53 protein-coding genes and 2 pseudogenes (1 of these 55 cut by a window edge) are annotated in these 55192 nt (G+C 72.0%); 21 read left to right on the forward strand and 34 right to left on the reverse strand.

Annotated elements, in window-relative coordinates; all coding sequences use genetic code 11:
- Positions 1-14: 14 nt before the first annotated feature.
- The 8 genes and pseudogenes from IE140_RS34365 to IE140_RS34400 all read right to left on the reverse strand — a co-directional run bounded on the left by IE140_RS34365 (position 15) and on the right by IE140_RS34400 (position 6173).
- A complete protein-coding gene (locus IE140_RS34365) occupies positions 15-1616 on the reverse strand; it encodes a glycoside hydrolase family 13 protein (RefSeq protein ID WP_150198288.1) in 1602 nt (533 codons plus the stop codon).
- Positions 1617-1785: 169 nt separating this feature from the next.
- Positions 1786-2739 carry a carbohydrate ABC transporter permease gene (locus IE140_RS34370; protein ID WP_189461022.1) on the reverse strand — a complete coding sequence of 318 codons (954 nt, stop codon included), beginning with the start codon at positions 2737-2739 and terminating at the stop codon, positions 1786-1788.
- A 17-nt stretch (positions 2740-2756) separates the two neighbouring features.
- Positions 2757-3720, reverse strand: a pseudogene (locus IE140_RS34375) (carbohydrate ABC transporter permease).
- Positions 3721-3725: 5 nt separating this feature from the next.
- Entirely contained in the window at positions 3726-3911 is a 186-nt protein-coding gene (locus IE140_RS34380) for a hypothetical protein (RefSeq protein ID WP_150198286.1), read from the reverse strand.
- Positions 3912-4210: 299 nt separating this feature from the next.
- On the reverse strand, positions 4211-4372 hold the full coding sequence (locus IE140_RS34385; protein ID WP_010060665.1) for a hypothetical protein: 162 nt from the start codon (positions 4370-4372) through the stop codon (positions 4211-4213).
- 173 nt (positions 4373-4545) lie between these two features.
- The gene (locus IE140_RS34390; protein ID WP_150198284.1) at positions 4546-5085 is read right to left on the reverse strand and encodes a DUF6630 family protein; all 540 of its coding nucleotides are present in this window, start codon (positions 5083-5085) and stop codon (positions 4546-4548) included.
- A gap of 153 nt (positions 5086-5238) precedes the next feature.
- The gene (locus IE140_RS34395; protein WP_100560713.1) at positions 5239-5451 is read right to left on the reverse strand and encodes a hypothetical protein; all 213 of its coding nucleotides are present in this window, start codon (positions 5449-5451) and stop codon (positions 5239-5241) included.
- Between the two features lie 2 nt (positions 5452-5453).
- Positions 5454-6173 carry an alpha/beta fold hydrolase gene (locus tag IE140_RS34400; protein ID WP_150198527.1) on the reverse strand — a complete coding sequence of 240 codons (720 nt, stop codon included), beginning with the start codon at positions 6171-6173 and terminating at the stop codon, positions 5454-5456.
- A 229-nt stretch (positions 6174-6402) separates the two neighbouring features.
- Here IE140_RS34400 and IE140_RS34405 point away from each other — a divergent pair, with 229 nt between their 5' ends.
- From IE140_RS34405 to IE140_RS34415, 3 genes are all read left to right on the forward strand, one after another.
- Positions 6403-8442 (forward strand): ATP-binding protein, encoded by a 2040-nt coding sequence (locus IE140_RS34405; RefSeq protein WP_150198525.1) that lies wholly within the window; start codon positions 6403-6405, stop codon positions 8440-8442.
- Positions 8443-8484: 42 nt separating this feature from the next.
- Positions 8485-8988, forward strand: a complete 504-nt coding sequence (locus IE140_RS34410; protein ID WP_109177341.1) for a GNAT family N-acetyltransferase — start codon at positions 8485-8487, stop codon at positions 8986-8988.
- A gap of 314 nt (positions 8989-9302) precedes the next feature.
- Positions 9303-10445, forward strand: coding sequence for a serine hydrolase domain-containing protein (locus IE140_RS34415; protein WP_150198336.1), 1143 nt, complete (start codon positions 9303-9305; stop codon positions 10443-10445).
- A 5-nt stretch (positions 10446-10450) separates the two neighbouring features.
- Here the strand turns inward: IE140_RS34415 and IE140_RS34420 are convergent, their stop codons facing one another.
- Both IE140_RS34420 and IE140_RS34425 read right to left on the reverse strand, forming a co-directional pair.
- Positions 10451-11440 (reverse strand): alpha/beta fold hydrolase, encoded by a 990-nt coding sequence (locus tag IE140_RS34420; protein ID WP_150198334.1) that lies wholly within the window; start codon positions 11438-11440, stop codon positions 10451-10453.
- A gap of 179 nt (positions 11441-11619) precedes the next feature.
- Positions 11620-12408 carry a PepSY domain-containing protein gene (locus IE140_RS34425; protein ID WP_150198332.1) on the reverse strand — a complete coding sequence of 263 codons (789 nt, stop codon included), beginning with the start codon at positions 12406-12408 and terminating at the stop codon, positions 11620-11622.
- Positions 12409-12607: 199 nt separating this feature from the next.
- On the opposite strand from IE140_RS34425, the gene IE140_RS34430 reads away from it, so the two are divergent.
- The 6 genes from IE140_RS34430 (at position 12608) to IE140_RS34455 (ending at position 17692) form a co-directional block, all read left to right on the forward strand.
- On the forward strand, positions 12608-12856 hold the full coding sequence (locus IE140_RS34430; protein ID WP_032768890.1) for a DUF6296 family protein: 249 nt from the start codon (positions 12608-12610) through the stop codon (positions 12854-12856).
- Positions 12857-13044: 188 nt separating this feature from the next.
- Positions 13045-13806 carry a DeoR/GlpR family DNA-binding transcription regulator gene (locus IE140_RS34435; RefSeq protein WP_032778087.1) on the forward strand — a complete coding sequence of 254 codons (762 nt, stop codon included), beginning with the start codon at positions 13045-13047 and terminating at the stop codon, positions 13804-13806.
- Positions 13803-14750, forward strand: coding sequence for a 1-phosphofructokinase (gene pfkB / locus IE140_RS34440; protein ID WP_150198330.1), 948 nt, complete (start codon positions 13803-13805; stop codon positions 14748-14750). The genes IE140_RS34435 and pfkB overlap by 4 nt, the downstream gene beginning before the upstream one ends.
- Before the next feature lie 121 nt (positions 14751-14871).
- Complete coding sequence (locus tag IE140_RS34445; RefSeq protein ID WP_150197497.1) at positions 14872-16902, forward strand: PTS fructose transporter subunit IIABC; 2031 nt, start codon at positions 14872-14874, stop codon at positions 16900-16902.
- Positions 16903-16956: 54 nt separating this feature from the next.
- A complete protein-coding gene (locus tag IE140_RS34450; RefSeq protein WP_150197498.1) occupies positions 16957-17229 on the forward strand; it encodes an HPr family phosphocarrier protein in 273 nt (90 codons plus the stop codon).
- Positions 17230-17257: 28 nt separating this feature from the next.
- A complete protein-coding gene (locus tag IE140_RS34455; RefSeq protein WP_150197499.1) occupies positions 17258-17692 on the forward strand; it encodes a protein-tyrosine phosphatase family protein in 435 nt (144 codons plus the stop codon).
- Positions 17693-17703: 11 nt separating this feature from the next.
- On the opposite strand, the gene lepB is transcribed toward IE140_RS34455, so the two are convergent.
- The 3 genes from lepB to IE140_RS34470 form a co-directional block, all read right to left on the reverse strand.
- Complete coding sequence (gene lepB / locus IE140_RS34460) at positions 17704-18408, reverse strand: signal peptidase I (RefSeq protein ID WP_093444614.1); 705 nt, start codon at positions 18406-18408, stop codon at positions 17704-17706.
- A 95-nt stretch (positions 18409-18503) separates the two neighbouring features.
- Entirely contained in the window at positions 18504-18794 is a 291-nt protein-coding gene (locus IE140_RS34465; RefSeq protein WP_032768964.1) for a hypothetical protein, read from the reverse strand.
- A gap of 112 nt (positions 18795-18906) precedes the next feature.
- Positions 18907-19416 (reverse strand): mycothiol transferase, encoded by a 510-nt coding sequence (locus IE140_RS34470; protein WP_150197500.1) that lies wholly within the window; start codon positions 19414-19416, stop codon positions 18907-18909.
- A gap of 65 nt (positions 19417-19481) precedes the next feature.
- Here IE140_RS34470 and IE140_RS34475 point away from each other — a divergent pair, with 65 nt between their 5' ends.
- Complete coding sequence (locus tag IE140_RS34475) at positions 19482-19853, forward strand: iron chaperone (RefSeq protein ID WP_150197501.1); 372 nt, start codon at positions 19482-19484, stop codon at positions 19851-19853.
- Positions 19854-19883: 30 nt separating this feature from the next.
- On the opposite strand, the gene IE140_RS34480 is transcribed toward IE140_RS34475, so the two are convergent.
- From IE140_RS34480 to IE140_RS34505, 6 genes are all read right to left on the reverse strand, one after another.
- Positions 19884-20117, reverse strand: a complete 234-nt coding sequence (locus IE140_RS34480) for a hypothetical protein (protein ID WP_150197502.1) — start codon at positions 20115-20117, stop codon at positions 19884-19886.
- 6 nt (positions 20118-20123) lie between these two features.
- Positions 20124-20798 carry a TNT domain-containing protein gene (locus tag IE140_RS34485; protein ID WP_093444618.1) on the reverse strand — a complete coding sequence of 225 codons (675 nt, stop codon included), beginning with the start codon at positions 20796-20798 and terminating at the stop codon, positions 20124-20126.
- 197 nt (positions 20799-20995) lie between these two features.
- Positions 20996-21511, reverse strand: a complete 516-nt coding sequence (locus tag IE140_RS34490; protein WP_032778107.1) for a lytic polysaccharide monooxygenase auxiliary activity family 9 protein — start codon at positions 21509-21511, stop codon at positions 20996-20998.
- 274 nt (positions 21512-21785) lie between these two features.
- A complete protein-coding gene (locus IE140_RS34495; RefSeq protein ID WP_150197503.1) occupies positions 21786-22490 on the reverse strand; it encodes a DUF4230 domain-containing protein in 705 nt (234 codons plus the stop codon).
- 134 nt (positions 22491-22624) lie between these two features.
- Positions 22625-23725, reverse strand: a complete 1101-nt coding sequence (locus IE140_RS34500; RefSeq protein WP_150197504.1) for a winged helix DNA-binding domain-containing protein — start codon at positions 23723-23725, stop codon at positions 22625-22627.
- Positions 23722-24291 carry a DinB family protein gene (locus tag IE140_RS34505; protein ID WP_150197505.1) on the reverse strand — a complete coding sequence of 190 codons (570 nt, stop codon included), beginning with the start codon at positions 24289-24291 and terminating at the stop codon, positions 23722-23724. Before IE140_RS34505 ends, IE140_RS34500 begins: the two co-directional genes overlap by 4 nt.
- A gap of 99 nt (positions 24292-24390) precedes the next feature.
- On the opposite strand from IE140_RS34505, the gene IE140_RS34510 reads away from it, so the two are divergent.
- A complete protein-coding gene (locus tag IE140_RS34510) occupies positions 24391-25410 on the forward strand; it encodes a helix-turn-helix transcriptional regulator (protein ID WP_150197506.1) in 1020 nt (339 codons plus the stop codon).
- Here IE140_RS34510 and IE140_RS34515 read toward each other — a convergent pair.
- The gene (locus tag IE140_RS34515; RefSeq protein WP_150197507.1) at positions 25407-26198 is read right to left on the reverse strand and encodes a DUF4389 domain-containing protein; all 792 of its coding nucleotides are present in this window, start codon (positions 26196-26198) and stop codon (positions 25407-25409) included. The two genes, IE140_RS34510 and IE140_RS34515, sit on opposite strands and share 4 nt — an antisense overlap.
- 113 nt (positions 26199-26311) lie before the next feature.
- Complete coding sequence (locus IE140_RS34520; RefSeq protein WP_373296216.1) at positions 26312-26836, reverse strand: VanZ family protein; 525 nt, start codon at positions 26834-26836, stop codon at positions 26312-26314.
- Positions 26837-27008: 172 nt separating this feature from the next.
- On the opposite strand from IE140_RS34520, the gene IE140_RS34525 reads away from it, so the two are divergent.
- Both IE140_RS34525 and IE140_RS34530 read left to right on the forward strand, forming a co-directional pair.
- Positions 27009-27509, forward strand: a complete 501-nt coding sequence (locus IE140_RS34525) for a tetratricopeptide repeat protein (RefSeq protein WP_150197508.1) — start codon at positions 27009-27011, stop codon at positions 27507-27509.
- Positions 27510-27662: 153 nt separating this feature from the next.
- Positions 27663-28358, forward strand: a complete 696-nt coding sequence (locus tag IE140_RS34530; protein ID WP_229827047.1) for a YoaK family protein — start codon at positions 27663-27665, stop codon at positions 28356-28358.
- Between the two features lie 224 nt (positions 28359-28582).
- Here the strand turns inward: IE140_RS34530 and IE140_RS34535 are convergent, their stop codons facing one another.
- Both IE140_RS34535 and rpmG read right to left on the reverse strand, forming a co-directional pair.
- A complete protein-coding gene (locus IE140_RS34535; RefSeq protein ID WP_098898097.1) occupies positions 28583-28843 on the reverse strand; it encodes a type B 50S ribosomal protein L31 in 261 nt (86 codons plus the stop codon).
- Between the two features lie 64 nt (positions 28844-28907).
- A complete protein-coding gene (rpmG, locus tag IE140_RS34540; protein WP_032768867.1) occupies positions 28908-29072 on the reverse strand; it encodes a 50S ribosomal protein L33 in 165 nt (54 codons plus the stop codon).
- 356 nt (positions 29073-29428) lie between these two features.
- Between rpmG and IE140_RS34545 the strand changes: the two genes are divergently transcribed.
- Positions 29429-30859, forward strand: a complete 1431-nt coding sequence (locus tag IE140_RS34545) for a PP2C family protein-serine/threonine phosphatase (RefSeq protein ID WP_150196958.1) — start codon at positions 29429-29431, stop codon at positions 30857-30859.
- An 85-nt stretch (positions 30860-30944) separates the two neighbouring features.
- On the opposite strand, the gene IE140_RS34550 is transcribed toward IE140_RS34545, so the two are convergent.
- Positions 30945-32432: a DNA-binding protein NsdB gene (locus IE140_RS34550; protein ID WP_150196959.1), complete on the reverse strand. Its 1488-nt coding sequence runs from the start codon at positions 32430-32432 to the stop codon at positions 30945-30947.
- 231 nt (positions 32433-32663) lie between these two features.
- Here IE140_RS34550 and IE140_RS34555 point away from each other — a divergent pair, with 231 nt between their 5' ends.
- The 3 genes from IE140_RS34555 to IE140_RS34565 all read left to right on the forward strand — a co-directional run bounded on the left by IE140_RS34555 (position 32664) and on the right by IE140_RS34565 (position 37362).
- Positions 32664-33800 carry an aminoglycoside phosphotransferase family protein gene (locus tag IE140_RS34555; protein WP_093444630.1) on the forward strand — a complete coding sequence of 379 codons (1137 nt, stop codon included), beginning with the start codon at positions 32664-32666 and terminating at the stop codon, positions 33798-33800.
- A 492-nt stretch (positions 33801-34292) separates the two neighbouring features.
- Positions 34293-34973 carry a transglycosylase SLT domain-containing protein gene (locus tag IE140_RS34560; protein ID WP_150196960.1) on the forward strand — a complete coding sequence of 227 codons (681 nt, stop codon included), beginning with the start codon at positions 34293-34295 and terminating at the stop codon, positions 34971-34973.
- Between the two features lie 175 nt (positions 34974-35148).
- Positions 35149-37362, forward strand: coding sequence for a terpene synthase family protein (locus IE140_RS34565; protein ID WP_150196961.1), 2214 nt, complete (start codon positions 35149-35151; stop codon positions 37360-37362).
- Between the two features lie 90 nt (positions 37363-37452).
- On the opposite strand, the gene IE140_RS34570 is transcribed toward IE140_RS34565, so the two are convergent.
- The 7 genes from IE140_RS34570 to IE140_RS34600 all read right to left on the reverse strand — a co-directional run bounded on the left by IE140_RS34570 (position 37453) and on the right by IE140_RS34600 (position 44070).
- Positions 37453-38010 carry a TetR/AcrR family transcriptional regulator gene (locus IE140_RS34570; RefSeq protein ID WP_150196962.1) on the reverse strand — a complete coding sequence of 186 codons (558 nt, stop codon included), beginning with the start codon at positions 38008-38010 and terminating at the stop codon, positions 37453-37455.
- On the reverse strand, positions 38007-39305 hold the full coding sequence (locus tag IE140_RS34575; RefSeq protein WP_150196963.1) for an MFS transporter: 1299 nt from the start codon (positions 39303-39305) through the stop codon (positions 38007-38009). The genes IE140_RS34570 and IE140_RS34575 overlap by 4 nt, the downstream gene beginning before the upstream one ends.
- A gap of 187 nt (positions 39306-39492) precedes the next feature.
- Positions 39493-39993: a hypothetical protein gene (locus IE140_RS34580; RefSeq protein WP_003971159.1), complete on the reverse strand. Its 501-nt coding sequence runs from the start codon at positions 39991-39993 to the stop codon at positions 39493-39495.
- A gap of 101 nt (positions 39994-40094) precedes the next feature.
- On the reverse strand, positions 40095-41261 hold the full coding sequence (locus tag IE140_RS34585; protein ID WP_150196964.1) for a thiolase family protein: 1167 nt from the start codon (positions 41259-41261) through the stop codon (positions 40095-40097).
- Positions 41254-42306 (reverse strand): thiolase family protein, encoded by a 1053-nt coding sequence (locus IE140_RS34590; RefSeq protein WP_150196965.1) that lies wholly within the window; start codon positions 42304-42306, stop codon positions 41254-41256. Before IE140_RS34590 ends, IE140_RS34585 begins: the two co-directional genes overlap by 8 nt.
- Positions 42307-43254 carry a Zn-ribbon domain-containing OB-fold protein gene (locus tag IE140_RS34595; protein WP_150196966.1) on the reverse strand — a complete coding sequence of 316 codons (948 nt, stop codon included), beginning with the start codon at positions 43252-43254 and terminating at the stop codon, positions 42307-42309.
- Positions 43255-43269: 15 nt separating this feature from the next.
- Positions 43270-44070, reverse strand: coding sequence for a crotonase/enoyl-CoA hydratase family protein (locus tag IE140_RS34600; protein ID WP_032778135.1), 801 nt, complete (start codon positions 44068-44070; stop codon positions 43270-43272).
- Positions 44071-44237: 167 nt separating this feature from the next.
- On the opposite strand from IE140_RS34600, the gene IE140_RS34605 reads away from it, so the two are divergent.
- Positions 44238-45863 carry an acyl-CoA synthetase gene (locus tag IE140_RS34605; RefSeq protein ID WP_150196967.1) on the forward strand — a complete coding sequence of 542 codons (1626 nt, stop codon included), beginning with the start codon at positions 44238-44240 and terminating at the stop codon, positions 45861-45863.
- Between the two features lie 143 nt (positions 45864-46006).
- Here the strand turns inward: IE140_RS34605 and IE140_RS34610 are convergent, their stop codons facing one another.
- Positions 46007-47557: an alpha/beta fold hydrolase gene (locus IE140_RS34610; RefSeq protein ID WP_189461024.1), complete on the reverse strand. Its 1551-nt coding sequence runs from the start codon at positions 47555-47557 to the stop codon at positions 46007-46009.
- A gap of 169 nt (positions 47558-47726) precedes the next feature.
- On the opposite strand from IE140_RS34610, the gene paaK reads away from it, so the two are divergent.
- Complete coding sequence (gene paaK / locus IE140_RS34615) at positions 47727-49028, forward strand: phenylacetate--CoA ligase PaaK (protein WP_109177364.1); 1302 nt, start codon at positions 47727-47729, stop codon at positions 49026-49028.
- 51 nt (positions 49029-49079) lie between these two features.
- A pseudogene (locus IE140_RS34620) lies at positions 49080-49535 on the forward strand (amino acid ABC transporter ATP-binding protein); the annotation flags it as partial.
- Between the two features lie 11 nt (positions 49536-49546).
- On the opposite strand, the gene IE140_RS34625 reads toward IE140_RS34620, so the two are convergent.
- Entirely contained in the window at positions 49547-51052 is a 1506-nt protein-coding gene (locus IE140_RS34625) for an acyl-CoA synthetase (protein ID WP_150197554.1), read from the reverse strand.
- 154 nt (positions 51053-51206) lie between these two features.
- Between IE140_RS34625 and IE140_RS34630 the strand changes: the two genes are divergently transcribed.
- Positions 51207-53621, forward strand: a complete 2415-nt coding sequence (locus IE140_RS34630) for an acylase (RefSeq protein WP_150197555.1) — start codon at positions 51207-51209, stop codon at positions 53619-53621.
- A 54-nt stretch (positions 53622-53675) separates the two neighbouring features.
- Here IE140_RS34630 and IE140_RS34635 read toward each other — a convergent pair whose 3' ends face one another.
- Positions 53676-55192: the 3' portion of an acyl-CoA synthetase gene (locus IE140_RS34635; RefSeq protein WP_150197556.1), read on the reverse strand. 34 nt of this gene lie beyond the right edge of the window; only the last 1517 of its 1551 coding nucleotides appear in the window; the start codon falls outside the window, past its right edge; its stop codon occupies positions 53676-53678.

Here is a 55192-nt window from a genome sequence, read left to right on the forward strand (position 1 = left end):
CGGGGCGCCCCGGCTCAGACGGCCAGCCACACCGCCGTGTCCCTTGGCAGCCGGCCGTCGGAGTCCAGGGGGCCGCTGCTGAGCAGGACCTCGGTGTGGGCGGGGAGCTGTGCGGGGTGCTCGGCGAGGTTGACCGCGCAGACCAACTGCTCGCCCCGGGCGAACAGGAGGAGGCCGGGCTCCTCGCTCAGCCAGCGCAGCGGTTCGGTGTGCAGTGCGGTCAGGGAACGCCGTTGCCGCAGGGCTTCGCGGTAGAGGGCCAGCATGGAGCCGGGGTCGCGCTCCTGGAGGTCGGCCGCGCGGGACGGCCAGTCCGCGGGCAGCGGAAGCCAGGGTTCCACGGTGGAGCCGAAGCCGGCGAAGGGTTCGCCGGCCGCCCAGGGCAGCGGGGTGCGGCAGCCGTCGCGGCCGGGGGCCCGCCCCTGGGAGCGGAAGTACATGGGGTCCTGAATGCGGTCCAGCGGTACGTCGGCCTCGGGGAGGCCCAGTTCCTCGCCCTGGTAGAGGTAGACCGAGCCGGGCAGGGCGAGCGAGAGAAGGGCGGCGGCGCGGGCGCGGCGGGTGCCCAGTTCCAGGTCGCTGGGGACGCCGAACGCCTTGGCCGTGAAGGCGAATCCGGTGTCCTCGCGGCCGTAGCGGGTGACGGTGCGGGTGATGTCGTGGTTGCAGAGGACCCAGGTGGCGGGGGCGCCGACGGGGGCGTGTTCGGCGAGGGTGTCGTCGATGGCTCTGCGCAGCAGTCCCGCGTCCCAGGGGCAGCTGAGGAAGGTGAAGTTGAAGGCGGTGTGCAGTTCGTCGGGGCGGAGGTAGCGGGCGAAGCGCTCCGCGTCGGGGAGCCAGACCTCGCCGACGAAGATGCCGCCGAACTCGTCCGCGATGGCGCGCCAGCTCCGGTAGATGTCGTGCAGCTCGCCCCGGTCGACGTACGGGTGGGGCCCCTGGTGTCCTTCGAGGTCGGGAAGGGCCGGGTCCTTGGCGACGAGGGCGGCGGAGTCGATGCGCACCCCGGCGACGCCTCTCTCGAACCAGAAGCGCAGGACGTCCTCGTGTTCCTGGCGTACGGCGGGGTGCGCCCAGTTGAGGTCGGGCTGTTCGGTGGCGAAGAGGTGGAGGTACCACTCGCCGTCCTCGACGCGGGTCCAGGGCACTCCCCCGAACTCGCTCTCCCAGTCGTTGGGGGGCAGTTCGCCGTGTGCGCCGCGGCCGGGGCGGAAGTGGAAGAGTTCGCGCTCCGGGCTGCCGGGACCGGCGGCGAGTGCCGCCTGGAACCAGACGTGCTGGTCGGAAACGTGGTTCGGGACGATGTCGACGATGGTGCGGATCCCGGCCTCGCGGGCTTCGGCGATGAGCTTCTCGGCCTCGGCGAGGTTGCCGAAGGCGGGGTCGACGGCCCGGTAGTCGGCGACGTCGTATCCGCCGTCCGCCATCGGGGACAGGTACCAGGGGGTGAGCCAGAGCGCGTCGACGCCGAGTTCGGCCAGGTAGGGCAGCCGGGACCGTACGCCCGTCAGGTCGCCGGTGCCGTCCCCGTCGCCGTCGGCGAAGCTGCGGACGTAGACCTGGTAAATGACGGCCGAGCGCCACCAGTCGTCGGCGGCGAGCTGGCTGCCTTCCATAAGGCGGGTTCCTTTCGGGCGGGCGCGGTCGCCGGCGGGGTGGGCCGGTCCGCGCGACAGGGAGGAGCGAGGGAGCTGGGGAGGGTCTGACGCCGCCGCCCCGGAGCGGGGTGGGAAGGCCGGGGACGGCGGCGGGTCCTGGGTGGCTGGGCCACCGGGGTGGCGTGGGTCAGCCCTTGGTGCTGCCCGCGCTGATTCCGGCGATGATGTGCCGTTGGAAGACCAGGAACATCAGGACCATCGGGATGCTCGCGATGACCATGGCCCCGATCAGGACGGTCAGCGGGACGTTCTGGGAGAGCTGCACGAGAGCCACGCTGATCGGCTGTTTCCCGGTGTCGGAGAAGACCATCAGCGGCCAGAGGAAGTCCTGCCAGACGGCGACCAGCGCGAAGATCGACACGACGCCGAGGACGGGCCTCGGCAGGGGCAGGACGATGGACCAGAGGGTGCGCAGCTTGCCGGCCCCGTCGATCTCGGCGGCTTCCAGGACGTCGCGCGGGATCTGGTCGAAGAACCGTTTGAGCAGGTAGAGGTTGAAGGCGTTCGCGACGGCCGGCAGCCAGATGGCCAGCGGGTCGTTGAGCAGGTTGACGTGGATCAGCGGCATGTCGGCGATGGTGAGGTACTTCGGTACGACGAGGGCCTGCACCGGGACCATGAGGGTGGCGAGGGTGCCGCCGAGGATCACGTTGCCGAAGGCGGGCTTGAGCTTGGACAGAGCGTAGGCGGCGGCGGTGCAGAAGACGATCTGCAGCACCCAGGCGCCGGTCGCCTGGACGACCGTGTTCCACAGGTGGGTCGGGAGCCGCATCAGGTCCCAGGCGTCGGTGTAGCCGCTCACCTGCCACTGCTCGGGTACGAGGGTGGGCGGGGTGCGCACCACTTCCTCGGGCGGTTTCATCGCGCCCGTGACCATCCAGTAGACGGGGAAGAGGAACGCGAACGCGAAGAGCAGGACGACGAGGGTGAACACCGACCAGTACGTGACCTTGCCGCGGCGTCCGGCGAGCGCCAGCGGTGAGATGACGGTGCGTACGGAGCGGGCGGCCGGGGTCTCGCCGGTGCGCTTGGCGCGGACGGCGGACGCCTTGGCCACCGGGGGCGGAGCTGTCTGGGTCATGGCGGGCGACGCTCCTCTCAGTCGGTGCGGGTGAGTCGCAGATACAGGGCGGAGAACGCGCTGAGCACCAGGAGGAGCATCACGCTGAGGGCGGACGCGCCGCCGAAGTCGTTGTAGAGGAAGGCGTACTTGTAGATCAGGTAGAGCACGGTGACGGTGGAGTTCTCCGGGCCGCCGCCGGTGATGACGAAGGGTTCGGTGAACACCTGCATCGTCGCGATGACCTGGAGGAGCATCAGCATCAGGATGATGAAGCGGGTCTGCGGGATCGTGACGTGCCGGACGCGCTGCCAGACGGACGCTCCGTCGAGCCGCCTCGTACAGCTCGCCGGGTATGCCCTGGAGGGCGGCGAGGTAGATGAGGACGGTGCCGCCCATGTTGGCCCAGGTGGCGACGGCAACCAGCGAGACGAGCGCGGTGTCGGCGCCGTTGGTCCAGTTCGACGTCGGCAGGTGGAGGAAGCCGAGCACCTCGTTGGCCAGGCCCGCGCCCGGATCGTAGAACCACTTCCACAGCAGGGCGCTGACGACCGGCGGGATCATCACGGGGAGGTAGACGACGACCCGGAAGAACGCCTTGGCGTGCCGGAGTTCGTTGAGGACGAGCGCCATGACGAAGGGAATGGCGAACCCGATGACCAGGGCGAGCACGGTGAAGGTGAGTGTGTTGCGCCAGGCGGCCGTGAACTCCGGGTCCTGGAAGACCCGGGTGAAGTTCGCGGTGCCGACCCACTCGGGGTCGGAGCCGGGGGTGTACTTCTGGAACGCGATGATCACCGACCGGACCGCCGGGTACCACGAGAACAGGATGAAGCAGAGCAGCCCGCCGATCAGGAACCCGTACGCGGTGGCCTGGTCGGCGATCTTCCTGCGCAGCGGTCGCCGGGGCCCGCGGCCCGCCGGGTGCGCGTCCCCCGGGGGAGGCGTCGCACCGGCGGACCGCCCTCTCGCGGGCGCTGCGGGGTGGGAGGTGGTCTTCATGGCGTTCAGCCTCGGGCCAGGATTCCGTCGATCTTGGACTGGGCGTCCTTGAGCAGGGCGTCGATGTCCGCGTCCTTCTTCGTCAGGACGGCTGAGACGGCGCCGGCGGGGGCGCGGCTCCGCGAGGCCCGGACCGCCGCGAGTGCGGCGCGGGCGGCGTCGCGGGGCGGGCGTCGCGGGCGGCACGACAAGCAGGTTTCCCGCCCTTCGGCGGCCGGCTGGGAGCGCTCTCCACGCGGTTGCGTGGACCGCTCACCGAAGCACGGCCGCCGGGGCGATCGCGGCGGGTGGCCGGGGGGCCGCGGCGGTGAAGGGCCCGTCGTTCGGGGCCCGGCCTGCCGCGGCCTCACCCACGTCCATCGACGACGGCTCTTCAGCAAACCATCGCGTCGCGAACGCAAGAATATGGCAATAGTTGCAGGACGTTTATCGTCCCGTGATGGACTTGGCCGCCTTGGGGCGGCTGCCACCGGGTGGTTCCGGCGCGCTGCTAGCGGGCTGCGGCGGCTGCTCGTACGGTGCCGAAGTCGAGGGCGCGGTCGGCCTCGCGCAGGACTTCCTCGGCCACCCGGCGGACTTCGGCGGGCACATCGCCCTGCTCCTCCACGAGGCCGGCGTAGATCGGTGCTTCGGTGCTGTCTGCGGAACTCATACGGTTTGTTTCCCCGTCGGTCTGGTGCGGAACGCCTCCGCGGGTCTGCGGAGGCGGGGGCGAGTGTACGTGGTGGGCGACGGCGGTCGCGATTCCGTTCCGGCGCGCGGACCCCGCCGCACCTGCTGGAACCGCGTTCCCTACCGCCCTCCCGGCGGCGGGCGAGATCTCCGTCACGGCCTGCCGGGGTCCGTGCCGAGTTCGTACGCGGAAAAGCCGGCCCTGGCGGCGAGCGCGGTCAGCTCGTCGGTCCGGGCCGCCCGCAGACCGACCACCGGGTAGCAGTCGGAGTCGATGTCGAGGACGGCCAGAGCCGCACCGATCTCGCGGTAGTGGCGGCCGCACGCGTGCAGGAACTCGTCGGTCGGCAGGGTGGACGTGTCGGCCTCGAAGGGCACCCATGGATCCACGGAGGGCCGCGACTCCAGCTGCCGCAGCTGGGCCCGGATCTCCTGGGGGTCCTCCTTCCAGTCGAGCTCCGCGAGCAGACCGTGTGCGGCGAGCGCGTCGACGAGCGCGATCCAGGCGAGGTCGTCGACCGGTTCGTCGATGCCCCGATCGTCCAGCCGGTCCGCGAAGGCGCTCACGTAGTCGTGCGGGCTGTCGTGGGCGCGGAGCACCTCCTCGGCCACGTCGGGGTGCGCCGGGGCGAGCAGGGCGGCGATCTCGGCCAGGGAGGCGCGGACCGGGTCGGCGTCGTGGGGGTCGGGCATGGCGAGGTCTCCTCCGCGGCCGGGCGGCCGCCGGGTCGTCGGCAGTTCGGTCGGGTGATGTCGGCAGTGCTGTCGTAGGTCGGGGGGAGCCGGCCGGGGAACCGGTCGAGGGGGGCCGGTCGGGGGATCCGGTCGGGGAGAGCCGGTCGGGGCTCAGCCGCGGCGGCGTCGGGCCTCGGGCAGGGGGCGGTGGCCCTCGGTCCACTCGTTGACCCAGCCGCAGCCCGAGCAGGCGTACCGCCCGTCGAGGCCCGCGATCAGGGTGCCGCACCGCGCGCAACCGATGTAAGTGATCTCCGGATGCTCCGTGGCCGCCTCGTCCGGTGGGCGCCGCTCCGGGCGGGCCGGCCGGGATGAGGTCGACATGGTCAGGCGTCCGTTCCCGGGAGGTCCGATCCTGCCGCGTCGAGCAGGATCCGGGCGAGCTCGCGCGGCTGCGAGAACATCGGCCAGTGGCCGGTGTCCATGGTGACCAGTCGCCAGCGCTCGCTCGTCAGCAGCTCGGCCACCCCGGGGCTCGGCTCGGGCCAGTCGAGCAGGCACTTGACGTACGTCGCGGGCAGCAGTCCCAACGGACGTGCCAGGACGGCGGGCTCGGTGAGGGTGCCGCCGGGGTGGGGTGTCGAACCGCCGAGGAAGCGGGCGATCTGCTCGTCGGTGAGGCCCTGGTCCGCGCAGTCGGCGGCGGCCGGCGGCGGCCAGAAGCCCTCGTTGGCGGCGATCGCGGCCTCCACCCCGGCCCGGCCGTCGGGCCACCCGGAGACGAACGACTCGCCGTCGGCCGGGACGCCTGAATCCACGAAGACCACGCGGGCCAGCCGGTCGCCGATCCGCTCGGCCGCCTGCCCGACGGGAATGCCCGCGTAGCTGTGTCCGACGAGCACCACGTCGCGCAGGCCGAGGCGCTCGACCTCGTCGACGATGTCCTGGACGTGTGTCCCCGGCCCGGCGGGCACCCCCCGCTTGTCGGCGAGCCCCGAGAGGGTCAGCGGGTGGACTCCATGACCGGCAGCGCGCAGGTCGGGCTCCACGTCGCGCCACGCCCACGAACCGAGCCACGCCCCTGCCACGAGTACGAATTGCGTCATGCCCGCAACGTAGCGCAGGGGTATGACAGCGCCTCTCCGTACGCGTGACGGGGCCGAGAGCCCGGGGTTCGGCGGGCCGTTCCCGGCGCCCGAGGCACTGCCGCGGCCGCCTCCACACCTTTCGAACGACGCCGCTCACCGATCGAAAGAGATGCATTGTCGGCCGTTTCTGACTGCTTTTCGCTATGAACGGAGGCGGTGGGCCCTGGCGAGGCAGGATGTCCCCGTGATGGGCAACCTTCCCGTCGTGACGACCAGTTTCGTGGGCCGCACCAGCGAACTGGTCAGCATCGAACGGGCACTTCGAGATCATCGGCTGGTCACGCTGACCGGCAGCGGCGGGGTCGGCAAGAGCCGGCTGGCCCTGCGCACCGCCGAGCGTGCCCGGGGCCGGTACGCCGACGGCGTCTGGTGGGCCGATCTGTCCCATCTTCACGACGACCAGTTGCTCGCCACGACGGTCTGCGACGGCGTCGGGCTCCTGGACCACAGCCCACGCCGGCCGGTGGCAGCCCTCGGTGAATGGCTGTCCGGAAAGAGCCTCCTGCTCGTCCTCGACTGCTGCGAGCGGATCGTCGGCCCCTGCGGCCGGCTCGTCACCGAACTGCTCGCCGCGGCCCCGGGGCTGACGGTCCTGGCCACCAGCCGGGAGCCGCTGGGTTCGGCGGGCGAGACGTGCGTCGAGGTGCCTCCGCTGTCCGCGGGGGACGACGGCGACGACGCCGTCCGGCTCTTCCACGAGCGCGCGGCCGCCGTCGCCCCGGATCTCTCGCTCGACGACCCCGCGAGCGCGGCCGCCGTCGCCGAGATCTGCCGCCGCCTCGACGGCATACCGCTCGCCGTCGAACTGGCCTGTGCCCAGCTCCGCGAGAGCAGCGCGCAGGAGATCACGGTGCGGCTGGCCTCCCGGACGGAGGACCTCACCGACGACACCGTCTGGCCGCGCCGCCACCGGGCCCTGCGCACCACCATCGGCTGGAGCCACGAGCTCTGCGCCCCGCTGGAGCGGCTGCTGTGGGCGCGGCTCTCCGTCTTCCGCGGCGTCATCACGGTCCCGGACGCGGAGGCGGTGTGCGCGGGCGGGCCTCTGGGCGCCGAGGCCGTCGCGCCCGCGCTGGAACGCCTGGCCGACCAGTCCGTGCTCCGGCGGACCGGGGACGGCTACCGGATGCTGGACACCCTGCGCGAGTACGGGGCGATGTGGCTGGCCGAGCTGGCGGAGGACGCGCTCCTCGCCGACCGGCACGCCCGGCACTTCGCCCATGTCGCCGTCCAGGCGTACGCGGGCTGGCTCGGGCCCTCGCAGGTCCTCTGGTACCACCGGATCGCCGACACCCACGCGGATCTGTGCGCGGCCCTCGACCATCTGCTGTCCGAGGACCCGGAGATGGCGATGGAGATGGCCGGGTGCGCCGGTCTCTTCTGGAGCTGCTGCGGCCATCTGCACCAGGCCCGTACGTACCTGGAGCGGGTGCTCGCCCTGCCGCTCTCCGCCGGGCCGCACCGCACCCGGGCGCTCTGGGCCCTGGGGATCACGCTGACCCTCCAGGGCGACCACGAGGCGGCCCGCCGTGTCGGCGAGGAGTGCGAGCAGGCGGCCCGCCGCGACGAGGACGCGGAGGCGGTGCTCCTCGCGGCCCACTCCGTGAGCTTCACGTACCTGATGATGGGCCGGCCGCTCACCGCGTACTCCGTCAGCGACCGCGCGCTGGCGGACCATCCGGGGGATCCGGCCGACGCGCCCTCGCAACTGCGCTGCCGGGTGATACGCCTGTTCTCCCTGTCGGCGCTCGGCCGGCTCGACGAGGCGTACGAGGAGGCCATGCGGCTCCAGCGGATCAGCCTGCGGTTCGGCGAGCACTGGGCACGGGCGTACGCCGATCATCAACTCGCCCTCATCCACCTGCTCCAGGGCCGTCCCCGTCATGCGGAGAGCCACGCGCGCGCGATGCTCGCGAGCAAGCACGAGCTCCACGACAGCCTCGGCATAGCGCTCGGCCTCGATCTGCTCGCCGGAGCCATCGCCGCCCAGGGGAACGGGGTGGCCGCGGCCCGTGCCTCCGGTACGGGGCACGCCTACTGGCGCATGATCGGCCACCCGCACCGGGGCACCCCGGAGCTCGGGGCGATCCGCGAGCAGTGGGAGCTGAGGGCCCGGCAGGCAGCGGGCGACTCTGCGTACGAGCGGGCGTACCGGCGCGCCTCGGCCGCCGATGCCGAACGCGGCCTGGTCCTCGCGCTGGAGCGCGGGAACTCCGGTCAGCGCTGATCCACCGGACTCCTCCGGGGAGCGCGGGCTTAGCATCCGGGTATGACGTCGATCAACCGACTCCGCCTTGACCACGCCGAGGCTCTGCTCGCCTTCGAGCGGGAGAACCGGACCTACTTCGCCGCGTCCATCACCGACCGGGGCGACGCCTATTTCGCCGAGTTCGCCGAACGCCATCGCGTCCTGCTCGCCGAGCAGGACGCGGGGCTGCACCACTTCCACCTCATCGAGGACGCCGACGGCGGCGTTCTCGGCCGGATCAACCTCGTCGAGGTGCGGGAGGGTTCGGCCGAGCTGGGCTACCGGATAGCGGAGAAGGCCGCGGGGCAGGGGCTGGCCACCTGGGCGGTCCAGCGGATCTGTGTGCTGGCGGTCGAGGAGTACGGGCTCACCTCCCTGCGCGCCGAGACGACGCTGGACAACACGGGCTCCCGCGCGGTGCTGGCGCGTTCGGGGTTCGAGCCGCTGGAGGACGTCATGTTCGGTGACCGCCCCGGGCGGCGGTACGTCCTGGACCTGAGCGGGGGCGCTCCCCCGGCCCACTGACCGCCGCGCTCGGAGAACGGCAGCCAGGGGCGATGGAGAAGGAAGGAACGGGCGGGGGCCCGGCGCGCGGCCCGGCACCGGCGGTGTTGCAGTGGTCGCCCGGATGGTCCACCTCGGGGGCAAGCGCCGTCCGGCCGCCCGATGCTGGGGCTCGCGGGAATGGTCCGTACATCGGCCGCCCGCCCTTCGCCCACCGCCTTCAGGAGGCCCCCGTGCCCGCACGTTCCCACCCGGACGCCCCGCTCCCCCGCCCTCGGCCCCGGCGGCGGAGAGCCGTCGTCGCCGCCCTCGCCGTCGGATCGCTCACCGGGCTGATGAGCGGCCCGGCCCACGCGGGCGGTGACAGCGGCCCGGACGGGGGCGGCGGCCCGCACGGACCGGCCGACCCCGCGTTGCGGCGCGGGCTCCAGGCGCTCGTCGACACCCCCGGCGGGCCGCCCGGCGCCATCGCAGTCCTCACCGTCGACGGCCGGAGCGAGGTGTACCGGGCGGGTACGTCGCAGCTCGGCACCGGGCGTCCGCCCCGCACCACGGACCACATGCGGATCGCGAGCACGGCGAAGGCCTTCAGCGGTTCGGTCGCCCTGCAGCTGACCGAGCGGGGCGCGCTCGGTCTCGACGACACCATCGGCCGGCGGCTGCCCGCGCTGCCCGTCGCCTGGCACCGGGTGACGCTCCGCCAGCTCCTGAACCACACCAGTGGGCTCCCCGACTACACCGAGGATCCGAGGTTCATCGCCGAGCTGACGGCCGATCCCCGCAGGCACTTCGACTCCCGCCGGCTGCTGGACTACGTCGCCGGGGACCCTTTGCGGTTCCGGCCCGGGTCCGCGTACCGCTACTCCAACTCCGACAACATCGCCGTGGCGCTGATGGCCGAGGCGGCGACGGGCCGGCGGTACGAGAAGCTCCTCGCCGAACTCGTCCACCGGCCGCTCGGCCTGCGCGACACCAGCCTCCCGCAGGGGTACCGGCTGCCCACGCCCTATCTGCACGGCTACGCGGTGGACGAGCCGGGCGCGCCGGAGGACGTCAGCACGGTGCTCAGCGCCTCGGGTGTGTGGGCGTCGGGCGGTATCGTCTCCACGCCCCGGGACCTGGGGACCTTCATCCGCGGTTACGCCGGCGGGCTGGGGCTCGGCCCGGCGGTCCGCAAACAGCAGTTGTCGTTCGTGGCGGGCAGCTCCGAACCCGCCGGTCCCGGGCGTAACAGGGCCGGTCTCGCCGTCTTCTCGTACGCGACGCGCTGCGGCACCGTGTACGGCCACACCGGCAACTTCCCCGGCTACACCCAGCTGGCCGCGGCGACCAAGGACGGCAAACGGTCCCTGACCGTCTCCCTCACCTCCCAGGTGAACAGTGCGACGAACCCGCGGCTGCTGGCCACGCTCCGCGAGCTCCAGGAGGACTTCGTCTGCCGGCTGCTCGACCGCCGGAAGCCGGGCGGTGCTTACTAGAAGGTTCAGCCCTGGAGGGCGGCGAGCCAGTCGGTCAACAGGCGGTTGACCTCGTCGGGGCGCTCCTGCTGGATCCAGTGGCCGCAGCCGTCCAGGAGGTGGGAGGCCGTGAGGCCGGGCAGGGTGGTGGGGTAGGCGTCGATGGCATCCGACATCCAGGTGGTGGAGGCGTCCAGGGTGCCGCCGATGAACAGGGACGGCTGTTCGACCGGGGCTCCGCGGTACGGGGCGAGGTCTTCCCAGTCCCGGTCCATGGTGCGGTAGCGGTTCAGTGCGCCGGTGATTCCCGCGCGTTCGAACTCCCCGGTGTAGACGTCGAGGTCGTCCTCGCTCAGCCAGGCCGGAAGGGCTTCTGTCGGGAAGCGGTCGCGCAGCCGGCCGCCGTCACGGGCGACGAAGTGCGGGTCGGGATCGTTCGGGGCGGGCATGGTGTCGGCGGACAGGGCGGCGTAGAAGCCCGCGAGCCAGCCCCGGACGTCGGGCTCGATCTCCGCCTCCGCACGGCCCGGCTCCTGGAAGTAGGAGACGTAGAACTCCTGCTCGGGGCCGCCGATCCGGCTGAAGACGTCGGTGGGGCGGGGGCCTCCGGGAGGCGCGTAGGGGACGCTCAGCAGGGCCACCGCCGTGAAGGCCTCGGGGTGGAGCAGGGCGGAGGCGGAGGCGATGTTGGAGCCCCAGTCGTGGCCGACGATCACCGCGCTCTCCTCGCCGAGGGCGCGGACGACGGCGACGTTGTCCGCCACGAGGTCCAGCATCCGGTAGGCGTCGGTCTCGGCCGGCCTGGAGGAGCGGCCGTAGCCGCGCACGTCGATCGCCACCGCCCGGTAACCGGCCGAGGCGAGGGCCGGGAGCTGGTGCCGCCAGGAGTACCAGGACTCGGGAAAGCCGTGCACCAGCAGGACCAGCGGGCCGGAGCCCTGCTCGACGAGGTGCAGGCGTCCGGCCGGCGCCTCGACGGTACGGTGACGCGGTACGGCGGACGGTTCGGGCTGCATGGGAGGTTCTCCTCGGCTCGCGGACGGACGCGGGTACCCGACGATCATGCGGCGCGGTGTCCGCCCGACGCGATCAGAGTTGCCATTCCGGCAAATTCGCACGACACGGCGGCGCGTACAGGAAGAAGGGGTACGCCGGGTGTCCGGCGTACCCCTTCGCGGGTCGGGTGGTGAGGCGGTCAGTCCTCGTCGGTCTCCTCGCGGATGATGGTGTCGTTCTTGGCGTCCACGTCGAAGGTGGTCTTCTTCCAGTCGGATCCGACCACGTCGACCTGCCAGATGACGCCGTCGCCTTCGTTGTCCTCGAGGCTGACGGAGGTGACCGTCCCCTTCTTCTTCTCGGTGGCGACCTTGGCCGCCTGCTGCGGAGTCTGGGTGGCCTGGGCGAGCCAGTCGGCCGTCTGCTTCTTGTCGTCCGCGTCCTGGTCCGCGTCGACACGGGCTTCGATCACCTTGCCGTCGACCGCGTTGATGCGGACGGTGTGGATCGTGCCGTCCTTCTCCGCGACCTCCGCGGCCCAGACCGGGCCGTCGGCGCCGGGGCTCGCGCTCGGGCTGCCGGTTCCGGTCGGGCTCGGGGAGCCGGTCGGGCTGGGCGATTCCGTGGGACTGCCGGTCGTGGTCGGGCTGGGGCTCTGGTTGTCGTCGTCGTCCACACCCTCCAGGTCCAGATCGACGAGCTTGCTTCCGGCGACCTCGCCGGTGGCGGTGGTGGCCGCGTCGTCGAAGGTGACCTTCGTGGCGTCGAGCACCGTCTTGCGTTCCTGCTGGTCCTCGGTCAGCTGGGCGGTGGCCGACGGTGTCGTCGTCTGTTTCTGCGGGACGACCTTGGCCGCCTCGGAGGTGGCCGCGCTGCTCGCGCTGTCCGAGCTCTGACCGCAGCCGGTCATCAGGAGGGCCGTGGCCGCGGCCAGGGAGAGGGCGCCGACCGCCTTGAGAGTGCGGGAACGGGAGGAGGCACTGTTCATTCGTCGAGGCTCAAGTCTCATGCACGCATGCCTAGCCGTCCGGGCCTTCCGTCATGTTGTCCTACCGGGCGGAGTCACCCGATCGACCGGGCGGCTCCGCCCGTTGGCCGTCGCTCCCCGGGCGGTCCGCGCCGGGGTGCGAAACAATGGCGGCAGGGCCGTATTCTCCGCGCACGGCCGGGAGAACGTCATGAATCAGATGGTGCACACCGAGCGTTACGAGCTGATCTTCCAGATGTCCGGCGCCGCGGACGACGTGGTCTCCGTCCGGCTGACCGACCGGCTGGGGGCCGGCGGGTTCCCGGTGTACGAGGACGAGACGGGGATCGTCCGCGCCGAGATCAGCGACCGGGGCGAGGTCCGCATGATCGCCAGCGGCGGCCACCAGGTCCCCGGCGCTCCCCTGCTGGCCCGTCCCCTGAGCGAGAACGCGCCCGGCACGCGCTGACCGGATCCGTCGGGCGGGGCGCACCGGTGCACGGTGCGCCCCGCCCGTTCGTGTGCCCGCTTCCCCGGCGGGAGGCGGTCTCGTCCGTTCATGCCCACTCGTCGCCCGAATGTGTTTACATTCCCGCACCCCGGACGTAACCTGAGCGCGAAACCACAGACTCGGGCATGAAACGGAAACGAAACCACATGTACGCACCGGAGCGTCAGCAGGAGATCCTCCGCCTCGCCCAGGAGAGCGGCCGGGTCGACGTGCTGTCCCTGGCCGAGGAGTTCCAGGTGACGGCCGAGACCGTCCGGCGGGACCTCAAGGCGCTGGACCGGGCGGGGCTGCTGCGCCGGGTGCACGGTGGGGCGATCCCGGTGGGGCGGCTGGACTTCGAGCCCGACCTCGCCGAGCGCGACGCCCTCTCCGCCGACGAGAAGGACCGCATCGCGCAGGCCGCCCTCGCCGAACTGCCCGCCGACGGCAATGTGATCGTCGACGCCGGGACGACCACCGCGCGGCTCGCCGCCGCCGTGCCGGTCGACGCGGCGCTGACCGTCGTGACGCACGCGCTGCCGGTGGCCGCCCGGCTCGCCGACCACCCGGGCATCGCGCTGCATCTGGTGGGCGGCCGGGTCCGGCACCGTACGCGCGCGGCCGTCGACGCCTGGGCGCTGGGTTCGTACGCCGAGATCAACGCCGACGTGGTCTTCCTCGCCACCAACGGCTTCTGTCCCGAGCGCGGTCTGACCACGCCCGACCTCGCGGAGGCCGCGGTGAAGCGGGCCGTGATCAGGGCGGCCCGCCGGGTGGTCCTGCTCGCCGACTCCGGCAAGTTCGGGCAGGAGCACTTCGCCCGCTTCGGCGACCTCACCGATGTGGACCTGCTCATCACCGACACGGGCCTCAGCCCCGACGACGCCCGCTCCATCGAGAGCCGGGGCACGGAAGTAGTACGCGCATGATCCTCACCGTCACCCCCAACCCCAGCCTGGACCGCACCTACGAGCTGCCCGGGCTGGCCCGTGGCACCGTCCTGCGCGCCACGGCGGACCGCGTCGACCCGGGCGGCAAGGGCGTCAACGTCTCCCGCGCGGTCGCGGCGGCCGGGCACCGCACCGTCGCCGTCGCCCCGCTGGGCGGCCCGGAGGGCGCCCTGCTCACCCGGCTCCTCGGCGACCTGGGCATCGAGGCGGCCGGGGTGCCGATCGCCGGGAACACCCGGATCAACGTCACCCTCGTCGAACCCGACGGCACCCTGACCAAGGTCAACGCGGCGGGCCCCGAACTGAGTCCGGCCGAGGCGGAGGACGTCCTCGAAGCGGTCCGGGTCCGCTCGGCCGCCGCCGACTGGATCGCCTGCTGCGGGAGCCTGCCGCGCGGACTGCCGCCCCGGTGGTACGCGGAGCTGGTCGAGCGGAGCCACCGCGCCGGTGCCCGGATCGCGCTGGACACCTCGGGTGCCGCTCTCACCGCCGCGCTCGCCGGAGGGCCCGATGTGATCAAGCCCAACGCCCAGGAGCTGGCCGAGGCCGTGGGCCGTCCGCTGGCCACGGTGGGCGACGCGCTGAAGGCCGCCGAGGAGCTGCGCGGGCGCGGCGCCCGGTCGGTGCTGGCGAGTCTGGGAGCGGACGGGCAGCTGCTGGTCGAGGCGTCGGGCGCCTACTTCGCGACCGCCCCGGTGGCCGCCGTACGCAGCAATGTCGGCGCCGGGGACGCCTCGCTGGCCGGCTTCCTCGCGGCGGGCGGGCGCGGCCCGGAAGCGCTCGCCTCGGCCGTCGCCCACGGGGCCGCGGCCGTGCAGCTGGCCGGGAGCATCATGCCCACCCCGGCCGACCTCGATCTGCCGTCGGTCGTGACGACCTCCGACGTACCGCTGGACCGCGCGCTGAGCGAGCCGGCCCCATGACCCCCCGTACCACCGCCACCCCCACCATCCCCGCACCTCCCGTACGGACCCCACCCGTACGCGAGCTCCGCCCCGTCCCCCCGAGCCGCCGCCCCGGCGGTCCCGAGCAAGGAGCACCGCGATGAGTGAGCTGATCACCGCGGAACTGGTCGACCTCGATCTGTCCGCCGCAACGAAGGACGCCGCCGCGAGGTCACTCGCCGAGCGGATGGTGGCCGCGCACCGCGTCACCGATCTCGACGGTTTCCTCGCCGACGTCGCCGCCCGCGAGGCGCAGATGCCGACCGGCCTCGACGGCGGCATCGGTATCCCGCACTGCCGCAGCGAGCATGTGAACGCCCCGACGCTGGCCTTCGGGCGCAGCGCTGCGGGCATCGATTTCGGTGCGGCCGACGGTCCCGCCGACCTGGTCTTCCTCATCGCCGCCCCGGCCGGGGCCGACGACGACCACCTCACCATCCTGTCGGGGCTGGCCCGCCGGCTGATGGACCCGGAGTTCACCGCCGCGCTGCGCGCCGGAACGGACCCGGCGGCGGTGGCCGCGCTGATCCGGGGCGAGGAGCCGGCGGAGGAGCCCGCCGCCGAGGAGGAAGGACCGGCACCCGAGCCCGAGGCCGAGGCCGAGACCGCCGAAGCGGCCGGGAGCGTCCCCTTCCGGATCGTCGCCGTCACCTCCTGCCCCACCGGCATCGCCCACACTTACATGGCCGCCGAGTCCCTGGCCGCGGCGGGCCGCGCCGAGGGCGTCGAAGTGACGGTGGAGACCCAGGGTTCGGGCGGCTTCAAGAAGCTGGACCCCGCTGTCATCGCTGCGGCGGACGCCGTGATCTGGGCGCATGACGTGGAGGTCCGGGAGAGGACCCGCTTCCGCGGCAAGCCCCTGGTCGACGTCGGCGTGAAGGCGGGCATCAACCGGCCCGCCGAACTGATCGCCGAGGCCCGCCGCAAGGCAGGACGCGGGGAGATCGCCGCCGTGTCCGAGGCCGACGGCGGCAAGGACTCCGGCGACGGTGACGCGGACCGATCCGGCGCGGACCACGCGCACTTCGGCGTCCGGCTCCGTACGTATCTGATGTCCGGCGTCAGTTACATGGTTCCCTTCGTCGCGGCGGGCGGTCTGCTGATCGCCCTGTCATTCGCCATCGGCGGCTACGAGATAGCGAGCGCCAAGTCGGTGGCCGACCACTTCGTGTGGGGCGAGGCGGACAGCTGGGCGGCGCTGCTTAACCAGATCGGTTCGGCGGCCTTCGCGTTCCTGGTTCCGGTGCTGGCCGGGTACATCGCGTACGGGATGGCAGACCGGCCGGCTCTGGTGCCGGGCTTCGTCGGCGGGTCCATCGCGCTGACGGTGAACGCCGGGTTCCTCGGCGGTCTGGTCGCCGGTCTGCTGGCCGGTGCGGTGGTGATGGCGATCCAGCGGGTCCCGGTCCACGCGACGTTGCGCGGCATCATGCCGGTGCTGGTGATCCCGTTGATCGCGTCGGCGGTCGTGGGCTTCCTGATGTTCATCGTGGTCGGCAAGCCCATCGCCTCGCTGCAGAACGCGCTGACGGACTGGCTGAACGGTCTGTCGGGCTCCAACGCGGTGATCCTCGGCGTCGTCCTCGGCCTGATGATGTGCTTCGACATGGGCGGCCCGCTGAACAAGGTGGCGTACGCCTTCGCGGTCGGCGGTCTCGCCGATCCGACCGACGGCAGCCTGAAGGTGATGGCCGCGGTCATGGCGGCCGGGATGGTCCCGCCGCTGGCGATGGCGCTCGCCACCACCGTACGCAAGAAGCTGTTCACGAAGACCGAGCGGGAGAACGGCCGGGCGGCCTGGGTGCTGGGCGCCTCGTTCATCACCGAGGGCGCGATCCCGTTCGCCGCCGCCGATCCGCTGCGGGTCATCCCGTCGGTGATGGCGGGCGGCGCGGTCACCGGCGCCCTGTCGATGGCCTTCGGGGCGACGCTGCGCGCTCCGCACGGCGGCGTCTTCGTCGTCCCGCTGATCGGCGAACCGTTCCTGTACCTGCTCGCCATCGCCGCCGGAACGCTGGTGGCGACCGCGCTCGTCGTCCTGCTCAAGGGCGCACGCCGGGCGGCGCCGGACCCGGCCGGGGCGGCGGGCGCCACGGGTTCCGACGACTCCCGGGTCCCGGTCGCCGCCTGAACACCTCACCGCCCGCCCGCACGACATCCGCAGTCCCTCACCCAGGAGTGATCCATGCATCAGCAGACCGTCGTCATAGGTTCCCGCAGCGGGCTGCACGCCCGTCCGGCGTCGCTGTTCGTCAAGGCCGCCGCCCGTCAGCCGGTCAAGGTGACCATCGCCCGTGAGGGCCGCGACCCGGTCGACGCCCGCAGCATGCTCGCGGTGCTGGCCCTGGCGGCGCCGTACGGGGAGGCCGTGGTCCTCAGCGCCGAGGGCGACGGGGCGCGGACGGCGGTCGAGGAGCTGGCGGAGCTGCTGGCGCAGGATCTCGATATCCCCGCCTGACCGGCGGGGCAGGCCGTAGCTTGGGGGCGTGACCGAACACTGGAACGCCGCCGATCCCGCCGTGCTCGCCCTGCCTTCCGGGCGGCTGGTGCGGGGCCGGGGGCTGCGCAAGCCGCTGCCTTCGGGCCCCGAACCGGACTTCGCCGTATATCTGCTGGGCCGCACCCCGCCCCCGGTCCGCTGGGAGTCGCGGTGGCTGCGGTGGCCGGACTTCCGGCTCCCGGCGGACCGGGAGGAGGCGCAGGTCCTCCTCCGGGAGGTGTGGGAGCGGGCGGCCGACGAGCGGGTCGAGGTGGCCTGCGGCGGCGGGATGGGCCGGACCGGGACGGCGCTGGCCGTTCTGGCCGTCCTGGACGGGGTGCCCGCCGAGGAGGCGGTGGCGTTCGTCCGCGCCGGCTACCACCCGCGGGCGGTGGAAACGCCCTGGCAGCGCAGGTACGTACGGAATTTCGCGCCGCGCTGAGCAGCTGAGCGTCAGGGCCTGTCGGGCACGTTCTTGAACGTCTCGGGCACCGGCAGGGTGGCCCAGCGGCCGATCGGCCAGGCGACGACGACGGCCCGGCCGACGACCTCGTCGACCGGGACCATCCCCTCGTTGGGGTCGTCCTGGTGGTAGCGGGAGTCGGCGGATTCCTGACGGTGGTCCCCCATGACCCAGACCTTGCCGTCGGGCACGGTGACCTTGAACCGGCCACCGTCCTCGTCGTTGCTGCAGGGGGTGTTGCCGGGGAAGACGTACGGCTCGTCCAGGGCGGTGCCGTTGACCTTCACCGGCCCGTCGCCCGCGCACTCCACGGTGTCTCCGCCGACGCCGATGACCCGCTTGATGAGGTCCTTCTCCTCGGCGGAGGGCATGACGCCGATGAAGCTCAGCACCTTCTGCACGGTGTTGGGCTCGTCCACGGGCGTGCCCGCGAGCCAGTCGGCGGGGTCGTGGAAGACGATCACCTCGCCGCGCTCCGGCTCCGAGCCGAACCAGGGGGTCAGCTTGTCCACGAGAACCCGGTCGCCCCGCTGGAGGGTGTTCTGCATCGAGTCCGAGGGGATGGAGAACGCCTGCACCAGAAACGTCTTGATGAGCAGGGCCAGCACCAGGGCCATGACGATCAGGAGCGGCAGCTCCACCCAGAACGGCCGCTTCTTCCGTGCACTCGACCGCCGCGCTCCCGCACGCCCCATGTCACCGCTCCTCGCCCCGTGAACCGCCTGTGCCCGCCCCTCGGGGGACGGGTCCGGTGATCCACTCTATGGGGCGTGGGGCGCGCTGACCGTCGCTATGCGGGTTCGGCGCCGACCGACGGGACTCTCGCGCCCTCTCCGGCGCGCACGGCTTCGACGACGCTCTGGTGGAAGGTGCGGCTCTCCTCCTCGGAGGGGCAGGGAACGGGGCTGCCCACGAGGGTGAACCAGTCGGAGGAGCCGCTGTACTGCACGGCCACCGACGCCTGTCCGTCGAACCACGTCGTATGTACGGTGAGGTCGCCGCTGAGGATGCCCGCTTCTTCGGTGCGCACTCCGCCGGTGCCCGTGTAGACCCCGCTGGTCGTCCAGGATGCCCAGCCCATGATGGTCACCTTTCGGACGATGACACTGCTTGTCCGGCCGATTTCCTTCGAGTATGGCACCGCCGGTGGGACTGTGCACTGGTCGGTGCGCGCCGGTCCACGGGCCCCGGTCTTAGGCCCTCTCCAGCACTCCGCGGACGAACGCGGCCTGGCCCGCGTGCTGGAGGTCCTCGGCGACGACGCTGATCAGCCGGACACCCAGAGTCACCGGGGGCGTCCAGCCCTCGTCGACGATCCGGTCGAGGGCGTGGCCCTCCAGCCCCGCGACGAAGTCGAGCGTCCGCTCCTGTACGGCGTCGAAGTAGCCGAGGAGAGGTTCGGCGGAGTCCACGTGGACGGCGGCGACCTCGTCACTGCTGTGCCCGTAGCCGGTGTCCGTCGCGTCGAAGGGGAGCGCGAAGCGGTCGGCCCAGCCTTCGGTGAGCCAGATCTGTGCGGTGCCGGAGGCGTCGGCGATGTGGTCGTCCTGGACGCGGGTGAGATGCCAGACGAGCCAGGAGATGGAGTTGGCCCCCTCGTCGAGCCGGGCGTTGAGGTCGTCGGGCGGCAGCCCCTCGACCGCCGCGTGGACGGCCTCCCCGACCCGGTCGAACGCTTCGGCCAGCAATCCTGCGGTGTTCATCCGCCCACCTTCGCCCACCGGGCGCCGGGGGCACGGGGTGCGACACACCGCCGTACGATCGGCTCATGGTGCAGAGCAGCGCGCAGGATGTCGATCAGTATCTCGCCGAGGCCCCGGAGGCGCGCCGGGAGGCCCTCACGAGGCTGCGCGCGCTGTGCCGCCAGGAGCTGACGGGGTTCCGTGAGGTGATGGCGTACGGCATGCCCGCCTACGAGCGGGAGGGGCCGGGGACGGGCGAGATCGCCTTCGCCGACCAGAAGCAGTACATCTCGTTCTATCTGCTGCGCACGGATGTCCGCGACGCGTTCGTGGACCGGCTGGCCTCGCACGACATGGGCAAGGGCTGTCTGCGGTTCCGCCGGCCGGAGAAGATCGACTTCGAGCTTGTCCGCGACCTTCTGCGGGCGACGGCGACGACCCCCGGCACGCCCTGCTGACGGGCGCGGGGAAGGGCCGCGGGAAAGGGTTCAGACGAGCAGGCTCAGCAGGTGGGCGCAGGCGGTGGCCTCGTCCGGGTGGCGGGCGATGACCTCGTACGTTCCGCGCTCGAACGCCCCGGTCTCCCAGCCCGTGTCCCCACTCTGCCGGACGAAGAGGAAGTCCGGTGGGGTGGGGACGGGCTCGTGGACGCCCTCGATCCGGTAGTAGCCGCCGGGGATCCGAGCCTCGATCAGTGCGGCGTGCAGGGCCCGGCGGTCCATGGCGGGCTACGCGCCCGCGGGCGTCAGGTAGGCGTTGTCCAGCAGCCACTTCACATTGAGCCGCTGTCCCTCGCCCGGGTCGAGGAACACGGCGTCGAGCTTGATCTGCTGTCCGCCGCCGGGCTGCTCGAACCACGGGGCGATGGAGCCCTGCCAGACCCAGAAGGGCTTGGCGACCTTGTAGACGCGGTAGTCGCACGGGGTGTCCGCGTCGCGGGTGTTGAGGTTCTGCGGGGGCAGGGCGCGTTCGGCGTAGGCGTCGCCGGCGGGGGCCAGATAGCCGCCGTACTCCGAGCCGAAGCGGTCCAGGCGCTGGCCGGTGCGCAGCTTGACGGGCTCCTTGTCGATCTCGCCGTTCACCTCGGCGAAGCCGTCGTTGGGCGGGTACTTCCAGCTTCCGGTGTCCGCGGGGCCTTCCCAGTACTTCTTCAGGAAGTCCTTCGGGGTGAGGTCTCCGGTGCGCTGGTAGCCGTTCAGGAGCGGGCCGACCGGGGCGAGCCGCTTGTTCGGCAGCCACTTGGGGCCGAGGCGGGCGTCGCCGCGGAATTCTCCGGTGCACTGCTCGTGGCGTTCGGCGGCGGGAGCGGGCCTCTCGGGCCCCGGTGCTGCGCTCGCCGTCGGAGCGGTGATCAGTCCGGCGGTGATGCCGAGCGCGGCGAGTGCGGTACGCATACGGTTCATTCAGGAGTCCCCTTGAGCACTGATGATCCATCAGGACAGCTGACGTAGGGTAACCGCTCGGCTACGCCGAGGTTTCGCGCCATGCCGGTTTCCGGCCAGGCGGAACAGGACGCCGCACAGCACCGCGCCCCGGTCGCGACGGTGCGCGTCCGGGGCGTGGCGGCAGGCCGGGTGTGCACCCCCGGCCGGTACGGCTGCTAGCCGACGTTGACGTCGATGCAGGCGTAGAAGGCGTTGGCGGTGTCCGCGATGTTCCAGACGGCCAGGACCTTCTGCTGGCCGGTCTTGTTGCCGAAGTCGACCTGGTGGGTCACGGTTGCGCCGGGCTGCGCGCCGCCGTCGTCGAATTCGGCGATCTTCTCGCCGCCCACGAAGTACTGCCATGTGCTGGTCGAGTGGCGTGCGGTGAGCTTCCACTCGAACTGCTGGGAGCGGTTCACCGGAGTGACGGCCCAGCCCTTGGAGTCGTCGTCCAGCTCGGCGAAGCCGCTGTTGCCGCCGCTGCAGCTGGTCAGCCCCTTGGGGCCCTCGACGCTCTGCGGTTCGTACTTGATCGCGCCGCAGCTGACCGTGCCGGCGGCGCACTGGGCCTGCCGGCTCGGCGGGTTGGAGATGTAGCCGTGGGCGCTGGCTGAGCTTGCCGGGAGGCTCAGGGCGAGGATCGGGGCGAGCATGGCGCCGACGGCGAGTGCGGTCTTCCTTTTCGCGTGCATGCTTCTCCTTCACATGAGACCGCACCGCGCGGTGGCGGACCGTGGGGGGTCCGGCTTCGGCGGCGAGGCCTCGCGAGTGTGGGGCCAAGAGGCGCGAAGGGCTGCAAGTCCCTTGCCGGACAAGTCTGATGACAGGTGTCCGGAAAGGCCTTGCACTTGGACTAGACCATACCGATCGACGCGTGCACGTCAAGGGTGGTGGGCGGTGGGCGCTCCGCCCCCGAAGCCGCGCGGGCGGCCGCACGCGGTGCGTGCGGCCGCCCGGGTGATGCGATCACTCCTGGTCGTCGCCGTAGCGGACCGTGACGCGCTCGAAGCCGAGGGAGCCGAGCAGTCCCTTCAGCATGTCGGCGGTGTTCTTCTCCGCCCGGGCGGTCAGTTCGCTCTCCTTCGCCGCTTCCGAGATGTGCTGGGCGGCGAGCTTGTTGACGGCCTGCTCACTGCCGGGGTTGTCGGAGAAGAAGTCGCCCAGACGGTCGAAAAGACCGCGCTGTTTCGAGACCGTGTAGGAGCGGTCCGGGTCGAGAGCCGGCTTGCCCAGAACCGCACGCGGCAGGCGCAGTTCGGCCTCGGTGCGGTCCTCGTTGACCTTGACGCCGCCCTCGGTGACCTTGCCCAGGTCGACGGAGGCGTCGACCGTGCCCGCCCCGACGAACAGGGTGCGGGTGCCGCGCAGGGCGTCGGGGACGAACTTCGTGTCCTTCTCCAGATCGACGACGACCTGGAAGTTGCCCGAGGCGGCCTCGTACGAGCTCATGTCCTGGATCGACTTGAGCACGGCGGGACCCGACCGGTCGTGGGTCTGCTCACCGAAGAGGTCGTCGAGCCCCGGCAGCAGGCTGAGCCGGCCGCCGGCGAACAGCAGGGCCAGCACGGCCACGCCGATGCCGAGGACTTTCAGCCATCCTCGCGAGGGGCGGGCGGTGCGCTGTCGGTCGCCGTGCGGCGCGGGCTCTGTGGTTACGTCGCTTGACGTCATGGTATGCGTGTGACCGCATCCGGTGCTTTCAGTCCGCCTCCCGCCGCGACTCGCTCAAACTCCCGTACAAAATAGGCCTGTTCCGGTACGGACGGGCAGACACTTCCGGACGCCCCCGGGAAGGACCCGGGGGCTCAGCGCGGTGAGGCCGCCACCCGTACGCGGTCGCTGTCGCCGTCGGAGAGGAACACGGCAAGCTCCCTCCCCTGGTCGGCGACGGCGGCCCGATCGGCCCGGGAAAGGGTGCGCAGAGGGTCCACGGTGACGACGTCCTCGGTGACGGTCCACGTGGCGGCCACGCGGCCGTCGACCAGCACGACCCGCTCACCGGCCACCGAGAGGCCACGGTGGGCGTCGTCGATGATCCGGCCGCGGTCCTGGTAGCCGAGGATCGCGTTGTCGAAGGCGGGAAGGAACCGCACCGGGGCGGGGGTGTCCGGGTCCGGGCGCGGCGCGTCGGGCAGGTCGAGCAGTTCCCGTCCCCGCTCGTCGCGGAAGCGGACCAGTTCGCCGCGTACGGCGGCCACCGCGCCGGGCAGCCCGGCCAGGCCGGACCAGGCGCGCAGGTCGGCCGTGGCGGCGGGCCCGTACGCGGCGAGATAGCGCCTGACCAGCGCCTGTCCGACCGGGTCGGCCCCGTCGGAGGCGGGCGGATCGACCGGGCGGCCGAGCCAGGAGGACAGCGCGACGTTGCGCACCCCGCCCTTGGTGCGCCAGAGCCCCCGGGGCGGCGCCTGGGCCATCGGGACGAGGCCGGCGACCACCATCTCGCCCAGCGGGCGCGGCCCCGGCCCGGGCCAGCGCCCGGCGAGCGCCCGCACGATCTCGGCCGCGGTGCGGGGCTCGCCGTCGGACATCAGTTCCCGGGCATCCGCGGCGAGTTCTTCGAGGTCGACCCCTTCGAGCTCGTCGCGGTAGACCCCGATGACCCGTTGGCGCAGCATCGCGTCGTGGCGGGCCCGCCAGGCGAGGACGTCGTCGGCGGTGACGAGGTGGACCGTGCGGCGCATCAGGTGGGTGCGCACCACGCTCCGCCGGGTCAGCAGGTCCGAGAGAACGGCCGGGTCGAAGGCGGTCAGCCGGGACCAGAGCCCGATGAAGGGTTCCTGCGGTTCCTGCGCCTGGAGCCCGCAGAGGTGGGCCACCGCGTCCACGACGGGCAGGCCGGCCCGCTCCAGCAGCAGCTGGCGCGCGAGGGTCGCGCGGTTGAGCGCCCGGTTGTCCAGGACGGTCACGTCGCCGTCCGCCCGTCGAGCGCCTCGCGCAGGATGTCCGCGTGCCCGGCGTGCTGGGAGGTCTCGGCGATGACGTGGGTCAGCACCCGCCGTACGCTCCACGCGCCGCCGGGTTCGTTCCAGGGCGCCTCGGGGAGCGGGTGCGAGGCCGAGAGGTCGGGGAGGGTGAGGATGATCTTCTCGCTGCGGGCGGCGACCTGCTCGTACGCCTGGAGGATGCCGGTCACCGTCTCCCCGGGCAGCATCCGGAACTCCTTCTCCCGGTCGGTCATCCACGTCGGGAACTCGCGTGCGGTACCGGCCATGAGGTCGTCCCAGGTGACACCGTCGGGCAGGGCGAAGGACATCGCCGAGGGGCCCTCCGTAGCGAAGTTCAGCCAGCCCTCCTCCATGGCCGTGACGTGCTTGACGAGGCCGCCCAGGCAGAGCGCGCTGACCGTCGGGGTCCGGCCGGCCTGTTCGTCGGTGAGGCCGCGCACCGAGGCGGTCAGGGCGGCTCGCGCCTCGGCGAGAGCGGCGAGCAGGTCGGTGCGCTCGGCGTCGGGGGAGACGGAGGGGGTGGTCATGGTGATCGGGTCCTTCCGGAGTTCCTGTCGTGCGGTGCGAATCGACCTTCTCAGGGGAAGCGGCCAGGTTGTGTCCTCTTCTTTGCTCATACTCGTGTCATGCCGAAGACTTCCGCACGACTGCTGGCGCTGCTCTCCCTGCTCCAGGCGCGCCGCGACTGGCCGGGGCAGCTGCTGGCCGAGCGGCTGGAGGTCAGCCCGCGCACGGTGCGGCGTGATGTCGACCGGCTGCGGGAGCTGGGCTATCCCATCGCGGCGTTCAAGGGACCCGACGGCGGATACCGGCTGGACGCGGGCGCCCGGTTGCCGCCGCTGTTGTTCGACGACGATCAGGCCGTCGCCCTGGCCGTCGCGCTGCGGACCGCCACCGCGACCGGCGCCGGGATCGGGGAGGCCGCGGCCCGCGCGCTCACCACGGTCCGGCAGGTCATGCCCGCCCGGCTGCGCTATCGTGTCGACGCCCTGAACGTCACCGCCGTCGAACGGACAGGAGGCCCGCCGCGGCCCCAGGCCGATCCCCGGGTTCTCCTCGCGCTGAGCGACGCGGTGCGCGCCCGGGAGGTGCTGCGTTTCGACCACTCCCCCGCGTACGCCCCGACGGCCGCCGCCGACGCGCCGCCCGCGGTGCGGCGGGTGGAGCCGCACCGCCTGGTCACCTGGGGCGGGCGCTGGTACCTCGTCGCCTGGGACCTGGACCGCGAGGACTGGCGGACCTTCCGCGCGGACCGGATCACCCCGCGCACGCCCACGGGCCCCCGGTTCACCGCCCGCGAGGTGCCCGGGGGCGATGTGGCGGCGTTCGTCGCCGCCCGGTTCCAGGGCTCCGGCGGCCCCGGCGCGTGGCCGTGCCGCGGCGAGGTGATCCTCGACGCGCCGGCCTCGGCGGTGGCGGGCCACATCCGCGACGGAATCGTCGAGGAGCACGGCCCCGACCGCTGCCGGGTGGTCCTGGGGGCCTGGTCGTGGCCCGGCCTGGCCGCCGGACTCGGCAGGTTCGACGTGGACATCGAGGTCGTGGGGCCCGACGAGCTCAGGGACGCCTTCGCCGGTCTGGCCCGCCGCTTCGCCGACGCGGCGGGCCGGGGGCACGGTGACTCCCCGGGGTCCGGCGCCCCTTAGGGCGTGCCGACGAGCTGGGTATCGGTCGTGTCGTCGGTCGTCGAGGCGGTCAGGGACGAGGTGATGTGTCCGGCGAGGCCGAGCACCAGGAAGAGCACGACGAGCCACTTCGCGGCGCTGCTCAGGACCAGTGGGCGCGTCGCCGACCGCACCTGCTCCGGGGGAACGGCGAGGTCGTCGTCGCCGAACAGCGCCTTGGGGTAGGCGGGGGTGAGCATCATGACGTACGCGGAGAAACGCATCCGGTAGCGCAGGGTGGCCGCTGTCGCCTCGAACAGCGGCCGGGGCATCCGGCCGAGGCAGAGCGTGATCAGCCACCAGACGAAGGCCAGCGCCCACCACCCGTACACGGCGAGGCTCTGCACGATCGCCGCCGGAATCATCAGGAAGACACGGAAGAGCACCGCGAGCCGGTTGAGCGGGGTGGGCCGCACCTCGATCTGCGCCGGGTAGTCGGCCGGCGGGGTGAGGGCGAACGGCGGGTAGCGGTCGATGAGCAGCATGTCGCTCGCCGAGACGCGCATGTCGTAGCCGAGGACACCGGTCAGGAAGCGGAAGACGGGGTCGGGCAGCCGCCCCAGCACCAGGGCGGCGAACCATCCCACGATGACGGTGAAGAACGCCGCGATGTGCAGGAAGAACAGCACGATGAAGTGCGGGATGAGCAGCAGGAGCCGCAGGAGTACGGTCAGCCGCCGCTGGCGTGCCGGTTCGACGATGTCCAGGACGGGCCGGAACTCGTCGGCGTCCGCCTCCTTGCGGCCCGGGCTCCACTGGCCTTCGGCCATGTCGCTCCTCCTCGGCAGGGGGATCCGTACGGCATCCGCACGCAGGACGTGTCCCCACCGTGCGTCCGGTCCGGGCCGCCCGCAAACGGCCCGGCCCGAACGGGTGCCCGGGCTCAGCGCCTGCGGAGGCGGTCGAGGAGGGGGCGGGGGGCCTTCCCCGGCGTGCGCTTCGGCCCGGGTGCGGGCTTGGGCTTGGGCTCGTCCCGCTGTTCGGAGGGGCCGGGGACGTCGGCGTACGTGTAATAGCGGTGGCTGATGCGGCGCCCCAGCACGAAGTACCCGAGCAGTGCGCCGGCCGTGTTGAGGATGACGTCGTCGATGTCGAAGGCGCGTCCCTGGACCAGGGCTCCCTGGACCAGCTCGACGACGGCCATCGCGACGGCCGTCAGCAGCGTGGTCCGGATCATCCGCAGGCGTCGTGGCACGAAGAACGGCAGCAGGAGTCCGAACGGCACGCCGAGCAGCAGGTTTCCGCCCGCCTGCTTGCACGCGGCGAGGAAGGTGTAGTCCTCGGCGTACTGGCGCAGTGAGCGACCGGGGCGGAGGTTGGAGGTGACGAGGTCCTCGGAGGCCGGTGAGGGGGTGAGCGTCACCTTGGCCAGCAGGACGGAGAACGCCACCAGTCCCAGCAGCACCACTGCCAGGACCGCCCCGCGTACCAGTACACGTACCCATGTCCCCTGCCGTCCAGGGGGATTCGCCTCTGCTGTCATGGCCGACGGATGCCCCCGCCCGGCCGGAACACACACCGGAGCGGGCCACGGAGCGAAATCTCGTCCGCCGTCCGCGACCGGCTGCGACGATGTGCGCATGAGCGCAGAGAAGAAGAAGGACCTGCTGGACGAGGCCGACCGGTTGCGTGAGGGGGGCCGGCCGGAGGAAGCGCGGGAGAGGCTGCTCGCCCTGACGGCCGAGTATCCGGACGACGCGGAGGTGGCCTGCCGGACGGCGTGGATCCACGACGCGCTGGGCCTGGAGTCGGAGGCGGTGCCGTACTACGAGCGGGCTCTGGCCAACCCCGCGCTCTCGGCGGAGGACCGGCGCGGGTCGCTGCTGGGGCTGGGCAGTACGTACCGGGTCCTCGGCCGGTACGGGCAGGGGGTGGAGACGCTGCGCCGGGGCGTGGAGGAGTTCCCGGACGACGGTGCGATGCGGACGTTCCTGGCGATGGCGCTGTTCAACACCGGCGAGCACGACGAGGCGATGAGGCTGTTGCTGGAGCTGACGGCCGCGACCAGCCAGGACCCGTACGTCCAGGAGTACCGGCGGGCGATCGAGCACTACGCGAAGGACCTCCACGAGACCGTGTGACCCGCGCGGCGGCCGGGGGCGGTGGTGCGCGGCGCGCCGCGCGGCGGGCGACGCGCCGGTCGGGGAGCGGTGCGTGCCGAGAATGCTCGGGTGTCCTCCGCTCCCCCGGCGCTTCCGCCGTCCCCTCCTTCCGCCTCCTCCTCCGGCGCGTCCCTGACCGGTGACGCACCGTGGCGCGGCGAGGCGGCGCTGTTTCTGCTGTCCGCGGCTTCCGGGGCGGCGGACGCGTTCGTCTTCCTGTGCGTGGGGCAGGTCTTCGCCGGGGTGATGACCGGGAACCTGGTGCTGCTCGGGGCTTCGGCCGCCGGTGCGGGCGAGGACGGCGTGGCGCTGAAGGTCGCCGTCGCTCTGGGGGCGTACTTCTGCGGGGTGGCGGCGGGCGCGCTGTTGGCCGGGCGGCGGGGCTTCCGGGCCCCGGTGCTGCTCGGGGTGGAGGTGGTCCTGCTGGGGGCGGCCGCCGTGCTGTGGGGGCTGGGGCCGGTCACGTCGTACGGGGATCGGCTCGGGCTGCTGGCGCTGGTGGCGGTGGCGATGGGCGTCCAGGGACGGGTGCGGGTGACGCCGACGAACTACTTCACCGGGACGCTTACCTCGCTCGCCGGCCGGGTGGCGTTGCGTGAGCTGCGCGCCGGGGACGGCTGGGTGCTGGGGCGGCTGGCCGCGGTGGTGGCGGGGGCGGCCGTCGCGGCGCTGGCCGAGCGGTGGTGGAGCCCCGGGGCCGCGCTGGGGGCGGTGGTGATGGCTGCCGGTGCGCTGGCCCTGGAGACGGTTCCGGGGCGGGGCGGCCGCTTCCGGCGGGACAAGGGGAAGCCCCGGCCGGATCGGGGGAATCCAGCCGGGGCGGCTTGAGTGCGGGCGTGAAGGGCGGTCGCCTCTCGGCGGGGGGCTCCATGGGGCTTCGGCGGTGCCGATCGTCCCCATGGGTTACAGGTGAGGCCCGGGGACACTGTCCCCCTCACACCCACGTATAGATGAACGATAAACCATCCTGGGGTGTTCCCGGGAATCCGCCCCCGCGGATGTGATCCACGGCACGGAATTCCCGGCTCTCCCCCTGGTCAGGCCGCGTTCGGTCAGCTTCCGGACGTCTCGCCGGTGCCGTAGCGGCGGTGGAACTGCTCGACGCGGCCCGCCGTGTCGAGCACCCGGGTACCGCCGGTGTAGAACGGGTGGCTCGCCGACGAGGTCTCCACGTCGATGACGGGGTAGGCGTTGCCGTCCTCCCACACCACGCGCTCGCCGGAGTCGGCGGTCGAACGGGTCAGGAAGGCGACGTCGGCCGCACGGTCACGGAAGACGACGGGACGGGACACGGGGTGGATACGGGACTTCATCGATGCGTTCCTTCCTCACCGCGCGTGGCGGTGGCGTACGGGATGTCGGACCTCTTCCGAGTGGTCAGCGGACCTCGCGGAACAGGACGTGGCGGCCGACGGCGGAGTCGAACTTGCGGAGCTCCAGCCGGTCGGGGTGATTGCGGCGGTTCTTGCGTGTCGCATAGCTGCGGCCCGTTCCGGCGGTGGACCGGAGAGTGACCACGGGCCTGGATTCACTGCGCGCCATGGGCGCCTCCTTCTCTGCCTCCGACGACCCAGCCCCTCTATCGGGAATGGGATTCGTTTTCGTTCTGGTGGGGTAACGCGGGTCGGCCGCACGGCATTCCCACCCGCCGCACATCCGTCACCTGCCACCCGTGCGCCACTCCCGCACCACCGGTTCACCGCGCGACGCCACGTCAACTCACCTCGAACGCAAGCCTGTTCGGATGTACGCTCACCCCGGACAGCCGCTGGCATATTCCAGAAGCAACCACGCATCGAGTGTTGCCAAATCCCTTACGGCCCGCCGCGGCCTGTGCGACAGTCGGTAGCGGTCCACCCTTCAGAACCGGCTAGGCCGCGCCTGCAACGGAGTACGAGATGCCGTCCCCCCTCTTCGCGGACCGCCCCGCACCACAGCTTCCCGCGCACGACGCCGTCGACGACCTGATCCACCGGACGCGCCGGCTGCGCGGAGATGTGGACGCCGTGCGGCGGGACGCCGTCATGTTCGACGAGGACGACCCGCAGCTGCGCTGGCAGCGCGCCCTGTGCGAGCTGGCCGTGCACCACCTGGACACCCTCGGTGAGCATCTGGGCCAGCTCAAGGCTGGTCTGCCGGGCCCGCGCGGCGAGGACTCCGCCTCCGAGGACGAGGAGGCGGCGGACGGCCCGAGGGCCGGTTCCCTGCTGAGCCGGGTGGGCAGCGCCGAGTGGAACCTCCTCACCGACGAGTCCAGCTGGTCCGAGGAGCTGTACGAGATCTTCGGCAGGCCGCTCGACTCCGCCCCCCTCTCCCTGGACGACCTGCCGTCCGTGCTGCTGCCCGAGGACCAGCCCGTGCTCACCGCGATGGTGACGGGCTGCCTGGTCGACGGCCGGCCGATGGACGGCGAGTTCCGCATCGTGCGACCCGACGGCGGCACGCGCACGCTGCACATGACGGGCGAGCCGGTCCTCGACGGCGAGGGCTGCACCGCCTCCATGTGGGCGGTCCTGCGGGACGTCAGCGAGCTGCGCCGCAGCGAGCAGGCCGTGACCCGCAGCCGTGCGTCGGTCCGGCGCGAGAAGCACATCGAGCGCACCGAGCACCGCATGGCCGTGGAGCTCCAGGAGACCGTCCTGCCGCCGTGGCGCGGATCACTGCGCCTCCCGCCGCAGGGACCCGGCGCCCTGGACATCGCGGCGCACTACCTCCCCTCCGCGTCGAGCGGGCTCATCGGCGGCGACTGGTACGACGCGATGGAGCTGCCCGACGGACGCACCCTCCTCACCGTCGGCGACCTCACCGGGCACGGCATCCCCGCCACCTCGGCGATGGCGATGCTGCTGGGCGCACTGCGGGGCATGGCCGTCGCCGGCATCGAGCCGGGCGCACTGATGGGACACCTGAACCAGGTGCTGGAGACGTCGATACAGCCCGCGCTGGGCAGTGCCCTGTGCTGCCGCTTCGACCCCGGAACCTCCGTTCTCTCCTGGGCGCAGGCCGGTCATCCCGCGCCGCTGCTCTTCCGCGGCGGTTCGGGACGGCTCCTGCCCCCGCCGGACGGGATACTGCTGGGCGCCGCGCCCCAGGCCGTGTTCGAGCAGGACGAGGTACGGCTGTTCCCCGGCGACGTGCTCGTTCTGCACACCGACGGGCTGACCCGACGCGGCGACCGGGGTGCGGGCCCGGAAGCACTGCTCGACCTCGCCCCTCGATTCGCCGACGCCCGTACGGCACAGGAGTGCGTCCGGGGCCTCGTCGAGAAGTTCGGCGGGACCGAGCGCCTGGACGACGCGTGCGTGCTGGTCGCCCGCATCGGGGCGTGAGGGAACGCGGACGCATCAGGGCATGCCGCAGAAGCGTGGACGTGTCAGGGCGTGAAGCAGCCCGGAGCGGCGCGGTGGGGCCGGTTCAGATCTGCGCGCCCCTGGCCTTCTTCTGGCTCGGCATCGACAGCTCGATCTCCTCGCGCAGATCCTGGATGCCCGCGTATCCGGCGAAATGACCGGTGAGCCGGTACATCTCACGGAGCCGGTCCCAGGTGCGGTGCGAGGAGGTCTCCCCCATCGACACCAGCGCGAGCCGGGCGTAACGGTCGGCCTGTTCCGGGTCGTTGGCGATGAAGCAGGCAGAAGCGAGCGAGATGTAGTCGAAGATCTTCGACCGCTGACGCCCGTTGACCCGCAGCTCCAGAGCCTGCTTGGCGTGGCGTTGGGCGATGATCGCCGCCCCCGGGTCGTGCTCGGCCAGCGTACGGAAGGCGAGCGCCTGCATGCCGTGCATATCGGCCTCGTCGAACATCTGCATCCAACTGGGCGGCGGGACATCGCTCTTGTCCGAGACGAAGAGCTCCTCGGCCTCGCCGAGGGTGCGCCGCATGGCCTGGCCGCGTCCCATGGACGCCTGCGCCCAGGCCTCGATGGTGCGCAGCATCGCCTGCGTACGGGGCAGGGTCTCGTCGCCGGAACCGGACTTGGCGAGCTTCATCAGGTCGAGTGCGTCGTCGGGGCGGCCCAGGTGCACCATCTGGCGTGCCGCGCGGGAGAGCGCCTCTCCGGCGCGTGGCCGGTCGCCGCCCTCGCGGGCCGCGTGGGCGGCGATGACGAAGTACTTCTGGGCGGTGGGTTCGAGGCCGACGTCGTGGGACATCCAGCCCGCCAGGACGGCGAGGTTGGCGGCGACGCCCCACAGGCGGCGCTGGAGGTGGTCGGGGTGCCGGTAGGCGAGCATGCCGCCCACCTCGTTGAGCTGGCCCACGACCGCCTTGCGTTGGAGTCCGCCGCCCCGGGACGCGTCCCAGGCGCGGAAGACCTCGACCGAGTGCTCCAGCGCCGCGATCTCGTCGGAGCCGACCGGTGCGGCCTCGTACCGGTCGAGACCGGCGGGATCGGCGTGCAGGGGGTCGTTGGTCCGTGGCGCGCCGGCCGCCGGAGCGGGGTCGCTGTGCAGCCAGTCGTACATGGGGCCGGCGATGGTTGAGCCGGCGGCGAGCGCGGCGCCCGCACCCACCAAGCCGCGTCGGTTGAGCATGAGGTCCATTCCCGTGAATTCGGTGAGGACCGCTGCCGTCCGTTCGGGCGCCCACGGCAGTTGATCGGGATTGTGTTCCGTCCCGGAGTCACGCCGCTTCCCCACACGCCCGCGTCGGCCGAACCCGAGGTCCTCGATGGTCACGACACGGCCGAGCCGCTCGGTGAACAGAGCTGCCAGCACTTCGGGCACGGGATCACGGGGGGACTCCCCCATGTCGATCCAGCGCCTGACACGCGAGGTGTCGGTGGCCAGCTGCGGGTGGCCCATGGCCGCCGCCTGCCGGTTCACCATTCTCGCGAGTTCGCCCTTGGACCAGCCGGCCAGGCCGAACAGGTCGCTGAGACGGGTGTTGGGTTCTCCGGTCACTTCAAGCCCCCAGGTTCTCGGCTGACTTGACACTAACCCCCTGTCAGATGCGCTGTGACTATTCGCCAGGGTTCGCCAGGGTCCGCCAGATGGTCTGCCACCCGTGACCCGTTGTCAGGTAGGAGTGCGCCACCCCGCCCGGCAGCCCTAGGTACTCCCCAGGGTGCCGAACGGCCGTCGGCCGGGTTGGCGCACGTACCTTGTCGGCGCACGAAGGGATCTGTCTCGCCCATGTACACAGCATCGTCCTCCGTGTCCGCCCCGCCCCGTCCGCTCCGCCCGATGGGCGCGGGCGGCGGGCCCTATCTCGCTCCTCACGCCGGTGCGCCGGTGCAGGGTCCGGGCCGGGCCCGACGGGCCGCGGGACCGGGCGCCGGACCGCTCAGCGGAAGGATCGACCTGTCCGGGCCGCAGGGCGCGCAGGTGCGGATGGCCATCGCCTCCGTCCAGCGCATCTGCCCCGAGTTCAACCCGGTCCAGGTGCTGCGCCGCAGCGGACGTTCGGTCCTGATCGTGGGAACGACCGGGCGGGCGACGGCCGTGGCGAAGTGTTTACTGGACCACTCGCCGGCCTGGACCGAGCGGTTCCGGCACGAAATAGCGGCGTACCGCGCGTTCGTCCGGCACCGGCCCCCGGTTCGGGTGCCCCGGCTGATCGCGGCGGATCCGGAGAACTGCACGCTGGTGATCGAGCGGATGCCCGGCCGGGTCGCCGCCCTCACCCGGCACCCGGCGGAGGCGCCGCCGCGGGCCGACATCCGTGCCGCCCTGGGTGCGATCGCCCGGGTGAACGCCTGGCGGCCGCCGCCCGGACTGTTCGAGGCGCCGCTCGACTACGCCTCGCGGATCGCCCGCTACCACGAGCTCGGTCTGTTCACCGACCGCGACCTCGGTGACCTGCAGAAGCTGCTGCACGGTCTGGCCCACGCGGGCGGCCGGCAGGGCATGGGGCAGTTCTGCCACGGGGACGCCCTGCTCTCCAACATCCTGCTGTCGCCGACCGGACCGGTGCTCGTCGACTGGGAGCACGCCGGCTGGTATCTCCCGGGGTACGACCTGGCGACGCTGTGGACGGTGCTGGGCGACGCCCCGGTGGCGCGCCGCCAGATCAGTCAGCTGGCTCAGGCCAGGGGCCCGGCCGCGCGGGACGCGTTCCTGGTGAACCTGATGCTGGTGCTGACTCGCGAGATCCGGAATTACGAGACGGCGGTGCAGCGCACCATGCGGGAGGCGCCCGCGGTGGGTGCGGGGGCGGACCGCCCCGGTGCGCTCTCCTCGGGTGAGGAGCAGCGGCTGCTGCTGCGGAGGCTGCACGACGACTGCGCGATGGCGCGGAGGGCGGTGCGGGCGGCGGTCGGCACCCGCTGAGGCGGGACGACGCCGACGGAGAAAAGAGGGCGGGGCCGGAGGCCTGCCCGTCGAGGACCGCAGTGCCCAGTCGCTGCGGGCCCAGACCACTGTGAAGAAGAAGCGCGCTGCGGGACCGGTGCCGACACACCGGTCCCGCAGCGCGCTGTTCTGCGTTCGGTGACCGCGTGCTGACCCTGTGCCGTTCCGGGGGCCCTCGCGGGTGAGGCCCGCCACGAGACCCACGTCACCTACGACGTCCGGTCGTAGGTGTGAGCCCTCCCGTCCGGCGTAACGAACCGCCCATATGGCTCATAAATTGGCATCTCACGATGAAGAGTAGTAAAGGCGGTCATTGCTTCCTATGTCGGTGCCCGCTAACCATGGATTCCGGCAGGCACCGAGTTCGAGCCCGCGTCGATCGCCCACCGGCGACCGCGGCCCGGACGACCCGGCACCCGCCGACGCGGCGCGAAGGCCGCGAAGCCCGTCCCCCATAGGAAGAGCTCACGCATGCCCCGCATCTCCACCCTGCGCATCACCCGCTCGCACAAGATCGCCACCGCCGTGCTCGTCGCGGCCGGTTCCGTCACCGCCATGACCGCCACCGGCGGCCCGAGCGAAGCGCAGACCACCGCGACCCGGTCCTCCGTCTCCGTGGAGCCGGTCGCCGCCGCGGGCATCCCCACGGCGAAGGACGCTGCCGAGAAGGCCGCGAAGGAGAACGCCGCCAAGGAAGCCGCGGCGAAGAAGGCCACCGCCAAGGCGCTCGCCGAGAAGGCGACCGCGAAGAAGGCCGCCGAGAAGGAGCGCTCCGAGAAGGAGGCCGCCAACCGGTCCACCGAGCGCAAGGCCGTCACGCCGAAGAAGTACGCGAACAACCTCGACGGCTGGATCCGCGAGTCGCTCGACATCATGGAGAAGAAGAACATCCCCGGCTCCTACGAGGGGCTGCACCGCAACATCATGCGTGAGTCCAGCGGCAACCCGAACGCCGTCAACGACTGGGACATCAACGCGCGGAACGGCATTCCCTCCAAGGGTCTCCTCCAGGTGATCCAGCCCACCTTCGACGCGTACCACGTCAAGGGCACCCCGAAGAACCTCACCGACCCGGTCGCCAACATCACCGCTGCCGCCAACTACGCCGCGGACCGGTACGGCTCGATCGACAACGTCGACTCCGCCTACTGAGCCGGCCCGCCGAGTCGGCCTGCTGAGCCGGCCTGCTGAGCCGACACCCCCGATGTGCCGATGATGTGACTAATTGTCATCGTGCGTGCCCCGGATGGCCGAAGGGTAGTGCTGCGCGGACACCACCGGTCCGCGCGATTCCCCGCGCGAAGGCTTCTGGAAAGGCCTGACGCACATGGCACAGCCCTTCTCACTGCCGGATTTCTATGTTCCGTATCCGGCCAGGCTCAACCCTCATGTGGAAGCGGCACGCACCCACACCCGGGAGTGGGCCCGTTCCATGGGGATGCTGGAGGGATCCGGCATCTGGGAGGAGAAGGACCTGGAGGCGCACGACTACGCCCTCCTGTGCGCCTACACCCATCCCGACTGCTCGGCGGAGGCGCTCAGCCTCGTCACCGACTGGTACGTGTGGGTCTTCTTCTTCGACGACCACTTCCTGGAACTGTTCAAGCGCACCCCCGACCGGGCGGGCGGCAAGCGGTATCTGGACCGACTGCCCGCCTTCATGCCGATGGAGCGCGGAGCCGCGACACCCGAGCCCGAGAATCCCGTCGAGGCGGGGCTCGCCGATCTGTGGGCCCGGACGGTGCCCGCGATGACGGACGACTGGCGGGCCCGGTTCGCGGAGTCGACGGAGAACCTCCTCAACGAGTCCCTGTGGGAGCTCGCCAACATCCACGAGGGCCGCATCGCGAACCCGGTGGAGTACATCGAGATGCGCCGCAAGGTGGGCGGCGCGCCCTGGTCCGCGGGCCTGGTCGAGTACGCGGCGAACGCGGAGATCCCGGCGTCGGTGGCCGGGTCCCGGCCCCTGCGGGTGCTGCGGGACGCCTTCTCCGACGCCGTACACCTGCGCAACGACCTCTTCTCCTACCAGCGTGAGGTGGAGGACGAGGGGGAGAACAGCAACGGCGTCCTGGTGCTGGAGAAGTTCCTCGGCTGCTCCGCGCAGGAGGCCGCCGATGCCGTCAACGACCTGCTGACCTCACGGCTCCAGCAGTTCGAGAACACCGCCCTCACCGAACTCGGCCCTCTCTGCGCCGAGAAGGCCCTCGACCCGGCGCAGACCGCGGCCGTGCTGGCGTACGCCAAGGGGCTCCAGGACTGGCAGTCCGGCGGCCACGAATGGCACATGCGCTCCAGCCGCTACATGAACGGCGGAGGCGCGGGCGAGGCCGTGGCCGGCTGGGGCATGTCCGCGGCCTCCATCAGGTTCACCCTCCGCTCGGAGGCCGCGCGGGCCCGCAGCCACAGCCATGTGCCGTACCAGCACGTGGGCCCCTCACTGCTGCCGGACTTCGACCTGCCGTTCGGCACGACGCTCAGTCCGCATCTGGAGGGGGCCCGGGTCCGGCTCGTCGACTGGGCGCGGCGGATGGGCATCCTGGAGGCCCAGCCGGGGGTGCCGGGTTCGCACATCTGGGACGAGCGGCGGATCGTCGCGATCGACCTCCCGCTGTGCGCGGCGGGCCTGCACCCGGACGCGACCCCGGACGAACTGGACCTGTCCTCGGGCTGGCTGGCCTGGGGGACGTACGGGGACGACTGGTTCCCGGTGGTGCACGGGCGGGCCCGGGACCTGGCGGGCGCGCGCCTGGCCAACGAACGGCTGTCGCTGTTCATGCCGCTGGACGGGGAGGGGACGCCGGAGCCGGTGAACGCCCTGGAGCGGAGCCTGGGCGACCTGTGGCGCAGGACGGCCGCGCCGATGGACCAGGGCGCGCGGCGCACCTTCCGGACCTCGATCGAGTCGATGACCGAGAGCTGGCTGTGGGAGCTGGCGAACCAGGCGCAGAACCGCATCCCCGACCCGGTGGACTACGTGGAGATGCGACGGGCGACGTTCGGTTCGGACCTGACGATGAGTCTGTGCCGGCTGGGGCACGGCAGGACCGTTCCGGACGAGGTCTACCGCAGCGGCCCGATGCGGTCACTGGAGAACGCGGCGGCGGACTACGCGTGCCTGATGAACGACCTCTTCTCGTACCAGAAGGAGATCGAGTACGAGGGCGAGGTGCACAACGGCGTCCTGGTCGTGCAGAACTTCTTCGGCGTGGACTATCCGACGGGCGTGGCGATCGTGCACGACCTGATGAACTCGCGGCTGCGGCAGTTCCTGCATGTGGCCGAGGTCGAACTCCCGGTGCTGTACGACGATTTCGGCCTCGACGCCGAGGCGCGGGAGGTCCTGGCGGGCTATGTGCAGGAGCTCAAGCACTGGATCGCGGGGATCCTGATCTGGCACCGGGGCTGCCGTCGCTACCGCGAGGAGGACCTGCGGCAGGGGAACGACACCCCCTGGCACCTCGGCGGTCCCACGGGGATCGGCACATCGGCGGCGCAAGTGACCCGGATGATGGCTCAGTTGGCGGGCAGCCGGGGCTAGCGTCCGGGCCTACCGGGAGCAGGGTCCGCCGTGGGGTTCTCACGGCGGACCGTGGCCGGGTCCGGGCGCTGATCCCGAAGCGGCCCCGGATCAGAGCAGGACGTGCCGCAGCACGGCCTCGAAGTCCGCCGCCGTCGGCGGTGTGTCGGTCAGCAGTCCCTGGAGGAGCAGTCCGTCGATGACGCCCTTGAGGATCTGTACCCGGACCGGGTCGTCGGTGTAGCGCAGGGCGTATCCGGCGATGGCGTCCAGCCAGCGTCCGGTGGAGGTGCGCAGCTCCGGGCGCCGGGCGGCGAGCAGGTAGAGCTCGTACTCGGCGAGGAGTCGGCCGGGGCCCTTCATCACGTGCCCGAGGAGTTCGGCGAGGGCGGTGAGCCCCTCGGGGCCGCCGTCGGCGCTCTCCGCCAGGCGTCGCATCCGTTCGGCGTCCTGGTCCATGCAGACGGTGAGGGCGGCGGTGAGCAGGTCGTCGATGCTCTTGAAGTAGTAGGCGGCGGCTGTGGCGGGCTGGTCCGCCTCGCGTGCCACCGCCCGGTGGCTGACGCCCGAGACGCCCTCGCGGGCGACCACCCGGAGGGTGGCCTCGATGAGTTCCTGCCGTCGGAGCTCACCCTTGAGCAGGCGGCCGTCGGTCGGTGACGGGGTCATCGTGCCCTCCGGGCGTCGTGGTCGGGCGGTACGGGAGCGGGGTGCCGTTCCTCGTGGCTGCGGGGCGTCCGCGGGACCGGCTTCGCGTCCCCCTCCTCGGCGGGCGCCCGCAGACTCCGGTCGAGCGGGCCCTGGGCGGTCAGCGCCAGGAGCACCGTCGCGGCGCCCGCGGTGATGGCCACGGTGAAGCCGCCGGAGGGGCCGAAGCGGTCGACCATCCCGCCCGACACCGAGGCGCCGAGCGCGACACCGACGCTGAGGCCGGTGATCGCCCAGGTCATCCCCTCGGTGAGGGCAGCGGGCTCCACTGTCTTCTCGACGAGTCCCATCACCACGATCATGGTGGGCGCGAAGAAGAGGCCGGAGAAGAAGACGGCCGCGGAGAGCGTGGCGATGTTCTCGACGAGCAGCAGGGGAAGGGTGGTCAGGGCGGTGCCGGCCGTGCTGAGGAGGAGCAGCCGGGGCAGGGGGACGCCGAGCCGGAGGGCGCCGAACACCAGCCCGGCGCCGGCCGAGCCGATCGCGTAGACGGAGAGGACGATGCCCGCGCCGACCGGTGATCCCTGCTCCTCGGCGAAGGCGACGCTCACCACGTCGACGGTGCCGACGATCGTGCCGCCCGCGACGAGGGTGAGGGCCAGCAGGACGAGTGGTCCCCCGCGCAGCGCCGAGACGCGCGGGGCGCCGTCGGCGGCCGGCCGGAGGACCGGAGGCTCGGTGCGCTTCTGCGGGACGAACATCAGGACGCCGAGGGTGAGCAGCACCGCCGCCACCAGGGGACCGGCCTCCGGGAAGAGCGCGGTGCTCAGTGCGACCGCGAGGGCGGGGCCCACCACGAAGGTGAGTTCGTCGACGACCGATTCCAGCGAGTAGGCGGTGTGCAGGCGGTCCGAGCCCCGGTGGAGATGGGTCCACCGGGCGCGGACCATCGCGGCCATGTTGGGCATCGTGCCGGCCGCCGCCGCACTGACGAACAGCGTCCAGACAGGGGCGTCGTAGCGGGCGCAGAGGAGGAGCACGCCCATGGCGATGACGCTGAGGCCGGTGGCGGGCAGCAGTACCCTGCTCTGCCCCCGCCGGTCGACCACCCGCGAGATCTGGGGGCCGCAGAGGGCCATGGACAGCGTGAAGGTGGCGGAGACGGCCCCTGCCAGGCCGTACTGCCCGCGCATCTGGGACAGCATCGTGATGATCCCGATGCCGGTCATCGACAGCGGCATGCGGGCGACGAAACCCGCGGCGGAGAAGGCTAAGGCGCCCGGCGCCCTGAAAAGAGCGCCGTAGGGGTTGGGCATGGGGACGGACCTCCGGACGGGGGACGATGAACCTGAACGACTGTTACACATTGAACGGTCGTTACATTTTCTCACCGTAGCCGCTCCCCTGCCGTCGATGTCAAGGGGAGCCGTCGGCGTCAAGGGAAAAGGCCGCCCGAACGGATTCGGACGGCCTTGCGACCGGACGGCCTTGCGAAGGGACGTTTCAGCCTTGCTGGAACAGCTCCGCGGGCAGCGGCTTGAGCAGGGTGTAGAGGTCGTCGGTGATCGGCCGGTCCCAGCTGGCAATGGTCACGAGGACGCCGTCGCTGCGGTCGAACTGGACGCAGGCGATCCGGCTCTCGGAGAGCTTGACGCGGCGGACGATCAGCAGATTGTCGCCCTGCATGACGGGGACGTCCTCGGAGCTGACGACCTCGATCGGCTCGTCGTTCTCCAGGGCGAGGAGCAGCTGGGCCACCTCGAAGGGGACCTGGCCCTCCTCCGTCTCGCGGGCGGGCGAGCCTTCCGGCAGATTGCCGATGATCATCGCCGGGCCCCGTCCGCCGTACAGGTCGTAGCGGAGGAAGACGCCCTGACAGCTGCCGTCGGGGGCGGGGAGCAGACCGGCGCCGAGGTTGCCGGGCCAGTCCCCGGGGTCCATGGCCAGGACGTCGAAGTCCGGGCCCGCGGGTGTTGCGGCGCTACGGCGGCGGAGGAAGGACATGCATGCCATGTTACGTGTCCCGGCTCACGTTGCGGAGCCGGGCCCGGGCCGCGCGTGACCGGGCCCGACGTGTCTTCTCAGCCGGGCGGGGGCTCGGCTTCTCAGCCGGGCGGGGGCTCGGCTCCCACGAGCCACATGGCGAAGAACTGGGACCCGCCGCCGTAGGCGTGACCGAGCGCCCGGGTGGCCCCGTCGATCTGGTGCTCGCCGGCTCTCCCCCGGACCTGAAGGGCCGCCTCGGCGAAGCGGATCATGCCGGAGGCGCCGATCGGGTTGGTGGACAGCACACCGCCCGAGGGGTTGACGGGGAGGTCGCCGTCGAGTTCGGTGACGCCCGCCTCGGTGAGCTTCCAGCCCTCGCCCTCGTCCGCGAAGCCGAGGTTCTCCAGCCACATCGGCTCGTACCAGGAGAACGGTACGTACATCTCGACGGCGTCGATCTCGCGGCGTGGGTCGGTGATGCGGGCCTGCCGGTAGACGTCGGCGGCGCAGTCCTTGCCGGCCTGCGGGGAGACGAAGTCCTTGCCCGCGAACAGGGTCGGTTCGCTGCGCATCGCCCCGCCGTGGACCCAGGCGGGCGGATGCGGGGAGCGGGCCGCTCCGGCCCGGTCGGTGAGGACCATGGCGCAGGCCCCGTCGGACGAGGGGCAGGTCTCGGAGTAGCGGACCGGGTCCCAGAGCATGGGCGAGGACTGGACCTTCTCCAGGGTGAGGCCGTGGTCGTGGATGTGCGCGTAGGGGTTCTTCAGCGCGTTGCGGCGGTCCTTGTACGCGACGAGCGAGCCGACCGTGTCGGGCGCTCCGGTGCGCCGCATGTACGCGCGCACGTGCGGGGCGAAGAAGCCGCCCGCGCCGGCCAGCAGCGGCTGCTGGAAGGGGACGGGCAGGGAGAGCCCCCACATGGCGTTGGACTCGGACTGCTTCTCGAAGGCGAGGGTGAGGACGGTGCGGTGGACGCGGGCGGCGACGAGGTTCGCGGCGACCAGGGCCGTCGATCCGCCGACGGAGCCCGCCGTGTGGACGCGGAGCATGGGTTTGCCGACGGCGCCGAGGGCGTCGGCGAGGTAGAGCTCCGGCATCATGACGCCCTCGAAGAAGTCGGGCGCCTTGCCGATCACGACGGCGTCGATGTCGGCCCAGCTCAGCCCGGCGTCCTCCAGGGCTCGGACCGCCGCCTCGCGGACGAGTCCGGCGATGGAGACGTCGTGCCGGGCGGCGACGTGTTTGGTCTGGCCGATGCCGACGACGGCGACGGGCTCCTTACTCATGAGCGCTCTCCCCTTCCAGGACGGCGACCAGGTTCTGTTGCAGGCAGGGCCCGGAGGTGGCGTGGGCGAGGACTCGGTCGGACTCGCCGCGGTGGATACGGGCGGCGGCCTCGCCGAGCCGGATCAGTCCGGCGGCCATGACCGGGTTGGCGGCGAGGGCGCCGCCGGAGGGGTTGACGCGGACCTCGTCGCCGAGCCCGAGCGCCTTGCGCAGGACGACTTCCTGCGAGGTGAACGGGGCGTGCAGCTCGGCGGTGTCGACGGGGCGTTCGAAGGCTCCGGCGTGTTCGGCGGCGAGCCGGGCGGAGGGGCTGTCGGTCAGGTCGCGGACGCCGAGGCTGTGGGCCTCGATGCGGTGGTCGATGCCCCGGATCCAGGCGGGCCGTTCGCACAGGGCGCGGGCGGTGTCCCCGGCGGCGAGGACCACGGAGGCGGCCCCGTCGCCGATGGGCGGGCAGTCGCCGGTGCGCAGCGGGTGCACGAGGGGGTCGCCCGCCGGGACGTCGCCGGTGAGCTGGGCGTACGGGTTGTCCACGGCGGCGGTGCGGTTGCGGGCGGCGATCTCGGCGAGGGCTCCTTCGTCGGTGTCGCCCGCGTCGATGAGGGCCTGGGCCTGGAGGGCCGCGAGGGCGACGGAGTCGGGCCAGAGCGGGGCGAGGTAGTAGGGGTCGAGCTGGCGGGTGAGGACGTCGCGGACTGGGCCGGGCGAGGACTTGCCGTAGGAGTAGACGAGCGCGGTGTCCGCCTCGCCGGTCTGGAGCTTGACCCAGGCTTCGTACAGCGCCCAGGCCCCGTCCATCTCGACGTGCGACTCGGAGATGGGCGGGTGGGCGCCGACGCCGTCGAGCGCCATGGTGAAGGAGAAGGCCCGTCCGGCGAGGTAGTCGGCGGAGCCGGAGCAGGTGAACCCGATCTCGTTGGCCTTGAGCCCGGTCGCGCCCAGGACCTCGTGGAGGACGGGCATCAGCAGGTCGACCTCGGAGAGTTCGTCGGTGCGCCGCCGGTGCGCGCTCTGAGCGAAGGCGACGATGGCCACGTCCCGCATCTACACCAGCTCCTTGTACGTGTCGTAGTCGGCGTCGGGCTCGCCGGTGGGCCGGTAGTGGTCCACATGGCGGGCGCCCTCGCTCCAGACGGGCTCGACGCGCAGGCCCATGCGGACCTGGTCGTAGGGGATTCCGGCGATGCGTCCGTGCAGGGCGAGGTCCGCGCCGTCGAGGGCGATGTGGGCGTATACGTACGGGACTTCGATGTCGAGATTCTTCGCCTTGATGTTGACGATGCAGAAGGTGGTGACCGTGCCTCGCGGTCCGACCTCGACCTGTTCGGCGGTGGCGACCCCGCAGGTGGGGCAGGCGCCGCGCGGCGGCACGTAGACCTTGCGGCAGGCGGGGCAGCGTTCGCCGACGGTACGGCGTTCCTCCAGGGCCTTGATGTAGGCGCTCTGGGCGCGGCCGGGGGTGTGGACGTAGTCGAGGCGGGCCGGGGCGACGATGCCGGTGACGGGGTCGGTGAACTCACCGGAGTGCGGGGCGGGTTCGGTGGGGCCGGGCTCGCCCTCGTTCGGTTCGAAGCAGGCGATGTCGGTGATGGCGCCGGTGCGGGTCGCGGCCCAGCGGATGCGGACGCGCATCCCGGTGCGTACGGCGTCGGGTCCGGGTGCGTCGAGTACGTGCAGGAGCGCGGTGCCGGCCCCGTCGAGGCGGACGAGGACCCAGGCGAACGGGGTGTCGAGCGGCTGGTCGCGGCGCGGGGACGGGTTCCAGGCCCAGGTGGTGACGGTGCCGGTGGGGGCGACCTCGACGAGGTCGCCCAGTTCGTTCGCGGTGACCGGGTCGTACTCGACGGGCGGTACGAGGACCGTGCCGTCGTCCGTGCGGACGCCGAGGACGGTGCGTTCGCGCAGTCCGGTGAGGAAGGCGCTCTGGACGGGGCCGAGGGAACGGGTGAAGGGGAACTCGACCACCAGCGGGGCGCTGAGGACGTCGGGCATGGCTCTCTCCTGGGGTCAGGCGCGCCGGTAGACGGGCGGGCGCTTCTCGGCGAAGGCGCGGGCGCCCTCCTTGGCGTCCTCGGTGGCGAACACGGGCCAGCCGCGCTTGAGTTCGGCGGCCAGGGCCTCGCTCTCGGTCAGCTCGGCGCCCTCGTAGACGGAGGCCTTGACGGCCTCGACGGCGAGCGGCCCGCAGGCGTTGACCCGTTCGGCTACGGCGAGTGCCTCCTCCAGCGCGGTGCCGTCGGGCACGACCCTGCCGACGAGCCCGATGGCGGCGGCTTCGTCGGCGGTGTACGGGCGTCCGGTGAGGAGCATTTCGAGGGCGTGGGTGCGGGGGATCTGGCGGGGCAGCCGGACGGTGGAGCCGCCGATCGGGAAGAGGCCCCGGCGGACCTCGAAGAGCCCGAAGGTGGCTCCGGCTCCGGCGATGCGGATGTCGGTGCCCTGGAGGATCTCGGTGCCACCCGCGACACAGGGGCCCTCCACGGCGGCGATGACCGGTTTGCGGGGGCGGTGGTGGCGCAGCATCGCCTTCCAGTGCAGATCCGGGTCGGCGGTCATCCGCTCGCGGTACTCCTCCCCCGCCATTCCGTCGCCCGCGAGCGCCTTGAGGTCCATCCCGGAGCAGAACGCGCCGCCCGCGCCGGTGAGGACGACGGAGCGGACCGTGTCGTCCGCGTCGGCCGCGAGCCAGCCGTCGTACAGGCCGACGAGCATCGGCAACGAGAGCGCGTTCCTGGCCTGTGGTCTGTTCAGGGTGAGCACCAGCGTGGCGCCTTCGCGCCGCACGGTGAGGTGTTCCGTACCGCCCATGACCGACTCCTGTTCTCCGGATCTGGAACAGGTTGCAGGAGGAGGGGGCGCAGTTCAATAGTTTTCTGACAGCTCGTCAGATTGTTGCGACGCCACCTCTTCCCACTTGTGCCGACCGGCGCTCTAATGACGGCCGAGTCGCCAGTCACCCGGGGTCAGGAGGAACGGTGGAGTACAACCTTGCCGACCTGTTCGAGTCGGTCGTCGACGCGGTGCCCGACCGTGAGGCGCTCCTGTACGTCGACCACCCCGGTACGGGCGCGGAGCGCCGGCTCACGTACGCGGAACTGGACGCCGCCGCCAACCGCATCGCCCACCACCTGCTCGACGCGGGGATCCGGCCGGGAGAGCACCTGGGGCTGCATCTCTACAACGGGGTGGAATACCTCCAGACGGTGCTGGGAGCCCTCAAAGCGCGGATCGTGCCGGTGAATGTCAACTACCGTTATGTCGAGGAGGAGTTGGTCTACCTCTACCGGGACGCGGACCTGGCTGCGCTGGTCTTCGACGGCGAGTTCGACGAGCGGGTGGCGGCGGCCGCCCCGCAGGCCCCGGGGCTGCGCCATCTGGTGCGGGTGGGGACCTCCGCCGCGAAGGCCGCCCCCGGGCCGCCGGCCGTGCCCTTCACCGAGGCGGAGGCGTCCGGCTCCCCGGACCGCGGTTTCACCCCGCGCTCCGCCGACGACCAGTTCATCATCTACACCGGCGGCACGACCGGCATGCCCAAGGGCGTGATGTGGCGTCAGGAGGACCTGTTCTTCTCGGGACTGGGCGGCGGCGCACCGACCGGCGAGCCGGTGAAGACCCCGCAGGAACTGGCCGAGCGGGTCGCGGCGGGCGGCGACGGGATCACCTTCTTCCCCACCCCGCCGCTGATGCACGGGACCTCCACACTGACCGCGTTCATCGGCTTCAACTTCGGCCAACGCGTCGTCGTGCACCGCAAGTTCGTTCCGGAAGAGGTGCTGCGGACCATCGAGAAGGAGAAGGTCACCAGTGTGTCGCTGGTCGGCGACGCGATGCTTCGCCCTCTGATCGACTGCCTGAAGGGGGCGCTGCGCGGGACGGACTGCTCGTCGCTGTTCTCCGTCTCCAGCTCCGGGGCGATCATGTCGGACTCGGTGCGCGCGGAGTTCCAGGAGCTCGTGCCGACGGTGATGCTGCTGAACAACTTCGGCTCCTCCGAGTCCGGCTTCAACGGCACGGCCACCGCTGACTCGGGACCCGAGAAGGGCTTCCGGGTCCAGGTCAACGCCCGTACGGCGGTGGTGGATCCGGTGACATACGAGCCGGTGGCCCCCGGCGAGCCGGGCCGTATCGCCCAGCGCGGACATGTGCCGCTCGGCTACTACAACGACCCGGCCAAGACCGCCGACACCTTCTTCCGCCGGGGCGACGAGCGCTGGGTGCTGCTGGGCGACATGGCGACCGTGGACGCGGACGGCATCGTCACGGTCCTCGGGCGGGGCTCGCAGTGCATCAACACAGGCGGCGAGAAGGTGTATCCGGAGGAGGTCGAGCAGGCGCTCAAGTCGCATGCGGATGTGTACGACGCGCTCGTCGCGGGCGTCCCCGACGAGCGTTGGGGAAACCGGGTCGCCGCCGTGGTCCAACTGCGCGAGGGTGCAGCCGCGTTGACCCTGGACGTGGTGCAGGCCCACTGCCGGACCCGGCTCGCCGGCTACAAGATCCCTCGCGCGCTGGTGCTCGCCGACCGGATCCAGCGCTCGCCGAGCGGCAAGGCGGACTACCGGTGGGCGAAGGCGGTGGCGGCGGAGGCCGACCGTAGCTGAACGGCCGGGGCCGACAGGAGCTGGACGACAAGGGCCCACCGGGGCTGCTGATCTCCATGGGCGCGACGACGTCGGCCATGTATGTGTGCCAGTGGGCGAACCGGTCGCTCCGCGGCATCGTGTCGGTCCGGAACGACCTGCGCTCAGCCCGCGCCGCCGGCTCCTTCCCGGTGGGTGAGACCGAACCTGCGCAGTGCCGCGAGGAATTCCCCGGGCCGGTCCGCATGGATCAGGTGTCCGGCGTCGACGGTGACCAGCTCGGCGTCCGGTATCGCGCGGACCATCCGCGCGAGCTGCTCCTGGTCGATGTGGCTGTCGGGCCCGCCGCCGATGACGAGGGTGGGCACGGTGATCTCCGGGAAGCGTTCACGGACGGCCGGGTCGGGGTTGTTCAACTGGGCGTCGATGTCGGGGACGACGGGCCAGTCGAAGTCGAGGTCGCCGTCGGGGCGGACAGAGGGCGCGCGGGGCGGGTCGAGCGGGAGGAGGGGCGGCGCGTCCTCGATGATCAGCCGGCCGATCAGGCCCGGTTCCCGCTGGGCCAGGAGGTAGGCGGCGACCCCGCCCATGGAGTGCCCGACGACGGTCGCCCCGGCGAGGTTGCGGGCTTCCAGGAAGGCATGGAGGTCGTCGCGGAACATCTCGAAGGAGTAGCGGCCGGGCCAGTCGCTCAGACCGTGGCCGCGGAAGTCGGGGGCGTACACGCGGTGGTCGGCGGCCAGGTCCTGCGCGATCCGGGTCCAGGTCTCGCCGGAGCCCGCCCGGCCGTGCAGCAGGACGACGGGCGGGGCATCGGGGTCGCCCCACACCCGGTAGGACAGCCGGACCCCGCCCGCCTGGACGTTCAGGATCTCCGGGTCGAGGAAGGCCTCCACCGTACGGGCGAAGGCTCCGGGGTCGTCGAGCCACGGGAAGTGCCCGGCCCCGCGCTGGACGACGAACTCGGCGCCCGGGAAGAGCGCGGCGAGCTCCGTGGCCCGGTCCGGGCCGGGGTGGCCGTCGTACTCCCCGGCGAGGACGAGGACCGGCACGGTCACCTCGCGCAGGGCGGCGGCGGTGGCGACGGGATCGAAGGCCCCTTCCTCGGCGTAGCGCCCGCGGGCTTCCGTGTTGGTCTGCCCGGCGGAGGCCTCGGCATGGGCGCGGGCCGCCTCGTCCCAGCGGCCGTAGGTGAGGGGCCGGACGGCGGGCCACAGCTCGGCGAACGGTCCCCCGGCGAGCAGCGCCTCCTGGGCGGCCCGTGCCTCGGGGTACCAGGGCTCGTCGCGCCGCAGTTCTGCGGCCTCGCGCAGGTCGTCGTCGGTCACTTCGATGCCCACGGCCCGGGTGCTGGGCGTGACCAGGGCCAGGGTGCGCAGCCGTTCCGGACGGCGGGCGGCGTACAGCAGGGCCAGGTCGGCTCCGGCGGAGTGCGCCAGTACGTCGATCCGCTCCAGGCCCAGGTGTTCGCGCAGGGCTTCGACGTCGTCGACGAGGCGGTCGCAGCGGTACGTCGAGGGGTCATCGGGCACACCGGACGCCCCGGTGCCGCGCAGGTCCGGCAGGACGAGCCGGCGCCGGGCGGCGAGCCCTCCGAGGTCGCCGAGATACGCGCTCGCCCGCATCGGCCCGCCGGGCAGACAGATCAGCGGTTCCCCCTCGCCCACCAGGTGATAGGCGAGCAGGGTCTTGTCGTACGCGGAGAAGGTCGGCATACGCCCCATCCAAACAGGAAGCCGTGAGCGGGCACAGCGGACTTCGCCGCGGGCTGATCGGCTCCGGACGCCGCGCGCCTCTTGCCAGCACCCCCGGCCGCCTGAATTACTGCTCCCAGGAAGATCGACCGAATGATCGGTCGCCCGGTCCGGGAGAGGAAGGGTCCTGATGACGGCCATGCTGGACGCGGCGGAACGGCTCGGCCGGGGCGAGCTGGAGGCCCTGCAACTGGAACGGCTGCGGTCCACGCTGCGGCACGCCCACGACAACGTTCCCTTCTACCGCGACGCTTTCGACCGCGCGGGACTGAAGCCCGAGGACTGCCGCACGCTCGCGGATCTGGCCCGGTTCCCGTTCACCGCGAAGACGGATCTGCGGGACAACTACCCCTTCGGGATGTTCGCCGTACCGGAGCACGAGGTGCGCAGGATCCACGCCTCCAGCGGCACGACGGGGCGGCCGACGGTCGTCGGATACACCGAACGGGACCTGGACACCTGGGCGGACGTCGTGGCCCGGTCGATCCGGGCGGCGGGCGGGCGGCCCGGTCACAAGGTCCATGTGGCGTACGGCTACGGCCTGTTCACCGGTGGTCTCGGGGCGCATTACGGGGCGGAGCGGCTCGGCTGCACGGTGATCCCGGCCTCCGGGGGCATGACCGCGCGGCAGGTGCAGCTGATCCAGGACTTCCGGCCCGAGATCATCATGATCACGCCGTCGTACATGCTGACGCTGCTGGACGAGTTCGAGCGGCAGGGGGTCGATCCGCGTTCGACGTCCCTGAAGGTCGGGATCTTCGGTGCGGAGCCGTGGACCGAGGGGATGCGGGCGGAGATCGAGGAGCGGTTCGCGATCGACGCGGTGGACATATACGGGCTCTCGGAGGTGATGGGCCCGGGGGTGGCGCAGGAGTGCGTGGAGACGAAGGACGGGCTGCACATCTGGGAGGACCACTTCTATCCGGAGGTGGTGGACCCGTTCACCGGTGAGGTGCTGCCGGACGGTGAGGAGGGGGAGCTGGTCTTCACCTCGCTGACCAAGGAGGCGATGCCGGTGATCCGTTACCGGACCCGGGACCTGACGCGGCTGTTGCCGGGGACGGCGCGGACGTTCCGGCGGATGGAGAAGGTCACCGGCCGCAGCGACGACATGGTGATCCTGCGCGGGGTGAACCTCTTCCCCACCCAGATCGAGGAGATCGTGCTCCGGACGCCGGGCGTCGCCCCGCACTTCCAGCTGCGGCTGACCCGCGACGGGCGGCTGGACGCGCTGACGGTCCTCGCGGAGGCGCGGGCGGACGCGACGACCGACGAGCGGGAGAAGGCGGCGCGGGCCATCGCGGCGGCGGTGAAGGACGGCGTCGGCGTGTCGGTGAACGTCGAGGTCGTGGATCCGGAGACGCTGGAGCGTTCGGTGGGCAAGATCCGACGGATCGTGGACCTGCGGGAAAAGGGGTCCGGCACGGGGTGAACAGCGGTGCTGACCGGCGCTGTTCACCCCGCCGCAACACCCGTTCCCACCATGCAGAACATCACCCTGGCCCCGCGCCGGGTCCACGGGCTCTCCCGGGCCCGGGCCGAGACGGACGCCCGGGAGCTGCTGGAGCGGCTGGGGCTCGGGGCGAAGGCGGACGAGTATCCGGACCGGCTCAGCGGCGGGCAGCAGCAGCGGGCCGCGATCGTGCGGGCGCTGGCCGTACGCCCCCGGCTGCTGCTCCTGGACGAGATCACGGCGGCGCTCGACCCGGAGCTGGTGGGCGAAGTGCTCGGCCTCGTCCGGGAGGTGAAGGAGGACGGCATGACGATGGTGATCGCCACGCACGAGATGGCGTTCGCGCGTGAGGTCGCCGACCAGGTGTGTTTCCTGGACGCCGGGGTGGTGCTGGAGCGCGGCACGCCCGAGGAGGTGTTCGGCGCGCCGCGCGAGGAGCGCACGCAGCGGTTCCTGCGGCGGATCGTGGCGGCGGGGCGGCTGTAGGACCGCCGGTTTCAGGTCAGCTCGTCCCGCAGTTGCCGCTTGAGGATCTTCCCGCTGGCGTTGCGCGGCAGTTGGTCGACGAACACCACACGCTTGGGCGCTTTGAAGGCGGTGAGCTTCTCGCGGGCGTGGGCGATGAGTTCGCTCTCCGCCACGCTCGCCTCGGCGCGCCGGACGACGACGGCGGTGACGGCCTCGATCCAGCGGTCGTCGGGGAGGCCGATGACGGCGGTCTCGGCGACGGCGGGGTGGGTGTAGAGGGCGTCCTCGACCTGACGGGAGGCGACGAGGACGCCGCCGGAGTTGATGACGTCCTTGACCCGGTCGACGACGGTGAGGAAACCCTCGGCGTCGCGGACGGCGAGGTCGCCGGAGCGGAACCAGCCGTCGCGGAAGGCCTCCGCGGTCTCCTCGGGCTTCTCCCAGTAGCCGGAGCACAGTTGGGGCGATCGGTAGACGACCTCACCGGGGGTGCCGTCGGGGACGTCCTCGCCCTTCTCGTCGACGACGCGGGCCTCCACGAAGAGGACCGGGCGGCCGCAGGACTCCATGCGGCCCTCGTGCTCGTCGGGGCCCAGCACGGTCGCCAGCGGGCCGATCTCGCTCTGCCCGAAGCAGTTGAAGAAGGCCAGGTGCGGCAGCCGTTCGCGCAGGCGCTCCAGGACGGGGACGGGCATGACCGAGGCCCCGTAGAACGCCTTCCGCAGTCCGCCGAGGTCCCGGGTGGTGAACTGGGGGTGGTTGGCGAGGGCGATCCAGACGGTGGGCGGGGCGAACAGACTCTCGGCCAGGCCCTGTTCGACGAGGTCGAAGACCGAGACGGCGTCCGGCGCGTCCAGGATGGTGTTCTCCGCGCCCACCGCCAGATAGGGCAGCAGGAACACATGCATCTGGGCCGAGTGGTAGAGCGGCAGCGAGTGCACGGGCCGGTCGGCGGCGGCGAGGCCGAGCGCGGTGATCGCGCTGACGTACTCGTGGACCAGGGCCCCGTGCGTCATCATCGCGCCCTTGGGCAGGGCGGTGGTGCCGGAGGTGTACAGCAGTTGCACCAGGTCGTCGGCGGCGGGCGGGCGCTCCGGGGTGAAGGGCCGTTCCGTCTCCAGGGCGTCGAGCAGCGAACCGGGAGCGTCCCGCAGCGCGCGTACGGTACGGCCGGCGGGGAGCCGCCCGGCGAGGTCCGGGTCGGTCAGCACGAGGGAGGAGCCGGACTGGTCGAGGAGGTAGGCCAGGTCGTCACCGGTGAGGTTCTGGTTGACCGGCACATGCACGAACCCGGCCCGGGCGCAGGCGAGGAAGCCGATCAGATAGGCGTCCGAGTTGTGTGCGTAGGCGGCCACCCGGTCGCCGGGGGCGAGTCCGTGGTCCTCGGTGAGGACGGCGGCGGCCGTGGAGACCGCGGCGTCCAGGGAACGGTAGGTCCAGGCCCGGCCGGCGTACCGCACGGCGGTGCGTTCGGGGGTGCGCCGGGCGCTGCGGGTGAGGACGCCGTCGACTGTGCTGCTGCGTACACCTGTCATGGCGTGATCCTGTGCGGGGCGGGCCCCGGGGGTCAAGAGGCCGGATACCGACCGGACGGTTGACAGTTGCCGGGGATCCCTGGCTGAGTGGCGCGTGGCTGTCCGGACGGTCCGGTCAACCGCCGGTGCCACCCGCACCGTTGGGAGGAACGCCTTGAGAACGCGATACCGTCTGAGACTGCTCGGGGTTGCCGGACTCGCCCTGTTCACCGTGTCGGCGTCGCTGCCGCCGGCCACCGCATCCGGGGCGGGACAGGAGCGGCACCCGTCCGGCGGTGGGCTCTCCGCCGTCGTCCGGTACACGGAGTACGGCATTCCGCACATCGTGGCCAAGGACTACGCGCAGCTCGGCTTCGGCACCGGCTGGGCGCAGGCAGCCGACCAGGTGTGCACGCTGGCGGACGGCTTCCTCACGGTGCGCGGGGAGCGGTCGAGGTTCTTCGGGCCGGACGCGGCCACGGACTTCTCGCTGTCCTCGGCGGCGACGAACCTCTCCAGCGATCTGTACTTCCGGGGCGTCCGGGACAGCGGGACGGTGGAGAAGCTGCTGAAGGTCTCCGCGCCCGCCGGTCCGAGCCGGGACGTGAAGGAGACGATGCGCGGGTTCGCCGCCGGGTACAACGCGTGGATCGCGCAGAACCGGATCACCGATCCGGCCTGCCGGGGCGCGTCCTGGGTGCGCCCGGTGACGGCGCTGGACGTGGCGGCGCGGGGGTACGCGCTGGCGGTGCTCGGCGGCCAGGGGCGCGGGACCGACGGCATCACCGCCGCGCAGCCGCCGACCGCCGCTCCTCCGGCGGCCGGGGTCACGCCCGAGGAGGCGGCGTCGGCGGCGAAGCGGCTGCTGTCGGCGCAGAACGCGGACATGGGGTCCAACGCGGTGGCCTTCGACGGCTCCACCACGGTGAACGGGCGCGGGCTGCTGCTGGGCAACCCGCACTACCCGTGGCAGGGCGGACGCCGCTTCTGGCAGTCGCAGCAGACGATCCCCGGGGAGCTGAACGTGTCGGGCGCGTCGCTGCTGGGCGCGACGACGATCTCGATCGGGCACAACGCGGATGTGGCGTGGAGCCATACCGTCGCCACCGGCGTGACACTGAATCTCCATCAGCTCACCCTCGACCCGGCCGACCCGACCGTCTATCTGGTGGACGGCAAGCGGGAGCGGATGACGAAGCGGACGGTGAGCGTCCCGGTGAAGGGCGCGGCCGACGTGACCCGGACCCAGTGGTGGACCCGCTACGGGCCGGTGACCACGTCGATGGGTGCGGCGCTGCCGTTGCCGTGGACGGCGACGACGGCGTACGCGCTCAACGACCCCAACGCGACGAATCTGCGGATGGCGGACACGGGGCTGGGCTTCAGCAAGGCCCGGAGCACGAAGGACGTCGAACGGTCGCTGCACCGGAATCAGGGCATGCCGTGGGTGAACACGATCGCGGCGGACCGGGCCGGGCACTCGTTCTTCGCCCAGTCGCAGGTGCTGCCGAGGATCACGGACGACCTGGCGGAGCGCTGCTCGACCCCGCTGGGCCGGGCCACCTACCCCGCCTCCGGCCTCGCGATCCTCGACGGTTCGCGGAAGGACTGCGCCCTGGGCAGTGACCGGGACGCGGTGCAGCCGGGGATCTTCGGCCCGGGCCGGATGCCGGTGCTCAAGAACCTGCCGTACGTGGAGAACTCCAACGACAGCGCGTGGCTGACCAACGCGGACCGGCCGCTCACCGGGTACGAGCGGGTCTTCGGCACGATCGCGACACCCCGGTCGATGCGGACGCGGGGCGCGATCGAGGACGTCGCGTCGATGGCGGACAAGGGCCGCCTCAAGGTCTCCGACCTTCAGCGGCAGCAGTTCGCCAACCGGGCGCCGGCCGGGGATCTGGCCGCGTCGGAGGTGGCGAAGTGGTGCGCCGCGCTGCCGGGCGGTACGGCGGTGGGCACCGGCGGTACGCCCGTCGACGTCTCGGACGCCTGCACGGTGCTCCGGCGCTGGGACCGGAGCGTGGACAGCGACAGCCGGGGCGCGCTGCTCTTCGACCGGTTCTGGCGTAAGGCGTCGTCGGTGCCGGCGGCCGAGCTGTGGAAGACCCCGTTCGACCCGGCCGATCCGGTGCGCACCCCGCGCGGCCTCAACACCGCGGCGCCCGGCGTGGGCAGGGCCCTGGCGGACGCGGTGGCGGAGCTGCGGGCGGCGGGGATCGCGCTGGACGCGCCGCTGGGCAGGCACCAGTTCGTCGTACGCAACGGCAAGCGGCTGCCGATCGGCGGCGGGACGGAGTCGCTGGGCATCTGGAACAAGACCGAGCCCGTGTGGAACGCGGCGGGCGGTGGTTATACGGAGGTGTCGTTGGGCTCCAGCTACATCCAGGCGGTCGGCTGGGACGACAGCCGCTGCCCGGTGGCACGGACGCTGCTGACGTACTCCCAGTCGGAGAACCCGAAGTCCCCGCACTTCAGCGACCAGACCCGGCTGTACGCGGGTGAGCGCTGGGTGACGTCCCGGTTCTGCGAGAAGGACATCGCACGCTCGCCGGACCTGCGGGTGGTGCGGGTGCACGAGCGGCGGTAGCGCACGTCCGGGAGGGGCGCGCCGCCCGCACGCCCCTCCCGGAACCCGCTCCGGCTACAGAGGTCGCTCGAAGCCCTCCCAGTACGGTTCACGCAGTCGCCGTTTGTAGAGCTTGCCGTTGGGGTCGCGGGGCATCGCGGTGATGAAGTCCAGGCTCCGGGGCCGTTTGTAGCCGGCGAGCCGCTCCTCGCAGTGGGCGAGGATCTCGGCGGCGAGTTCGTCCGACGGTGCGTGGCCCTCGGCCGGTTCGACGACGGCCTTGACCTCCTCGCCCCGGTCGGCGTGCGGGATGCCGAAGGCGGCGGCGTCCGCGACGGCGGGGTGGGTGAGCAGGGCGGACTCGATCTCGGCGGGGTAGATGTTGACGCCCCCGGCGATGATCATGTCGATCTTGCGGTCACGGAGGAAGAGGTAGCCGTCCGCGTCGAGCACACCGAGGTCGCCGACGGTGAAGAAGTCGCCGATGCGGTTCTTGCGGGTCTTGGTCTCGTCCTTGTGGTAGCTGAAGCCGCCGGTGCTCATCTTCATGTAGACGGTGCCCAGTTCGCCCGCCGGGAGCCGGTTGCCGTCGTCGTCGAACACGGCCAGCTCGCTGATCGGCCAGGCCTTGCCGACGGTTCCGGGCTTCTTCAGCCAGTCCTCGGCGGTGGCGAACGCCCCGCCGCCCTCGCTCGCCGCGTAGTACTCCTCGACGCAGCTCCCCCACCAGTCGATCATGGCGCGTTTGACGTGGTCGGGGCAGGGGGCGGCCCCGTGGATGGCGTGCCGCATCGAGGAGACGTCGTAGCGGGCCCTGACCTCCTCGGGCAGGGCGAGCAGCCGGTGGAACTGGGTCGGGACCATATGGGTGTGGGTGCAGCGGTGGACGTCGATGAGGCGGAGCATCTCCTCGGGGGCCCAGCCGTCCATCAGGACCAGCGGGTGGCCGATGTGCAGGGCCGCGCCCGCGAATTGGAGGACGGCGGTGTGGTAGAGCGGCGAGCAGACGAGGTGGACGTTGTCGTCGAAGGGCCGGATGCCGAAGATGCCGAGGAACCCGCCGAGGTACGTCTCCTCGGGGCGTTTGCCGGGCAGCGGCCGGCGGATGCCGCGCGGGCGGCCGGTGGTGCCCGAGGTGTAGTTCATGACCCAGCCCAGGGTGCGGCCCTCGGGCGGGCCGGCGGGGTGGCCGTCGAGCAGGTCGGCGTACGGGCGGCTGCCGGGGACCGCGCCGACGCCGTAGCGGTGGCTCGTGGGCAGCCCCGCCTCGTCGGCGGCGGCCGTCGCGGCGGTGGCGAAGCGTTCGTGGGCGATCAGGACGCGGGCGCCCGAGTCGGCGACGATCCAGGCGATCTCGGGGCCGACGAGGTGGTGGTTGACGGGCACGAGGTAGAAGCCGGCCTGCGAGGCGGCGAGGTGGGCGGTGAGGAGTTCGACGCCGTTGGGCAGCACGACGGCGAACGCGTCGCCCTCGCGCAGTCCGGCCGCGCGCAGCCCGTGGACCATGCGGTTGACGTCGGTGTGGAGCCGGCCCGCGCTCCACTCCTCGCCGTCGGGGGCGATCAGGACGGTGCGGTCGGGGTCGGCGGCGG

Source organism: Streptomyces parvus (genome assembly GCF_014648875.1).
Lineage (GTDB): Bacteria > Actinomycetota > Actinomycetes > Streptomycetales > Streptomycetaceae > Streptomyces > Streptomyces parvus.

What these genes read in the sequence shown, in the direction of transcription:
- IE140_RS34365 (WP_150198288.1), bottom strand. Translation starts at nt 1,616, where the DNA reads ATGGAAGGCAGCCAGCTCGCCGCCGACGACTGGTGGCGCTCGGCCGTC.
- IE140_RS34370 (WP_189461022.1), bottom strand. Translation starts at nt 2,739, where the DNA reads ATGACCCAGACAGCTCCGCCCCCGGTGGCCAAGGCGTCCGCCGTCCGC.
- IE140_RS34385 (WP_010060665.1), bottom strand. Translation starts at nt 4,372, where the DNA reads ATGAGTTCCGCAGACAGCACCGAAGCACCGATCTACGCCGGCCTCGTG.
- IE140_RS34390 (WP_150198284.1), bottom strand. Translation starts at nt 5,085, where the DNA reads ATGCCCGACCCCCACGACGCCGACCCGGTCCGCGCCTCCCTGGCCGAG.
- IE140_RS34395 (WP_100560713.1), bottom strand. Translation starts at nt 5,451, where the DNA reads ATGTCGACCTCATCCCGGCCGGCCCGCCCGGAGCGGCGCCCACCGGAC.
- IE140_RS34400 (WP_150198527.1), bottom strand. Translation starts at nt 6,173, where the DNA reads ATGACGCAATTCGTACTCGTGGCAGGGGCGTGGCTCGGTTCGTGGGCG.
- IE140_RS34405 (WP_150198525.1), top strand. Translation starts at nt 6,403, where the DNA reads ATGGGCAACCTTCCCGTCGTGACGACCAGTTTCGTGGGCCGCACCAGC.
- IE140_RS34410 (WP_109177341.1), top strand. Translation starts at nt 8,485, where the DNA reads ATGACGTCGATCAACCGACTCCGCCTTGACCACGCCGAGGCTCTGCTC.
- IE140_RS34415 (WP_150198336.1), top strand. Translation starts at nt 9,303, where the DNA reads ATGAGCGGCCCGGCCCACGCGGGCGGTGACAGCGGCCCGGACGGGGGC.
- IE140_RS34420 (WP_150198334.1), bottom strand. Translation starts at nt 11,440, where the DNA reads ATGCAGCCCGAACCGTCCGCCGTACCGCGTCACCGTACCGTCGAGGCG.
- IE140_RS34425 (WP_150198332.1), bottom strand. Translation starts at nt 12,408, where the DNA reads ATGAACAGTGCCTCCTCCCGTTCCCGCACTCTCAAGGCGGTCGGCGCC.
- IE140_RS34430 (WP_032768890.1), top strand. Translation starts at nt 12,608, where the DNA reads ATGGTGCACACCGAGCGTTACGAGCTGATCTTCCAGATGTCCGGCGCC.
- IE140_RS34435 (WP_032778087.1), top strand. Translation starts at nt 13,045, where the DNA reads ATGTACGCACCGGAGCGTCAGCAGGAGATCCTCCGCCTCGCCCAGGAG.
- pfkB (WP_150198330.1), top strand. Translation starts at nt 13,803, where the DNA reads ATGATCCTCACCGTCACCCCCAACCCCAGCCTGGACCGCACCTACGAG.
- IE140_RS34445 (WP_150197497.1), top strand. Translation starts at nt 14,872, where the DNA reads ATGAGTGAGCTGATCACCGCGGAACTGGTCGACCTCGATCTGTCCGCC.
- IE140_RS34450 (WP_150197498.1), top strand. Translation starts at nt 16,957, where the DNA reads ATGCATCAGCAGACCGTCGTCATAGGTTCCCGCAGCGGGCTGCACGCC.
- lepB (WP_093444614.1), bottom strand. Translation starts at nt 18,408, where the DNA reads ATGGGGCGTGCGGGAGCGCGGCGGTCGAGTGCACGGAAGAAGCGGCCG.
- IE140_RS34465 (WP_032768964.1), bottom strand. Translation starts at nt 18,794, where the DNA reads ATGGGCTGGGCATCCTGGACGACCAGCGGGGTCTACACGGGCACCGGC.
- IE140_RS34470 (WP_150197500.1), bottom strand. Translation starts at nt 19,416, where the DNA reads ATGAACACCGCAGGATTGCTGGCCGAAGCGTTCGACCGGGTCGGGGAG.
- IE140_RS34475 (WP_150197501.1), top strand. Translation starts at nt 19,482, where the DNA reads ATGGTGCAGAGCAGCGCGCAGGATGTCGATCAGTATCTCGCCGAGGCC.
- IE140_RS34480 (WP_150197502.1), bottom strand. Translation starts at nt 20,117, where the DNA reads ATGGACCGCCGGGCCCTGCACGCCGCACTGATCGAGGCTCGGATCCCC.
- IE140_RS34485 (WP_093444618.1), bottom strand. Translation starts at nt 20,798, where the DNA reads ATGAACCGTATGCGTACCGCACTCGCCGCGCTCGGCATCACCGCCGGA.
- IE140_RS34490 (WP_032778107.1), bottom strand. Translation starts at nt 21,511, where the DNA reads ATGCACGCGAAAAGGAAGACCGCACTCGCCGTCGGCGCCATGCTCGCC.
- IE140_RS34495 (WP_150197503.1), bottom strand. Translation starts at nt 22,490, where the DNA reads ATGACGTCAAGCGACGTAACCACAGAGCCCGCGCCGCACGGCGACCGA.
- IE140_RS34505 (WP_150197505.1), bottom strand. Translation starts at nt 24,291, where the DNA reads ATGACCACCCCCTCCGTCTCCCCCGACGCCGAGCGCACCGACCTGCTC.
- IE140_RS34510 (WP_150197506.1), top strand. Translation starts at nt 24,391, where the DNA reads ATGCCGAAGACTTCCGCACGACTGCTGGCGCTGCTCTCCCTGCTCCAG.
- IE140_RS34515 (WP_150197507.1), bottom strand. Translation starts at nt 26,198, where the DNA reads ATGGCCGAAGGCCAGTGGAGCCCGGGCCGCAAGGAGGCGGACGCCGAC.
- IE140_RS34525 (WP_150197508.1), top strand. Translation starts at nt 27,009, where the DNA reads ATGAGCGCAGAGAAGAAGAAGGACCTGCTGGACGAGGCCGACCGGTTG.
- IE140_RS34535 (WP_098898097.1), bottom strand. Translation starts at nt 28,843, where the DNA reads ATGAAGTCCCGTATCCACCCCGTGTCCCGTCCCGTCGTCTTCCGTGAC.
- rpmG (WP_032768867.1), bottom strand. Translation starts at nt 29,072, where the DNA reads ATGGCGCGCAGTGAATCCAGGCCCGTGGTCACTCTCCGGTCCACCGCC.
- IE140_RS34545 (WP_150196958.1), top strand. Translation starts at nt 29,429, where the DNA reads ATGCCGTCCCCCCTCTTCGCGGACCGCCCCGCACCACAGCTTCCCGCG.
- IE140_RS34555 (WP_093444630.1), top strand. Translation starts at nt 32,664, where the DNA reads ATGTACACAGCATCGTCCTCCGTGTCCGCCCCGCCCCGTCCGCTCCGC.
- IE140_RS34560 (WP_150196960.1), top strand. Translation starts at nt 34,293, where the DNA reads ATGCCCCGCATCTCCACCCTGCGCATCACCCGCTCGCACAAGATCGCC.
- IE140_RS34565 (WP_150196961.1), top strand. Translation starts at nt 35,149, where the DNA reads ATGGCACAGCCCTTCTCACTGCCGGATTTCTATGTTCCGTATCCGGCC.
- IE140_RS34570 (WP_150196962.1), bottom strand. Translation starts at nt 38,010, where the DNA reads ATGACCCCGTCACCGACCGACGGCCGCCTGCTCAAGGGTGAGCTCCGA.
- IE140_RS34575 (WP_150196963.1), bottom strand. Translation starts at nt 39,305, where the DNA reads ATGCCCAACCCCTACGGCGCTCTTTTCAGGGCGCCGGGCGCCTTAGCC.
- IE140_RS34580 (WP_003971159.1), bottom strand. Translation starts at nt 39,993, where the DNA reads ATGTCCTTCCTCCGCCGCCGTAGCGCCGCAACACCCGCGGGCCCGGAC.
- IE140_RS34585 (WP_150196964.1), bottom strand. Translation starts at nt 41,261, where the DNA reads ATGAGTAAGGAGCCCGTCGCCGTCGTCGGCATCGGCCAGACCAAACAC.
- IE140_RS34590 (WP_150196965.1), bottom strand. Translation starts at nt 42,306, where the DNA reads ATGCGGGACGTGGCCATCGTCGCCTTCGCTCAGAGCGCGCACCGGCGG.
- IE140_RS34595 (WP_150196966.1), bottom strand. Translation starts at nt 43,254, where the DNA reads ATGCCCGACGTCCTCAGCGCCCCGCTGGTGGTCGAGTTCCCCTTCACC.
- IE140_RS34600 (WP_032778135.1), bottom strand. Translation starts at nt 44,070, where the DNA reads ATGGGCGGTACGGAACACCTCACCGTGCGGCGCGAAGGCGCCACGCTG.
- IE140_RS34610 (WP_189461024.1), bottom strand. Translation starts at nt 47,557, where the DNA reads ATGCCGACCTTCTCCGCGTACGACAAGACCCTGCTCGCCTATCACCTG.
- paaK (WP_109177364.1), top strand. Translation starts at nt 47,727, where the DNA reads ATGACGGCCATGCTGGACGCGGCGGAACGGCTCGGCCGGGGCGAGCTG.
- IE140_RS34625 (WP_150197554.1), bottom strand. Translation starts at nt 51,052, where the DNA reads ATGACAGGTGTACGCAGCAGCACAGTCGACGGCGTCCTCACCCGCAGC.